The organism is Klebsiella ornithinolytica NBRC 105727 = ATCC 31898 (assembly GCF_001598295.1).
Classification (GTDB): Bacteria; Pseudomonadota; Gammaproteobacteria; order Enterobacterales; family Enterobacteriaceae; genus Klebsiella; species Klebsiella ornithinolytica.
Genome location: NZ_BCYR01000001.1, coordinates 630,188 through 687,424, shown reverse-complemented (window position 1 = coordinate 687,424; position 57,237 = coordinate 630,188). Strand labels below are relative to the sequence as shown.

The following is a 57,237-nucleotide window of genomic DNA, read 5'->3' as shown; positions in this document are numbered from 1 at the left end:
ACTGCCGCCGGGCTTCCAGCGCAGTGAGTTCCTGATTGAAAAAGGGGCGATCGATATGATCGTTCGTCGCCCGGAAATGCGTCTGAAGCTGGCCAGCATTCTGGCGAAGCTGATGAATCTTCCGGCACCCAGCCAGGACGTCTCTCACGAAGGTGAGGTGGTGCCACCGGCACCGGATCAGGAACCAGAGGCCTGATAATTCGGAGGGCAGGCCTGACGGCGCTGCCCTTTTTTAATTCTATGCGCCATCATTCAAACTGCGGCGCGGCGGAAAGGCTAAAGCCCCGTCAGGGCCCGGTCCAATGGACAGCGCGGGTGACGAGCGCTGCCGGCAAGAGGCAGTTTGAAGGATGAAGCGTATTTACCGTTAACACTCGCGGACATCATGGAAAAAGAACCTATTCCTCAGGCCACGTCGCCCCTGGCTACGTGGCTTTCCTATCTGGAACATCTGCACAGTAAAACCATCGATCTGGGGCTGACCCGCGTGAGCGAAGTCGCCGAACGGATGGCGGTGTTAAAGCCTGCGCCGTTCGTCTTCACGGTGGCGGGAACCAACGGTAAAGGAACCACCTGCCGCACGCTGGAGTCTGTGCTGATCGCGGCGGGCTACAAGGTTGGGGTTTACAGTTCGCCGCATCTGGTGCGCTATACCGAGCGCGTACGCGTACAGGGCGCGGAGCTGCCGGAAGCGGCGCATACCGCCTCTTTTGCTGAAATTGAAGCGGCGCGCGGTGAGATTTCCCTGAGCTATTTCGAGTTTGGCACGCTCTCTGCCCTGTGGTTGTTTAAGCAGGCGCAGCTCGACGTGGTGATCCTTGAGGTTGGTCTCGGCGGGCGTCTTGATGCCACCAACATCGTCGATGCGGATGTGGCGGTGGTAACCAGCATCGCCCTGGATCATACTGACTGGCTGGGACCGGATCGGGAAAGCATTGGTCGTGAGAAGGCCGGTATTTTCCGTGCCGGCAAACCGGCCGTCGTTGGTGAACCGGAGATGCCCCATACCATCGCCGAGGTGGCCGCCGGGAAAGGGGCAACGCTTCTGCGTCGCGACGTCGACTGGCGCTATGTCGCCGGCGAGCAGACGTGGTCATTCAGTGACGGGGAGGGGACACTGGCGGATTTACCGTTGCCTCAGATTCCGCTGCCGAATGCCGCCACGGCGCTGGCGGCGCTGCGAGCCAGCCGACTTCAGGTGAGCGATCGGGCAATTCGCGACGGTATTAAACAGGCGATGCTGCCGGGGCGTTTTCAGATAATCAGCGAAACGCCGCGCGTGATTCTCGATGTGGCGCATAACCCCCATGCGGCAGCCTGGCTCGCCGGACGTCTCAAAAGCCTGTCGAAAACGGGGCGCGTGCTGGCGGTTGTTGGTATGCTGCATGATAAGGATATTGCCGGCACGCTGGCAAACCTGACGGCGGAAGTGGATAGCTGGTACTGTGCGCCTCTGGAAGGGCCGCGCGGTGCAACGGCGCAACAGCTGCAGGAGCATTTGCAGGCAGGAAAAGCTTACGCCAACGTGGCTCAGGCCTGGCATGCGGCGATGGCCGATGCCAGACCGGAAGATACGGTGCTGGTGTGTGGTTCATTCCATACGGTGGCGCATGTAATGGAAGAAATAGAGGCGGGGAGAATCGGTGGCGAGTAAGTTTCAGAACCGTTTAGTCGGGACGATTGTGCTGGTCGCGCTGGGGGTGATTATCCTCCCGGGGCTGCTTGATGGTCAGAAAAAGCATTATCAGGACGAGTTCGCGGCAATTCCACTGGTGCCAAAACCGGGCGATCGCGATGAGCCGGATATGCTGCCGGCGGCGACTCAGGCTCTTCCGGCTCAACCGCCGGAAGGGGCGGCGGAAGAGGTCAGAGCGGGAGACGCCGCGGCGCCGTCATTGGATCCGTCGCGTATCCCGGTTAACAGCAACAGTTTCGATGATGTGCAGGAGCCGGTGGTCGCACCGAAGCCGCAGCCCAAACCGCAGCCTCAACCGAAACCGCAGCCTCAGCCGTCGAAGCCGGTGGAGAAGCCGCAGCCGCAGCAACAAACCGTTGCCCAGACGCCGCCGGCGAAACCGGCCGAGATACCTGCTCCGACCGGCAAAGCCTATGTGGTGCAGCTCGGTGCGTTGAAGAATGCGGATAAGGTCAATGAAATCGTCGGTAAGCTGCGCTCCTCCGGGTTTAAGGTCTACACGTCGCCTTCGACGCCGGTTCAAGGTAAAATTACCCGTATTCTGGTCGGTCCCGATACCTCAAAAGATAAACTGAAAGGGCAGCTTGGCGACCTGAAACAGATCTCCGGCCTGAGCGGTGTGGTCATGGGATATAGCCCCAACTAATCTTGTCCCTCGCCGCGCTGGTGAGGGGCGAAGCTCCTGTCTGACGTGCTTTCAGGAGGCGCAAGACAGCATGGCGTTGAATGTTTTTTCAGCGCCATTTTTATTTCTGTAGGGCACGGAAATCCCTACGCAAACGTTTTCTTTTTCTGTTAGAATGCGCCCCGAACCGGATGACAGGGCGTAAATCGTGGGATGTTTATGGTCTGGATTGATTACGTCATTATAGCGGTGATTGGTTTTTCCTGTCTGGTAAGCCTGATCCGCGGCTTTGTTCGTGAAGCGTTATCGCTGGTAACCTGGGGATGTGCTTTCTTTGTCGCCAGTCATTACTACACTTACCTGGCTGTCTGGTTCACGGGCTTTGAAGACGAAATGGTCCGCAATGGGATTGCTATCGCGATACTGTTTATCGCAACGCTTATCGTTGGCGCCATCGTTAACTATGTGATTGGCGCACTGGTTGAGAAAACGGGCCTGTCGGGTACCGACAGGGTGTTAGGGATCTGTTTTGGCGCCCTGCGTGGCGTGCTGATTGTCTCTGCGATTCTGTTCTTTCTCGATAGTTTTACCGGTATGGCGAAAAGCGAAGACTGGCAAAAGTCAGAGCTTATCCCGCAGTTCAGTTTCGTTATCAGATGGTTTTTTGACTATCTGCAAAGCTCGTCAAGTTTCTTGCCCAAAGCATAAGCGTTGGGATGTGGCTGAACGAGGAAAAGACGTATGTGCGGTATTGTCGGTATCGCCGGTGTTATGCCGGTAAACCAGTCGATTTATGACGCGTTAACGGTGCTTCAGCATCGTGGCCAGGATGCCGCAGGCATCATCACTATTGATGCAAATAACTGTTTCCGTTTGCGTAAGGCGAACGGACTGGTGAGCGACGTTTTTGAAGCTCGCCACATGCAGCGTATGCAGGGCAATATGGGGATTGGCCATGTTCGCTATCCTACGGCGGGCAGTTCAAGTGCCTCCGAGGCGCAGCCTTTCTACGTCAACTCACCGTATGGTATTACGTTGGCGCATAACGGCAATCTGACCAACGCGCACGAGCTGCGTAAGAAGCTGTTTGAAGAAAAACGCCGTCATATCAACACCACTTCCGATTCTGAAATCCTGCTCAACATCTTCGCCAGCGAGCTGGATAACTTCCGTCATTATCCTCTGGAAGCAGATAACATTTTTGCCGCGATCGCTGCGACGAACCGTCAAATCCGCGGTGCCTACGCCTGCGTGGCGATGATCATTGGTCACGGTATGGTTGCCTTCCGCGATCCAAACGGCATCCGCCCTCTGGTGTTGGGGAAACGTGATGTTGGCGATGGTCGTACCGAGTATATGGTGGCCTCCGAGAGCGTGGCGCTGGATACCCTGGGCTTCGAATTCCTGCGCGATGTGGCGCCGGGTGAAGCGGTCTATATTACCGAGAAGGGCCAGCTGTTTACCCGTCAGTGCGCGGAGAATCCGGTCAGCAACCCGTGCCTCTTTGAGTACGTCTATTTTGCTCGCCCGGACTCGTTTATCGACAAGATTTCCGTCTACAGCGCGCGCGTCAATATGGGCACCAAACTGGGTGAGAAGATCGCTCGTGAATGGGAAGATCTGGACATTGACGTGGTCATTCCGATCCCGGAAACCTCCTGCGATATCGCGCTGGAAATTGCCCGTATCCTCGATAAGCCTTATCGCCAGGGCTTCGTGAAAAACCGTTACGTCGGCCGGACCTTCATCATGCCGGGCCAGCAGCTGCGCCGGAAGTCGGTGCGTCGTAAGCTTAATGCCAACCGCGCGGAGTTCCGGGATAAAAACGTGCTGCTGGTGGATGACTCCATCGTGCGTGGGACCACCTCGGAACAGATTATTGAGATGGCGCGCGAAGCCGGCGCGAAAAAGGTCTATCTGGCTTCCGCAGCGCCAGAGATTCGTTTCCCGAACGTTTACGGCATTGATATGCCGACGGCAACCGAGCTTATTGCCCACGGTCGCGAAGTGGACGAAATCCGCCAGATCATTGGCGCGGATGGCCTTATCTTCCAGGATCTGAACGATCTGATTGAGGCTGTACGTGTGGAAAATCCGGATATTCAGCAGTTTGAATGTTCGGTATTTAACGGCGTGTACGTCACTAAGGATGTGGACCAGCAGTACCTCGATTATCTTGACTCCTTACGTAATGACGATGCGAAAGCGGTGCAGCGTCTGAACGAAGTGGAAAACCTGGAGATGCACAACGAAGGCTAATTAACCCGAGCGTTGTGAAAAGCCCGCCGTCATCCGACCGCGGGCTTTTGTGTTTTTGCCGCGTGGCCGTAAGGCTTGCGTCCGGTGCTATAATCCGGCAAAGTCTGCCCCATTATGTGGAAGAGGCAATCATCGTGAAACGACTTATTATTGGTATCTCCGGCGCCAGCGGCGCCATTTACGGTGTGCGACTGCTTCAGATTTTACGCGATGTGCCTGATGTCGAAACGCATCTGATCATGAGCCAGGCAGCGCGGCAGACGCTGGCGCTGGAGACCGACTATTCTCTACGGGAAGTGCAGGCGCTGGCGGATGTGGTCCATGATGCGCGCGATATCGCCGCCAGTATCTCGTCGGGGTCGTTTAAGACCGCCGGCATGGCGATACTGCCTTGCTCGGTGAAAACGCTTTCCGGAATTGTTCACAGCTATACCGATGGTCTGCTGACCCGTGCGGCGGACGTGGTCCTCAAAGAGCGTCGTCCGCTGGTCCTGTGCGTGCGGGAAACGCCGTTCCATCTTGGTCATCTGCGCCTGCTGGTGCAGGCCGCAGAGATGGGCGCGGTGATTATGCCGCCGGTTCCGGCTTTCTACCATCGCCCGCAAACCCTCGACGATGTGATTAACCAGACGGTCAACCGGGTTATCGATCAGTTCGATATTACCCTTCCGCAGGATCTTTTTACCCGTTGGCAGGGACCTTCAGTCGCACTAAAGTAGTGCGTGCCGTGAACTTTTGCGCCTCCGCAGTGCAATTTTGTCGCCCCGATCAAATCCTCAACATTTAATTTGTTTTTTTGCGTTCGGCCACTGCGGTTTGTCCGTCAATGCTGTTATCTTCCCTCTTAAGACAATCCTGCAACTTTATATTAACAAATTTAACGCTGTTTCCAGCACGCACTGAGAAGATGGCATAAAACCTGCAGGATGAGTCGGCTACACATAACGAAGCAACGCACCATATAACAACATCACGACACTTAAGGGTATTGTATGAAGAAGACGATCCTGGCCCTCTCTTTAATCATGGGAATCAGCAGCGCTTCCAGCGTTTTTGCCGCGCTTCCGCAAAGCATTCGTATCGGTACCGATGCCACCTACGCGCCTTTCTCTTCGAAGGATGCGAAAGGGGATTTCGTTGGTTTTGATATCGATTTGGGCAACGAGCTGTGCTCGCGTATCAAAGTAAAATGTACCTGGGTGGGGAGCGACTTTGATTCATTGATTCCTTCGCTGAAGGCGAAGAAAATTGACGCCATTATCTCTTCCTTGTCGATTACTGAAAAACGTCAGCAGGAGATTGCCTTCTCTGACAAGCTGTATGCCGCTGACTCCCGTCTGATTGCGCCAAAAGGTTCATCAATCCAGCCGACGCTGGAATCCCTGAAGGGCAAACACGTCGGGGTACTGCAGGGTTCAACTCAGGAAGCGTACGGCAATGAACGCTGGCGTAGCCAGGGCGTGGATGTCGTTGCCTACCAGAACCAGGATCTGATCTACTCCGACCTTGCTGCCGGCCGTCTTGATGCTGCGCTGCAGGATGAAGTCGCCGCCAGCGAAGGCTTCCTCAAACAACCTGCCGGTAAAGATTTCGCCTTTGCCGGTCCCTCTGTCAAAGATAAAAAATTCTTCGGTGATGGTACCGGCATTGGCCTGCGTAAAACCGATGGCGAGCTGAAAGCCGCTTTCGACAGTGCGTTGGCTGAAATGCGTAAAGACGGGACCTACGACAAAATGGCGAAGAAATACTTCAACTTCAACGTCTACGGTGACTAAGCACGCCGCTGGCCCGGGAAACCGGGCCTGAGGGACTTCGCATGTCCACGATTGCACTAAATTGGTGCAAGTTTGCCTGCGGTGTTCCGATTTGGTGCATAAAAGGCGGTTTTGTCGGGCGCTTAATGCATAGTTAAGCGTTTATGGTGCGAAATAATTGGCTTCCGGGCGCAGAATGCTTTGCCTTACCGGGGCGAATAATGGCACGATAACTGCCGTAAGTACTTCTAATAAACTCGTTAGAATGACAGTCTGTTGAGGATAGTTATGAAAAAACTGGCGTTGTCTCTTTCTTTAGCGCTGGCCCTTTCCAGCGTTAGCACGGTATTCGCAGCCATTCCGCAAAAACTACGTATCGGTACCGATCCAACTTATGCCCCGTTCGAATCGAAAAATGCGCAGGGTCAGTTGATTGGTTTTGACATCGATTTGGCAAAAGAGCTGTGTAAGCGTATCAATACGCAATGTACCTTCGTTGAAAACCCGCTGGATGCGCTGATCCCCTCTTTAAAAGCGAAGAAAATCGATGCGATTATGTCTTCGTTGTCCATTACCGAAAAACGTCAGCAGGAAATTGCTTTCACCGACAAACTTTACGCTGCAGATTCCCGTCTGGTTGTGAAAAAAGGCAGTGATATCACGCCGGATCTCGCGAAACTGAAAGGCAAGCGTATCGGTGTGCTTCAGGGGACCACCCAGGAGACCTATGGTAATGAGCACTGGGCACCGAAAGGGATTGAAATTGTCTCTTATCAGGGCCAGGACAATATCTATTCCGACCTGACCGCCGGGCGCATCGACGCGGCGTTCCAGGATGAAGTCGCCGCGAGCGAAGGCTTCCTCAAACAGCCTGTTGGTAAAGATTACCAGTTTGGCGGTCCGTCGATTAAGGATGAAAAACTGTTTGGCGTCGGTACCGGCATGGGCCTGCGTAAAGAGGACAACGAGCTGCGCGAGGCGTTAAATAAGGCCTTCGCGGATATGCGCAAAGATGGCACCTACGACAAGCTGGCAAAAGAATATTTCGATTTTAACGTGTACGGTGACTAAGCATCATACGTACCCCATCGCGCGCATATTGGCGCGTGATGGTCGATGACAGACAGGGCAGACAGCATGCTGTACGGGTTTTCACAGGTTATTTTACAGGGCGCTCTTGTCACACTGGAGCTGGCTCTTAGTTCGGTTGTGCTGGCGGTCCTCATTGGTCTGGCGGGTGCCGGAGCTAAGCTATCGAGCAATCGACCGCTGGCGCTGGTATTTGAAGGCTACACCACGCTAATTCGTGGCGTGCCCGATCTGGTGCTGATGCTGCTGATTTTCTACGGTCTGCAGATTGCGCTGAATACGCTCACCGACGCACTGGGACTATCACAGTTTGATATTGACCCAATGGTCGCGGGGATTATTACGCTGGGCTTTATCTACGGTGCCTATTTTACTGAAACCTTCCGCGGCGCTTTCATGGCGGTTCCGAAAGGACACATCGAAGCGGCGACGGCCTTTGGCTTCAGCAACGGGCAGACCTTCCGGCGGATCCTCTTTCCGGCAATGATGCGCTATGCGTTACCGGGAATTGGCAACAACTGGCAGGTTATCCTCAAGGCAACGGCGCTGGTCTCTCTGCTGGGGCTGGAAGATGTGGTCAAAGCCACCCAGCTGGCGGGGAAAAGTACCTGGCAGCCGTTCTACTTTGCGATCGTCTGCGGTCTGGTTTATCTCGTGTTTACCACAGTTTCCAATGGTGTACTGCTGCTGCTTGAACGCCGTTACTCCGTGGGCGTGAAGAGGGCTGACCTGTGATTGAGATTATTCAGGAGTACTGGAAATCGCTGCTGTGGACCGACGGCTATCGCTTTACCGGGGTGGCTATCACGCTGTGGCTGCTGATCTCCTCGGTGGTGATGGGCGGCATACTGGCAGTATTTCTCGCTATCGGTCGTGTCTCTAGCAATAAATACATTCAGTTTCCGATCTGGCTGTTTACCTATGTGTTCCGCGGTACGCCGCTGTACGTACAGCTGCTGGTGTTTTACTCCGGGATGTATACGCTGGAAATCGTCAAAGGCACCGAGCTGCTGAACGCCTTTTTCCGCAGCGGCCTCAACTGTACGGTGCTGGCCTTAACGCTCAATACCTGCGCCTATACCACGGAGATTTTTGCCGGGGCGATCCGTTCCGTCCCTCCCGGGGAAATTGAAGCGGCGCGGGCCTATGGTTTCTCATCGGTCAAAATGTATCGCTGCATTATTTTGCCGTCTGCGCTGCGTATCGCGCTGCCAGCGTACAGCAACGAAGTGATTCTGATGCTGCACTCCACCGCGCTGGCTTTTACTGCCACCGTGCCGGATCTGCTGAAAATCGCCAGGGATATTAACTCGGCGACCTATCAGCCGTTCACCGCCTTCGGGATTGCCGCGGTGCTCTATTTAATTATTTCGTATGTGCTGATTAGCTTGTTCCGCAAGGCGGAAAAGCGCTGGTTGCAGCATATAAAACCTTCTTCGACGCATTGAGACCGCCATGTCCGACAATAAATTAAATGTTATCGATCTCCATAAACGTTACGGCGAGCATGAGGTGCTGAAAGGCGTCTCGTTACGGGCGCAAGCCGGAGACGTTATCAGCATTATCGGTTCATCGGGTTCCGGTAAAAGTACCTTTTTGCGCTGCATTAACTTCCTGGAAAAGCCCAGCGAAGGCACCATCGTGGTTAACGGGCAGAATATTGGTCTGGTTCGCGACAAAGACGGTCAGCTGAAGGTCGCGGATAAAAACCAGCTGCGTCTGCTGCGTACGCGCCTGACGATGGTGTTCCAGCATTTCAATCTGTGGAGCCATATGACGGTGCTGGAAAACGTCATGGAAGCGCCGATTCAGGTTCTCGGGCTGAGTAAGCAGGAAGCGCGCGAGCGGGCGGTGAAATATCTGGCGAAAGTGGGTATCGATGAGCGCCAGCAGATCAAATACCCGGTGCATCTCTCCGGCGGTCAGCAGCAGCGCGTCTCCATTGCGCGTGCGCTGGCGATGGAGCCCGATGTGCTGCTGTTTGACGAACCGACTTCCGCGCTTGATCCTGAACTGGTCGGGGAGGTGCTGCGTATCATGCAGAAGCTGGCGGAAGAGGGCAAAACCATGGTGGTAGTGACCCATGAAATGGGCTTTGCGCGCCATGTCTCTTCGCACGTCATTTTCCTGCATCAGGGCAAGATTGAAGAAGAAGGTCATCCGGATGAGCTGTTCGGCAATCCGAAAAGCCCACGCCTGCAGCAGTTCCTGAAAGGCTCCTTGAAGTAAGCCTTGCTGTCTCCCGGCGAAACCGCTCGCCGGGAGCAGATTACCGCTCCAGCCGATATACCCAGTCATCGTAATCGACGCCGTTCAGGTGGTAGGCTTTTTCCAGCACCTGAATCCGCACAAAACCGTGTTTTTCCAGCAGACGCGCCGACCCGATATTGTCACCCAGTACCCAGGCGTTGATGGCATTGACACCGAGCTGGCTAAAGCCGTAATCACATATCGCCCGCAGCGCTTCACTGGCATATCCCTGACCCTGCGCCTCCGGGATGAGGGCATATCCGACATCGGCTTCATGCGGATTTTTACTGCTGATGCGCAGGCCGATATCACCGATGGCCACACCTTTTTTATCGCGCAGCACAAACACGCCGGGATCCGCGCAGCGCGCGGCAAACAGGGTACGCAGCGCGGGCTCATCGAGCATTTCACCCATAAAGCGCATGACCTGACGATCGCGACGCAGACGGAGGAAAAAAGGCCAGTCGGATAAGCTAAACGGCGAGAGGCGCAGGCGCGGGGTAGTGAGTATTGTCATAAAGCAGTCCATAAAGGTGAATGACTCCGCCACCTTAACACCATAAAGCGCCGGAATGTTTACGCGTCTAACCGACCGTCGGCGAAGCCTGGCGCTGATTTTCGAGCCCGCGAAGGTAGCGCAGCACGGTTTTGCTCTCTGGCGTAGCCCTCAATTGTAACGCCAGGTTGAGGTTATCCAGTACTGCCGCGTGGGCGACCAGCGGTGAGTCTTCGGCAAGACGTCCCTCCATAACCAGCCATCTGACGACGGTTTTCCAGCGCCACAGCGGCGAATTGCCCTTAACGCGCTGTACCGGTCCCGGAAACTGGCCCGAACCTCTCGCGCCATCTTTCAGCAGGGCAATGGCCTGTCGCGTCAGGCCGGCGAGTTCGGCAATATCGCTTAATCCTACCAGCGCGGAATCGACGGATTCGACCCGCGCGTTCAGAGCCGGTGCGGATTCGATATCGGCAATGGCTGACAGAATGGCCCGCTCGAGAGAGTCGCTTTCGCGAGCGAACTCCAGATAGACCGCGGTTCCGTAAAAACAGACCAGCGCATCAGCGCAGCCTGCCGTATGCAGCGCATCCTCAAGCCCCTCGGTATGAACAGTGACGCCGGAGAGGGTGAGCGTAAAATTATACAGCGCCATGGCTAAATCCTTCTGGTGGTGAATTTTATTCGCTGTAGGCGGCTGGCAGCGGTCGACCATTCTGATGAGTTGCCGGGCGTGGTTAATGGGTACCGCAGGTGTACTCCAGATGCTCATCATATGCTCCGGATGATGGGCCGTACCGCATATTAATCGGCCAAAACAGTGGGCGCTTTTGCCGCCAGGGAGAAAAATCCAGACCTGCACCAGCGCGTAGTCAATGGCTGCTCTGATATGTTTATCCGGATGTTCCTTCATCGCTGGGTCCTGGTCATCCTGAATGAGGTGTTGACGATTGTCAACGGTTGGGGGTGTTGAGTTGTAGAGCGGGGGTTATGACAGAGTGAGAGGAGATTCACCGGAAGCGAATTCACAATTAAGGCGGGGCTAAACGGGCTCGTTTTACGCGCTGCGAGGTGGGTTCCACAAGATAATCGTCCAGGGAGACCGATGCGATCTCCCTGAGCGAAATGAACTAGCGCAGCATGTCGGCCAGCGCTTCTTCCAGATCGTACCAGCGGAAGCCAAAACCGGCATCCTCCAGGCGCCGGGGCAACGCCCGCTGCCCGCCGAGCACCAGTACCGACGACTCTCCCATCAGCAGGCGAATCGCCGTTGCCGGTACGCGGAAAATTGCCGGACGATTCAGCGCATGCCCGAGAGAATGGGCAAACTGTTCATTGCGGACCGGATAAGGGGAAACCATATTGAAAGGCCCGCTGAGATCGTTATCCAGCAGCCACAGAATGCCGTTGACCATATCATCGATATGAATCCAGGCCAGATACTGCCTGCCGTTACCAATAGGGCCGCCGAGTCCAAGCCTGAAGAGCGGCATCAGTTTGGCCAGGATCCCGCCCGTCGGCGCCAGCACCGCGCCGGTGCGCAGCAGGCAGACGCGGGTGCGATCGCTTTGCGCCTCGCAGGCCAGCTGCTCCCAGCGGGCGCAGAGTTTGTGGGTAAATTCATTGTGCGGCGGCTCATCTTCGGTCACCACAACTTCCCCGAGATCGCCGTAAAAGCCTACGGCAGAGCCGCTGATCAGCACGGCGGGTGGCGTATCGCTGGCGTTGAACAGATTCACCAGCTTTTGAGTGATATCCCAGCGGCTGTGACACAGACGCTGCTTTTGCTCCGCCGTCCAGCGTTTGTCGGCGATAGGTTCGCCTGCCAGATTGATGACGGCATCAATCTCATTGAGGTGATGATGGCCTTCGAAGCCGCGCCACAAGGTGACGCGGGCATCCAGCCGGGTTTGCGCTTTTTCCGGGCTGCGCGTTGATACCGTTACGTGATGCCCAAGCTCCAGCAGCCGGGGGATCAGATGCCGGCCAATCAGGCCGGTACCGCCAGTAAGCAGAATCCTCATAGCGCCTCCCTAAGAAGCTTAGCGCCGCCAGCTCATGGTCATTGAGACGGAGTCGGCGTAGCGCAGTGCATAAAGTTTATCGATCTCAACTTCAGCATAAGTGACCCAGTGATGTTCGCATGCGATATCGAGCACATCCTGAGTTAATTTTTCCAGCAGCGAGAAGCGGTTATTCTCAATGTGGCTGATGATACGCTTGGTAATCGTGCGGTAATTCAGCGCATCGTTGATATCTTCACTGTTGCGTGACCGCTCCGCCGGGTAGTGAATCGCAACATTGACCACCACATCCTGGCGGTTAGCGATTTCTTCTTCTTTGATTCCGATAAAAGTACGTAAGCGTAGGTTCTTTATACGAATAATGGCGTCTGGCTGAGACATTGCAGGCTTCCTCCGTGTTGTCATTTCCGCAATCATACATGAAAGCAAGCCATGCGAGCAGGGGGGTTATTGGTGTTGTATTTTTATCAGCGCCTGCCCGGTGGCCGGACGCTGACGAATGCGTTCAAACCAGTTATGAATCGCCGGAAAATGCGCGAGATCAATACGCTGGCGAGGGTGGGCGCGAATCCACGGCCAGCAGGCAATATCGGCAATACTGTAATGTTCGCCGCCGAGCCATGGGCTGACCTCCAGACGACGGTTCAGTACGTTGTACAACCGCTGGGTCTCGACCTGATAACGCTCGATGGCATAGGGCACCGCCTGCGGCGCGCTGTGATTGAAATGGTGATTCTGCCCCAGCATAGGGCCTAATCCGCTGACCTGCCAGAACAGCCACTGTAGCGTGGTATGGCGCTCGCGTAGCTCACCGCTAAGCAGTTTTCCTGATTTTTCCGCCAGATAGAGCAGGATTTCCCCGGACTCAAACAGGCCGAGCGGCGCTCCGCCGTCGACGGGGAGGTGGTCGACGATAGCGGGAATTTTATTATTCGGCGAGAGAGCGAGAAACTGCGGGCGAAACTGTTCCCCTTTATTGATATCGACCCGAATCAGGCGATAGGCCAGCTGCGCCTCTTCGAGGAAGAGAATGATTTTCTGGCCGTTAGGGGTGGGTGCGTAGTAAAGGTCGATCATGGTGACTCCCGCCGTCGTAGGTCGCACGTGTTCGAGTATAGGCGACCTGCCGCTATCCGGGAGGAGGGGCGCTAAATTTTGCCGGCAGGATCGGGACGGTCGCGTAACTCGTGCACCAGGCTGATAAAAGCCTTCAGCCCGGGCGGAACGTGGCGGCGGCCGGGATAATAGAGGCGTAGGCCGGCAAACGACGGACACCACTCATCCATCACGCTGACGAGCCTGCCGCAGGCCAGATCTTCTTTGATAAACCAGTCCGAGATAAAGGCCAGGCCGAGGCCGGCAAGTACCGCACGGTGGATGGCGCCCATTTCACTGAGGGTAATACGCGGCGGGACGTTAACCGTCAGCTTTTGTTGCTGGCGCTCCAGCTCCCAGTGATAGAGACCGCCGTGCGACATACGCATCCCGATGCTCTGATGATGCAGCAGATCTTCCGGGCTGTGCGGAATGCCGCAGCGGGCAAAATATTCCGCCGTACCGACGATACGCATCCGCACATCGGGCGTCAGCGTAACGGCAATCATATCCTGCGGCAGCGACTCTGCCAGGCGGATGCCGGCGTCGTAACCCTCGGCGACAATATCGACCAGCCGGGACTCGGTGGTGATGTCGAGACGCATGTCCGGGTAGCGCTTGAGGAAGGCATCGAACAGCCCGAACAGCAGGGCAACGCTCTCGCGTGGCGCATTGATGCGCAGTGTACCGGTCGGCATTTCCGGTTGAGTGGCAATCTCTTCCGATGCGCGCTGAATTTCTGCCAGCGCAGGCGCCACGCGCTCGACGTAGCGTCGCCCGGCCTCCGTCAGCGCAACGCTGCGGGTGGTACGGTTAAACAGACGTACGTTGAGCCGCGCCTCCAGTCCGGCTACGGCGTTGCTGATAGCGGTGGCCGACATGCCCAGCTCCCGGGCGGCCGCTCGGAAGCTCTGGCGGTGGGCTACGGCAAGGAGGACTTCCAGTTCAGTCAGACCGCTACGGTGCATAATTATCCCGATTTTCGTGACAGGCTGTGTTGATTATACCCTCTTATCGGGGCAATACGTCGACTCTATACTTCCCTTCATCAAATCAATGAGGAAGACGAATATGCTGCACATCGATAAAATTTATATCAACGGTGAATTTGTCACCCCGCACGGCAGCGAAACCTTTGCGCTGTTCAACCCGGCGACGGAAGAGGTGATTGGCCAGGCACGGCTGGCGGATGAAGAGGATGCCCGGCGCGCGATTGCCGCAGCAAAAGCAGCGTTTCCTTGCTGGTCACGGACGACGAAACAGCAGCGTCTGGATGTCCTTGAGCGGATGTACCAGGCCGTCCGGGCGAGAGAGGCGGATTTACGTGAGGCGATTGTGACCGAATATGGCGCCCCGGCTTCGCGCTCGCAATGGATGGCGGCATGGCCGGCGCAAACCATTAAACAGGCGATGGAGACGCTGGCGAGCTTCGAATTTGTTGAACCGGCGGGGCGTGCGCAGGTTGTGATGACGCCGGTCGGCGTGGCGGGGTTGATTACGCCGTGGAACAGCGATGCTGGTTTTATCTGTAGCAAGCTGGCGACGGCGATGGCGGCAGGCTGTACGGCGGTGATTAAACCCAGCGAGATGAGCGCCTGGCAGACGCAGATCGTCACCGAAGCGCTGCACGCGGCGCAGATCCCCGCCGGAGTCGTTAACATCGTGACCGGACGGGGCGAAGTGGTGGGGGATATTATTAACCATCATCCCGATATTGCTAAAATTTCTTTCACCGGTTCTACCGCCGTAGGGAAACATATTATCGCCAGCGGTGCGCAAACCTTGAAACGCGTCACGCTGGAACTTGGTGGTAAATCACCGACCCTCATTCTGGATGATGCCGATATGCAGCAGGCGGTTTCGCTGGCGCTGGCGGCCGGATTTATGAATAGCGGGCAGGCCTGCATCGCCGGGACGCGAATTCTGGTGCCCGCCGGGCGTCTGGCGGAGTTTGAACAGGCTATTGTGCAGGCGATGGCGGACTATATCTCCGGCGATCCGCGCGACGCGCAGACGACAATTGGCCCGATGGTCAGCCGGAAACAGTGGCAACGGGTGCAGGATTATATTCGCCTGGGGCAGCAGGAGGGGGCAAGATTGCTTATCGGCGGTGAAGGGCGACCGCAGGGAATGGAAAAAGGCTGGTGCGTGAAACCGACCGTATTCAGCGATGTCCACAACCAGATGCGCATTGCGCGAGAAGAGATCTTTGGCCCGGTGCTGGTACTGATTCCCTATCAGGATCAGGCGCAAGCCATCGCGATAGCCAACGATACGACCTATGGCCTGAGCGCCCTGGTATTAAGCGGCGATCGGCAGCGTGGTCAGGAGGTTGCGCTGGCGATAGAGTCCGGGCGCGTGCTGGTCAATACCCTTGAACATGAACCGCAGGCGCCGTTCGGTGGCTTCAAGCAATCCGGGCTGGGACGTGAAATGGGCAAATGGGGAATGCAGGCTTATCTGGAGCCGAAAACGATGATCATCGGCTAGCCGTCAGGGGATGCAAAATCCTCATGGTGCGGTAAGTGACATCCCTTAAAAGACAGGATATGTTGACTTATCGCCCCATAATTTATTGAGGATGCCATGAGCCAGCCCGTCATTACCCTGTGGTCCGATTCGCGTTTTTTCTCGCCGTACGTGATGTCCGTCTACGTTGCCCTGCAGGAAAAAAGCCTGCCATTTGCTCTCAAAACCATCGATCTCGATAGCGGCGAAAACCAGCAGCCTGGCTGGAAAGGTTATACCGTGACCCGCCGCGTGCCGTTGTTAGAAGTGGAGGAGTTCGCGCTTAGCGAATCGTCCGCGATTAGCGAGTATCTGGATGAACGTTTCGCACCGCCGGAGTGGGAGCGGCTCTATCCCCACGATCTGCAAAAGCGGGCCCGGGCGCGGCAGGTGCAAGCCTGGCTGCGCAGCGATCTGATGCCCATTCGCGAGGAGCGATCTACCGACGTGGTATTCGCGGGGCAAAAGAAACCGGAGCTTAGCGCCGCGGGCCGTAAAAGCGCGGACAAATTATTCGAAACCGCGTCTGAACTGCTGGCCCACGGCGGCAATAATCTGTTCGGGGAGTGGTCGATTGCCGATACCGATCTTGCCCTGATGATCAACCGGCTGGTGCTTAACGGTGATGCGGTCCCGGAGCCGCTGGCGGACTATGCGACATTCCAGTGGCAGCGGGCGTCGGTTCAGCGTTTTGTCGCACTGTCAGCTAAACGCGCGGGCTGATTCGAGGCAGCGGTTCCGCTATCATAGGCGCATCGAAATGCGTGGAGACGGAAGAAATGAAGCTGATGTTTGCATCGGATATTCATGGTTCCCTGCCCGCTACTGAACGCGTTCTGGAACGGTTCGCGCAAAGTGGGGCGCAGTGGCTGATTATTCTTGGCGATGTGCTGAACCATGGGCCGCGGAATGCGTTACCCGAAGGCTATGCGCCGGCGGACGTTGCTGTGAAGCTCAACGGCGTCGCGCAACGGGTGATCGCCGTTCGCGGTAACTGCGACAGCGAAGTCGATCAGATGCTGCTGGACTTCCCCATCACTGCGCCCTGGCAGCAGGTGCTGAGCGAACGCACCCGCCTGTTTCTGACCCACGGGCATCTGTACAGCCCCGAAAAAATGCCTCCTCTCGCCGCTGGCGATGTCCTGGTTTATGGTCATACTCATATTCCGGTAGCCGAGAAGCGCGGCGATATTTTTCTCTTCAATCCCGGCTCGGTCAGCATTCCCAAAGGGGGATTTTCCGCCAGCTACGGCCTCCTGGAAGGGGACCGACTACAGGTTTTAGCACTTGATGATCATCAGGTTATTGCAGAGGTTGCAATTAACCCGTAATTTACCCCCCAACCGTAAAGACGCGCCGCGAGAGCGCTTTCAAAAGTAAGGTTTCCTGATGGCGGAACAGAACGATTTGGCAAGCACAGAATGGGTAGACATTGTTAATGAAAACAATGAGGTGATAGCGCAGTCCAGCCGCGAGCAAATGCGCGCGCAGTGCCTGCGTCATCGGGCAACCTATATTGTTGTTCATGATGGGATGGGCAAAATCCTGGTGCAACGTCGTACCGAGACCAAAGATTTCCAGCCGGGCATGCTGGATGCTACCGCCGGCGGCGTGGTGCAGGCCGATGAGCAGCTGCTGGATTCGGCTCGCCGGGAAGCGGAAGAAGAGCTGGGGATTGCCGGCGTGCCGTTCGCCGATCATGGCCAGTTCTATTACGAAGATAAGCATTGTCGCGTCTGGGGAAGCCTGTTTAGCTGTGTGTCGCACGGCCCCTTTGCCTTGCAGGAAGAGGAGGTGAGCGAAGTGTGCTGGCTGACGCCGGAAGAGATTACCGCTCGCTGCGATGAATTCACCCCGGATTCATTAAAAGCGCTGGCGCTGTGGATGACGCGCAATGCCGGGAATGACTACGCGGACTCTGACGATGAGGGTAAAGAGTAGCTTTTGCCAGGCATCGGGAAGTCGTCAGCGCTCAGATGTCGATTCGGCACGGAAGTCGAGCAAAAGAAAAGGCAGCCATCGGGCTGCCTTTTTTGATCTCAGCGCTAAATTACTGCTGCTGCTGAGAAGACTGAATCGCGGTCAGGGCGATGGTGTAGACGATATCGTCTACCAGCGCGCCACGAGACAGGTCGTTTACCGGCTTACGCATACCCTGCAGCATTGGCCCGATGGAGATCAGGTCAGCAGAACGCTGTACGGCTTTGTAAGTGGTGTTACCGGTGTTCAGATCCGGGAAGATGAACACGGTCGCACGTCCGGCAACCGGCGAGTTTGGCGCTTTGGATTTCGCCACGTCAGCCATCACCGCCGCGTCATACTGCAGCGGGCCGTCGATCATCAGGTCAGGACGTTTTTCCTGTGCCAGACGGGTCGCTTCACGAACTTTTTCGACGTCGCTACCGGCACCAGAATTACCGGTGGAGTAGGAGAGCATCGCTACGCGCGGCTCAATGCCGAAAGCGATGGCGGAATCGGCGGACTGAATAGCGATTTCAGCCAGCTGTTCTGCGGTCGGATCCGGGTTGATGGCGCAGTCACCGTAAACGTAAACCTGTTCCGGCAGCAGCATGAAGAACACGGAAGAGACCAGAGAGCTGCCCGGTGCCGTTTTGATCAGCTGCAGCGGCGGACGGATGGTGTTGGCGGTAGTGTGAACTGCGCCGGAAACCAGGCCGTCGACTTCGTCTTGTTCCAGCATCAGCGTGCCGAGAACGACGTTGTCTTCCAGCTGCTCGCGGGCAACCGCTTCGGTCATCCCCTTGCTCTTACGCAGTTCGACCAGACGAGCGACGTAGCTTTCGCGAACCACATCCGGATCGACGATTTCGATACCAGCGCCCAGCTCGACGCCCTGAGCGGCAGCAACGCGGTTGATCTCATCCGGGTTACCCAGCAGGACACAGGTCGCAATACCGCGTTCTGCGCAGATTGCTGCGGCTTTAACGGTACGCGGCTCGTTACCTTCCGGCAGAACGACGCGTTTACCCGCTTTGCGCGCCAGCTCGGTCAGCTGGTAGCGGAAGGCCGGCGGAGACAGGCGGCGGCTACGTTCGGAGGTCGCGGTCAGAGACTCGATCCAGTCAGCGTTAATGTAGTTGGCAACGTATTCCTGAACTTTCTCAATGCGCTCGTGATCGTCAACCGGAACTTCGAGGTTGAAGCTCTGCAGGCTCAGGGAGGTCTGCCAGGTGTTGGTGTTCACCATAAAGACCGGCAGGCCGGTCGCGAATGCACGTTCGCACAGCTTGCTGACGCGCGCGTCCATTTCGTAAGCACCGGTCAGCAGCAGCGCGCCGATTTCAACGCCGTTCATGGCGGCGAGGCAGGCGGCGACCAGAACATCAGGACGGTCTGCGGAAGTCACCAGCAGAGAACCGGCACGGAAGTGTTCGAGCATGTGCGGGATGCTGCGCGCGCAGAAGGTGACAGACTTCACGCGGCGGGTGTTGATGTCACCTTCGTTGACGATGGTGGCATTCAGGTGGCGAGCCATATCGATCGCACGCGTTGCGATCAGATCGAAGCTCCACGGTACCGCGCCCAGAACCGGCAGCGCGCTGCCAGACTGCAGCTGAGCCGGATCGATCTTCACGACTTTCGCTTTGGAAGAGTCATCGAAGATTTCCGACAGATCGGGACGGGTACGACCCTGTTCGTCAACCGGTGCGTTCAGCTTGTTGACGATAACACCGGTAATGTTGGTGTTTTTCGCGCCGCCGAAGCTGTTGCGGGTCAGCTCGATACGTTCGTTCAGCTGTTCCTGGGTGTCGGTACCCTGAGACATCACGAAGACGATTTCCGCGTTCAGCGTTTTGGCGATTTCGAAGTTCAGAGACTGAGCAAACTGATGTTTACGGGTCGGGACCAGACCTTCAACCAGCACCACTTCTGCATCCTGAGTCGCGGCGTGATAGTTGGCGATGATCTCTTCCATCAGCACATCTTTCTGGTTGCCGGACAGCAGCGACTCGACGTGGCTCATCTTCAGCGGCTCGGCGGCCGGAAGGCTTGAATTAGCACGAACGATGGTGGTCGTCTGGTCTGGCGCATCGCCGCCAGCGCGCGGTTGGGCGATAGGTTTAAAGACGCTCAGACGAACGCCTTTGCGTTCCATTGCACGGATAACACCGAGGCTGACGCTGGTCAGGCCAACGCTGGTTCCGGTCGGGATCAGCATGATTATACGGGACACGATATATCCTCTTTCGTTACCGCCAGTATCAGGCGGGATACAAAACTGCACCACCAGCTTCCCGTTATATTTCAAGTTGCATGTGCGTTGGCTTTCCTGGTTCACTCCGGTCACGTACTACCTGTACGTGACCGGGGATTCTCTGGGTCGCCGCCTTCCAGCAACTCGAATTATTTAGGGTTTCGCTGGCGGTGTGGAATCAGGCAGTCAGACGATTGGCGTCTTGCGCGATAACCAGCTCTTCGTTGGTCGGGATGACCAGAGCCGGGCGGGTGCCTTCTTTGTTGATGAAGCCAGACTTGCCGAAACGGGCAGCCAGGTTACGCTCGTGATCAACTTCGAAGCCCAGAACGCCCAGTTTGCCCAGAGACAGTTCACGAACCATTGCCGCGTTTTCACCGATACCACCGGTGAAGATAACGGCATCCAGACGACCGTCCATCAGCGCGGTGTAGGAACCGATGTACTTGGCCAGACGATGGCAGTAAACGTCCATTGCACGTTTAGCATCGGCTTTATCGGTGTAGTTGTCTTCAACATAACGGCAGTCGCTGGTGACTTCGGTCAGACCCAGCAGGCCAGACTCTTTGGTCAGCATTTTGTTGATAGCATCAACGCTCATGCCCAGGGAGTCGTGCAGGTGGAAGATGATAGCCGGGTCGATGTCGCCAGAGCGGGTACCCATGACCAGACCTTCCAGCGGGGTCAGACCCATAGAGGTGTCAACGCATTTACCGTTGCGGATAGCGGATACAGAACCACCGTTGCCCAGATGGCAGGTGATGATGTTCAGCTCTTCAACCGGCTTGTTCAGGACTTTAGCCGCTTCCTGAGTCACGTAGAAGTGGCTGGTGCCGTGCGCGCCGTAGCGACGTACGCCGTGCTCTTTGTACAGGCTGTACGGCAGAGCATACAGATAGGATTCTTCCGGCATAGTCTGATGGAACGCGGTGTCGAACACGGCAACGTTCTTCTCTTTCAGATGCGGGAATGATTTCAGCGCTTCAGCAATACCGATCAGGTGAGCCGGGTTGTGCAGCGGAGCGAAAGAGGCGGAATCTTTGATGCCCTGGATAACGGAATCATCAATGACCACGGAACTGGTGTATTTTTCACCACCGTGAACAATACGGTGGCCGATTGCGGTCAGCTGAGCAGACAGTTCTGGTTTTTGTGCCAGAATAGTGTTAACGATAAAGTTAAGCGCTTCACTGTGAGCGGCGCCAGCGCCTAAATCTGCTTCGTGTTTGCTGCCGTCCATTTTCCACTTAATACGTGCTTCAGGAAGATGGAAACATTCGGCTAAACCAGACAGATATTCGTCACCGTTTACGGCATCAAGGATAGCAAATTTCAGTGAGGAGCTACCGCAGTTCAGAACCAGTACTAACTTACTCGACATGGAAGTACCTTTTATGATACGTGGCTAAAAAAACGTCAGTGTGTCACAAAGCGTAGCGCAGGATGACAACGACATTTATGATTAACATCATGCCTTGTTCTGTTTTCGGGCACGATGGGAGAAGTACATTTGATTTTATGCCATTTTGGATAATTTTCAGCCAATGGCAGAATGTGCGATAATTTGACTAACCTGGTCAAAGGGTCTATCGCCCTTTCAGGCGGGCACAGGATACCTGATTGCCGCAGCCATTGCCAAAATGTTTTGAACGTTGTCATGCACAGTTGGTGTTTTGCACGAATTTTTTAAGTTTTATATGTAAAGTTGAGGTAAAGCCATGTCGACCCCCGATAATCGTCCCGTCAGCTTCTTTAGCTTGTTCCGCCGCGGGCAGCACTACGCAAAGACCTGGCCTTTGGACAAACGCCTCGCCCCGGTATTTATTGAAAACCGCATTATTCGCGCAACCCGTTACGCTATCCGCATCATGCCGCCGATCGCGGTCTTTACGCTGTGCTGGCAAATCGCGCTGGGTGGGCAGCTGGGTCCGGCGGTGGCGACGGCGCTGTTTGCCCTGAGTTTACCGATGCAGGGATTATGGTGGCTGGGTAAGCGTTCGGTGACGCCGCTGCCGCCGTCGGTACTGAACTGGTTTTATGAAGTGCGTGGCAAATTGCAGGACGCAGGACAGGCGCTGGCGCCGGTCGAGGGTAAGCCGGATTATCAGGCATTAGCTGACACGCTTAAGCGCGCCTTCAAACAACTGGATAAAACTTTCCTTGATGATTTGTAATTCACTAAGGAAAACGCATATAAAAGAAGGCGCATGATTAATGCGCCTTCTTTTTTCACGCCGTAAAGTGCTACAGGAGTCAAAAAATGGAAATGACCAATGCGCAGCGTCTGATTTTATCTAATCAGTACAAGATGATGACGATGCTCGACCCGGACAACGCTGAACGTTACCGCCGTCTACAGACCATCATCGAGCGTGGATACGGATTGCAAATGCGCGAACTGGATCGCGAGTTTGGCCAACTGACGGAAGAAACCTGCCGTACCATCATCGATATTATGGAAATGTATCATGCGCTGCATGTCTCCTGGACGAACCTGAAGGACGCAAGTGAAATCGACGAACGCCGGGTCACCTTCCTCGGATTTGATGTTGCAACCGAAGCGCGCTTCCTCGGCTATGTTCGCTTTATCGTCAACGTTGAGGGGCGCTACAGCCACTTTGACGCCGGCACCCATGGCTTTAACTCACAGACGCCGATGTGGGATAAATACCAGCGCATGCTCAACGCCTGGCACGCTTGCCCGCGTCAGTACCATTTAAGCAGCAACGAAATTAATCAAATTATTAATGCCTGATGGAGGTTTCCGTGCAGTGTAAAGGTTTCCTGTTTGATCTTGACGGGACGTTAGTCGATTCATTACCCGTAGTGGAGCGCTCGTGGTGCAAATGGGCGGATCGTTTCGACATCCCGCACGATGAGGTGCTGAACTTCATTCATGGCAAGCAGGCGATAACCTCTTTACGCCATTTTCTACCGGGGCGCAGCGAAGAGGAAGTGCAGGCGGAGTTCCGCTGGCTTGAAGCGGTTGAAGCGGCGGATACCGATGGAATCACTGCCCTGCCGGGTGCGGTGGCGCTGCTGACCACTCTCGATGAAGCCGCGATCCCATGGGCTATCGTCACTTCCGGTTCGGTACCTGTTGCCCATGCGCGCCATCGCGCGGCGGGCCTGCCAAATGCCCGCGTTTTTGTGACGGCTGAGCAGGTGAAACAGGGTAAACCGGCCCCGGATGCCTATCTGCTCGGGGCGGAACGCTTAGCGCTGGCGCCGCAAGAGTGCGTCGTGGTCGAGGACGCGCCCGCCGGTTTGCTTTCCGGCCTGACGGCAGGCTGCCGGACAATCGCGGTGAACGTACCGGCAGATGCGCCGCGTCTGAACGAGGCGGATCTGGTCTTAACCTCCCTCGAAAACCTGGCTGTCGTCCGCACGTCGGACGGGAAGGTGAATGTGACGGTTAAAGACTAATCTCATGACGTAGCCCCGCATGGCCGGGGCTTTTTTATGCAAAAATTCCAGCTCCATCTTCAGACAAGGATAGGTTGTGAACGGTGAACTGATTTGGGTGTTGTCTCTTCTTGCCGTCGCGGTTGTGCTCTTTGCCAGTGGGAAAGTGCGCATGGATGCGATTGCGCTGCTGGTGATTGTCGCCTTTGTCCTCAGCGATACGCTGACGCTCAGCGAAGCGTTCTCGGGTTTTAGCGATCCGAACGTGATCCTTATTGCGGCGCTGTTTATTATCGGCGATGGTTTGGTCCGTACCGGGGTGGCGACCAAAGTCGGCAGCTGGCTGGTGAGCGTGGCCGGCAACAGCGAAACGAAAATGCTGGTCTTTCTGATGCTGACCGTCGCCGGGCTTGGCGCGTTTATGAGCTCGACCGGCGTGGTCGCTATTTTTATTCCGGTGGTTCTCAGCGTCTCCATGCGGATGAATACCTCGCCATCGCGCCTGATGATGCCGCTAAGCTTTGCTGGCCTAATCAGCGGGATGATGACGCTGGTGGCTACGCCGCCTAACCTGGTTGTGAACAGCGAGCTGTTACGTGAAGGGCTGCATGGATTCAGCTTTTTTAGCGTCACGCCGATTGGCCTGGTGGTGCTGCTGCTGGGCGTCGTCTATATGCTGGCGGTGCGCTTTATGCTCAGAGGCGGGGAGAGCGACCACGCGCGGGACGGGCGGAAAAGGAGCACCTTTCGCGATTTAATCAAAGAGTACCACCTGACCGGCCGGGCCCGCCGTCTGGCCATTCGTCCGGGGTCTCCCATGATTGGCCAGCGGCTTGATGACCTCAAGCTGCGTGAACGCTACTGCGCCAACGTGATCGGCGTAGAGCGCTGGCGCCGTTTTCGTCGGGTTATCGTCAATGTGAACGGTGTATCCGAGTTTCGTGCCCGCGACGTGCTGCTGATCGACATGTCCGCGTCAGACGTTGATTTACGCCAGTTCTGCGGCGAGCAAATGCTTGAACCGATGGTACTGCGCGGCGAATACTTTTCAGATCAGGCGCTGGATGTGGGGATGGCCGAAGTCGCGCTGATTCCGGATTCGGAACTGATCGGTAAAACGGTCCGCGAGATCGGTTTTCGCACCCGCTTTGGGCTCAATATTGTCGGCCTGAAGCGCGACGGTAAAGCCATGGATGGGTCGGTCGTCGACGAGTCTTTGCAGCTTGGCGATATTGTGCTGGTGGTCGGAAACTGGCGCCAGATAGCCCTGCTGGCGAAACGCGGTCGCGATTTCGTCGTATTGAATATGCCCGTGGAGGTGAACGATGCCTCGCCCGCGCACAGCCAGGCGCCGCACGCTATCTTTTGCCTGGTCCTGATGGTCGCCCTGATGCTCACCGACGAGATCCCCAACCCGATAGCGGCGATTATTTCCTGCCTGCTGATGGGTAAATTCCGCTGTATTAATGCTGAGAGCGCTTATAAAGCGATTCACTGGCCAAGCATTATATTAATCGTCGGGATGATGCCCTTTGCGCTGGCGTTGCAAAAAACCGGCGGCGTCGATTTGGTGGTGGAAGGGTTGATGGATGTTGCCGGCAGCAAAGGCCCTTACGTGATGCTGGGCTGTCTGTTCGTGATGTGCGCCACTATTGGTCTGTTTATTTCCAACACTGCCACGGCGGTGCTGATGGCGCCGATAGCCCTGGCGGCGGCGAAATCCATGGACGTCTCGCCTTATCCTTTTGCCATGGTGGTGGCGATGGCGGCTTCGGCTGCCTTTATGACGCCGGTCTCTTCACCGGTAAATACGCTGGTGCTGGGGCCGGGAAAATATACCTTCAGCGATTTTGTGAAGATTGGCGTGCCGTTCACCGTCCTGGTGATGGTGGTTTGCGTGCTGCTCGTTCCGATGCTGTTTCCGTTTTAACCGCTTCGGCACAGCCCCGGTCTGATGCGCATAGCGCAGACCGGGGCACGGTATAGTTACAGCGGGGAATCCTGGCTGATTTCATCCAGCGACAGCTGGAAGCTCGGGACGAAGACCTGCATAAAGTAGTCCATCTCCTCGCTGCGCCGGGATTCCAGCGTTTTCTCAAGCCGGCCCTTGGCCAGTAGAAACTCGTTGTTGCCGGCGGACAGCTCCTCCAGACATTTCAGGTAGGCGCAGAGCGCGTCGGCCTGCTTGACGATCGATTGCTCATCTTCGCTATAGCGATGCTCGTCGATCAGCGGTTCAAAGATATCGCGCAGTTCGTCAGGAACCATGTCGATAAGCTTCTGCTGGGCAATCTTCTCGATGGCTTTATATTCTTGCGCAATCTGCGAGTTGAAATATTTGACTGGAGTCGGCAGATCGCCGGTTAAAACTTCCGATGCATCGTGGTACATCGCCAGCAGGGCGATTCGCTCGGCGTTAACCTTGCCACCAAACATCCGGTTTTTGATCGCGGCCAGCGCGTGGGCAACCATCGCCACCTGCAGACTGTGCTCGGAGACGTTTTCTGTCCGTACATTACGCATCAGCGGCCAGCGGTTAATTAACTTCAGGCGAGAGAGGTGGGCAAAGAAATGACTCTGACTCATAGCAACCCTTAATCAGTGACAACATCGGGTCCTATTGTGCGCAGGGATTGCCGCCGGATGCAAATACCGGCGGCCGGGCAAGGGTTATCCGAGCTGGTGATAGCCGGAGAGGAAGCGGCCAAAGCGAGAAATCGCCATTTCCAGATCGTCCTCACGCGGGAGGGTGACAATACGCACATGATCCGGCCACGGCCAGTTAAAGGCGCTTCCCTGAACCAGCAGGACTTTCTCCTGCAGCAGGAAGTCGAGCACCATCTTCTGATCGTCGTGAATGTTAAAACGCTTTGCGTCGATTTTCGGGAACATATAGAGCGCGCCTTTCGGCTTCACGCAGGAGACGCCGGGGATCTCGTTGATCAACTCCCAGGCGCGGTTGCGCTGTTCGTACAGTCTGCCGCCGGGAACGATAAACTCGCTGATGCTTTGATAGCCGCCTAATGCGGTTTGAATCGCGTGCTGTGCCGGTACGTTAGCGCACAGACGCATAGAGGCCAGCATCTCCAGGCCTTCGATATAGCCTTTCGCGTGTTTCTTCGGTCCGTTCAGTACCATCCAGCCCTGGCGAAAACCGGCAACGCGGTAGGTTTTGGACAGGCCGTTAAAAGTCACCGTCAGCAGGTCGGGAGCCAGCGCGGCGATCGAATGGTGCTGGGCTTCGTCGTAGAGGATCTTGTCGTAGATCTCATCGGCGAAGATGATCAGGTTGTGCTGGCGGGCAATCTCCACGATCTCCATCAGCAGCTCTTTCGAGTACACCGCACCGGTCGGGTTATTCGGGTTAATAATCACGATGCCGCGCGTACGCGGGGTGATTTTGGCGCGAATATCGTCGAGGTCAGGGAACCAGTCGGCAGATTCATCGCACAGATAGTGCACCGCCTTGCCGCTGGAGAGCGAGACGGCGGCAGTCCACAGCGGATAATCTGGTGCCGGAACCAGCATTTCATCGCCGCTGTTCAGCAGCGCCTGCATGGCCTGAACAATCAGTTCTGAGACGCCGTTACCGATATAAATATCTTCGACCGTCACATCGCGCATACCGCGCGCCTGATAGTGCTGCATGATAGCCTTACGCGCCGAGTACAGGCCTTTCGAGTCACAATAACCCTGGGCGGTAGGCAGATTGCGAATAACATCAACAAGGATCTCGTCGGGGGCGTCAAAGCCGAACGGCGCCGGGTTGCCGATGTTCAGTTTCAGGACTTTATTGCCTTCTTCTTCAAGGCGTTTTGCCTCTTTCAGAACCGGGCCACGGATGTCGTAACAGACGTTATCTAACTTGCTGGATTTTTCGATAGGGGACATGAATCTTTGACCTTTTAGCTGTTATCGCCACTCCCTGCCGTGGAAGTCAGCACGGAACAATGTACTCTTCATCCCCGAGGTTTTGAAGGGTTAGCAGGAGAAGATTTTGCTTATGTGATTTTTTTGGTTTAATTGATTTGTCTGGTGATTGCCGTTGTCTTTTATAGAATATGCCTTTAAGTGGTGTTTTAGTGGTTAATAATTGTGTTGAATTCGCTTTTTTGTGAACATTTATATGGTTTGTCGTCCAGGGTGTAGCGCCGGAGGTTATTTTTTGTGCATGGTACGCAGGCGCGTATGAAAAGGCGTATAACGGGTAAAAGGTGGTGGCTGTAACGGTAATGTTAAATATGCTTAATAAGAATATTTAATTAATTAAAAAGCTTTTATTTTTTCGCAATCTGGAATTTTCTTTTTGTTAATTAAATTAAAGTCATGAAAAAAAGTTTAAAATTGGCTTTAATAATAATGATTAGACCTTATAAATAATTCAGTTTTCGGTTAGGATACCGGCGTTAATATCGATTAAGAACCTGTTTTTTTGCAGGTTAAGTTATTAATATATTGTTATTGCAGGCTTTTTTTGTTTGGTTTTTTCGCTTTTTACAATGGATGTGCTGGGATGCTGATGACATCATCCTTTGCCGTAGGCGCCTTTTTTTGAAGGTCGTCACAGAAATCAAAACGGTGTAATAGAAAGCGTAGAACTACGAACAATATATGACTCAGACGTTTCGCGCACTTGTCGCGGGCGAGTACTTTCACATGCAATAACGTTCATCCAGCTGCACATTCCGTTTGTGAATTGCACAAGGCTCAAGGATTAGCCGGAAACCTGGAGCACAGCATCAACAAGGCAGGTCCGCATTCGCCACCTGTAAGTGAAGAAATATGATAAATGCAAATCGTCCGATACTGAATCTCGACCTCGATCTGCTGAGAACATTCGTTGCCGTCGCCGATCTGAGTACTTTTGCCGCTGCCGCAGCAGCGGTATGCCGGACTCAGTCAGCCGTAAGTCAACAGATGCAACGTCTGGAACAGCTGGTCGGAAAAGAGCTCTTTGCCCGCCATGGGCGGAATAAATTGCTGACCGAGCAGGGTATTCAACTGCTGGGCTACGCACGCAAAATCCTGCGTTTTAATGACGAAGCCTGTATGTCGCTGATGTTCAGTAGCCTGCAAGGGATCTTAACGATTGGCGCATCTGATGAAACAGCCGAGACTATTTTACCGTTTTTGTTGAACCGGATCGGCAGTTTTTACCCGAAACTGACGCTGGAAATTAAGGTTCTTAATCATACTGAAGCGGTGGATATGCTGGCGAGCGGGGAGATTGATCTCGCGCTGACGACTCACCAGGCAACGGAGTTTGATACGCTGATCCTGCGCACCTCGCCAACGCTATGGTACTGCGCTGCCGATTATGTATTGCCGCGGGAAGAGTCGATCCCGCTGATCCTGCTTGAAGCGCCAGGCCCGTTCCGTGAGGACATCATTGCCGCGTTGAATGCCGCCAGCGCGCCGTGGCATCTGGCCCATTCCGCCTCGACGCTTGCGGGTGTCAAAGCGGCGGTAAAAGCAGGGCTTGGTGTTACCGCTCGTCCGGTAGAAATGATGAGTCCCGAGCTACGGGTTGTCGGCAAGAATGAGGGGCTTCCTGCGCTGCCGGATACGCAATATGTGCTGAGCTGTAACGCGCACAGGATAAGCGAGTCGGCGCAGGCTATTTTCCAGTCGCTGACCCAGGATTATAACCCCTGGTCGTCTGAGCCTGCGCTTACCCCGGAAGGGGGAGATAATTCCCTCATTTCCTGAGTGGAATTAGTTACACAGATCACAAAAAGCTGGTAACAAATTGTAAGTGTAAAAATGAGCCGCTAAGGTCTGAATTATACCTTGCGGTTCTTTTTTTTCTTATTTTACAGGGATTTTTAATATTTTGTCGTTTTATTGATATATTTATCAATGGCTTACATTCAATGTGGCGTTCGTTCTCCGACTTTTCCCTGCACTTTCAATACTTCATGCTAATGTTAAAAAACCGGCCGGATTGTTGCTGTTTTATAGGTTTAATTAACAAAACCGTGTCACAGATCAAAAAAATACCCCTCCTTAGGGGGAGGAATCGAGGCTAAATCCTGTCAAAATAGACGGGTAATTTTGATTTACACCAGAAACGGACACGATTCAACAACACTAAATCCGGTTTGTATGCAAGGTTATTCCGCATAAAAGGGCATTTAATGTTAATGAAAAAAATCTAATGTAAATTAATGTTGTTAAAACTTTTGTTGAAGTTGACAAAAGGTTAAAGAAAGGGGTAAAAAGCCACCGCATACAGCCTTCTACGATAAGTAGGGACGCTTTTTTGCAAGGTTATTTTTTTATTCCTCCCCGTGAAACGCTGTGGCGTTCATCTGCCAGCAAGAGCAGAGGGTTTAGCGCTACACTTTTTTGGTTAAGCAATGCGTATGTCAACATCCACTGAAGTCATCGCTCATCATTGGGCATTCGCTATATTTCTCATCATTGCCATCGGCCTGTGCTGCCTGATGCTTGTCGGGGGCTGGTACCTCGGCGGTCGCGCGCGCGCGCGTAGCAAGAACACGCCGTTTGAATCGGGGATCGACTCCGTTGGTTCGGCTCGCTTACGTCTTTCTGCGAAGTTTTATCTGGTTGCCATGTTCTTCGTTATCTTCGACGTGGAAGCTCTGTATCTCTACGCATGGTCGACTTCTATCCGCGAAAGCGGCTGGGTCGGCTTTGTGGAAGCCGCAATTTTCATTTTAGTGCTACTGGCAGGTCTGGTTTACCTCGTTCGTATCGGCGCACTGGACTGGACGCCTGCGCGTTCCCGTCGCACGCTGGTTAATTCAGAAACAGACAGTCCCACTAACCGTCATATGCAGTAAAAGCGAGGCAATAAGATGGATTATACGCTCACCCGCATAGATCCTAACGGTGAGAACGACCGTTACCCCCTGCAGAAACAGGAGATCGTAACCGACCCCCTGGAGCAAGAAGTCAATAAAAGCGTGTATATGGGGAAACTCGAACATGCGCTGCATGACATGGTGAACTGGGGCCGCAAGAACTCAATCTGGCCCTACAACTTCGGCCTGTCATGCTGCTACGTTGAAATGGTAACGTCATTCACTGCGGTGCATGACGTTGCGCGTTTTGGCGCCGAGGTACTGCGTGCTTCTCCTCGTCAGGCGGACCTGATGGTTGTCGCCGGCACCTGCTTCACCAAAATGGCGCCGGTCATTCAGCGTCTGTATGACCAGATGCTGGAGCCTAAGTGGGTTATCTCCATGGGCGCCTGTGCCAACTCCGGCGGGATGTACGATATTTATTCTGTCGTCCAGGGCGTGGACAAGTTTATTCCGGTTGATGTTTACATCCCGGGCTGTCCGCCGCGTCCGGAAGCTTATATGCAGGCGCTGATGCTGCTGCAGGAGTCCATTGGTAAAGAACGTCGCCCGCTCTCGTGGGTGGTTGGCGATCAGGGCGTGTACCGCGCCAACATGCAGTCGGAACGCGAGCGTAAACGTGGTGAACGCATTGCAGTGACCAATCTGCGGACACCGGACGAGATTTAACTTGCGCCTGCGGGCGGCGGAATAACACTTCGCAAATCAATCTACAACAGCGCGAAGCCTCGCCCGGCAGTCACCACGGACCTTTTGCAATGGTGAACAATATGACCGATTTACATGCGCATGACGCCGCACCAGCCTGGCAAACCCGCGATCACCTTGATGACCCGGTGATCGGCGAACTGCGCAATCGTTTTGGGCCGGATGCCTTTACCGTTCAACCTACCCGCACCGGCGTTCCGGTGGTCTGGGTCAAGCGCGAACAGCTACTGGAGGTGGGTGATTTCCTGAGGAAATTGCCGAAACCTTACGTTATGCTGTTCGATCTGCACGGGATGGACGAACGTCTGCGCACCCACCGTGACGGACTTCCCGCCGCGGATTTTTCCGTTTTCTATCACCTGATTTCCATTGAACGCAATCGTGACATTATGCTCAAGGTAGCATTGTCCGAAAACGATCTGCGCGTGCCGACTTTTACCAAACTGTTCCCGAACGCCAACTGGTATGAGCGCGAAACGTGGGAAATGTTCGGGATTGATATCGAAGGCCACCCGCACCTGACGCGCATCATGATGCCGCCGACCTGGGAAGGCCATCCGCTGCGCAAAGACTATCCGGCGCGCGCCACCGAATTCGATCCGTTTGAGCTGACTAAAGCCAAGCAGGATCTGGAAATGGAAGCGCTGACCTTCAAACCGGAAGAGTGGGGCATGAAGCGCGGAACCGAAAACGAGGACTTTATGTTCCTCAACCTCGGCCCGAACCACCCGTCTGCCCACGGTGCTTTCCGTATCGTTCTGCAGCTTGATGGCGAAGAGATCGTCGACTGCGTACCGGATATCGGCTACCACCACCGTGGCGCTGAGAAGATGGGCGAACGTCAGTCCTGGCACAGCTACATTCCGTATACCGACCGTATCGAATACCTCGGCGGCTGCGTCAATGAGATGCCGTACGTGCTGGCGGTCGAAAAGCTGGCGGGGATCACCGTACCGGATCGCGTGAATGTGATTCGCGTGATGCTCTCCGAGCTGTTCCGCATTAACAGCCACCTGCTGTACATTTCGACCTTTATTCAGGACGTCGGTGCGATGACGCCGGTGTTCTTTGCCTTTACCGACCGTCAGAAGATCTACGATCTGGTGGAAGCCATTACCGGTTTCCGTATGCACCCGGCGTGGTTCCGCATCGGCGGCGTCGCGCACGACCTGCCGCGCGGCTGGGATCGCCTGCTGCGCGAGTTCCTTGAGTGGATGCCAAAGCGTCTGGATTCTTACGAGAAAGCCGCGCTGCGCAACAGCATTCTGATTGGCCGTTCAAAAGGCGTTGCCGCCTATAACGCCAAAGAAGCGCTGGAGTGGGGCACGACCGGTGCGGGCCTGCGCGCAACGGGGATTGGCTTCGACGTGCGGAAATGGCGTCCATATTCTGGCTATGAAAACTTTGACTTTGAAGTGCCAACCGGTGGCGGTATCTCTGACTGCTATACCCGCGTGATGCTGAAAGTCGAAGAACTGCGCCAGAGCCTGCGCATTCTTCAGCAGTGTCTCGATAACATGCCGGAAGGCCCGTTCAAAGCGGATCACCCGCTGACGACGCCGCCGCCGAAAGAGCGCACGCTGCAGCATATCGAAACCCTGATTACGCACTTCCTGCAGGTTTCCTGGGGCCCGGTCATGCCGGCCAACGAATCCTTCCAGATGATTGAAGCGACGAAGGGTATTAACAGTTACTACCTGACCAGCGACGGCAGCACCATGAGCTATCGTACCCGTATCCGCACGCCGAGCTATGCGCACCTGCAGCAGATCCCGTCGGCGATTCGCGGCAGCCTGGTATCCGACCTGATCGTTTATCTGGGTAGTATCGATTTTGTTATGTCAGACGTGGACCGCTAATTATGCACGAGAATCAACAACCACAAACCGAGGCTTTTGAGCTGAGTGCGGCAGAGCGTGAGGCCATTGAGCACGAGAAGCACCACTACGAAGACCCGCGTGCGGCGTCCATCGAAGCGCTGAAGATCGTTCAGAAACAGCGCGGCTGGGTGCCGGATGGCGCGATCTACGCGATCGCTGACGTACTGGGTATCCCGGCAAGCGATGTGGAAGGGGTCGCCACTTTCTACAGCCAGATCTTCCGCCAGCCGGTTGGCCGTCACGTGATCCGCTATTGCGATAGCGTGGTTTGCCATATCACTGGCTTCCAGGGCATTCAGTCAGCTATCGAGAAAAAGCTCGACATCAAACCGGGTCAAACCACCTTTGATGGCCGCTTTACTCTGCTGCCGACCTGCTGCCTGGGCAACTGCGACAAGGGACCGACGATGATGATTGATGAGGATACTCATAGTTATCTGACGCCGGAGGCGATTCCTGACCTGTTGGAGCGGTATAAATGAAGACAGTGATCCGCACTCCCGAAACGCATCCTTTAACCTGGCGTCTGCGTGATGACAAACAGCCGGTATGGCTGGATGAGTATCAGAGCAAAAACGGCTATGCCGGCGCGCGTAAAGCGCTGCTGGGCCTGGCGCCGGATGAGATCGTCAATCAGGTGAAAGACGCCGGTCTGAAAGGACGCGGCGGCGCGGGCTTTTCCACCGGTCTGAAGTGGAGCCTGATGCCGAAAGACGAATCCATGAACATCCGTTACCTGCTGTGTAACGCCGATGAGATGGAGCCGGGCACCTATAAAGACCGTCTGCTGATGGAGCAGCTGCCGCACCTGCTGGTGGAAGGCATGCTGATCTCCGCGTTTGCGCTGAAAGCGTACCGCGGCTACATCTTCCTGCGCGGCGAGTATATTGAAGCGGCGGTCCATTTACGCCGCGCGATTGCCGAAGCGACCGAAGCCGGTCTGCTGGGCAAAAACATTCTCGGCACCGGTTTCGATTTCGAACTGTTCGTGCACACCGGAGCAGGGCGTTATATCTGCGGCGAAGAAACCGCGTTGATTAACTCCCTCGAAGGTCGTCGCGCCAACCCGCGTTCCAAGCCGCCGTTCCCGGCGAGCTCCGGCGTGTGGGGTAAACCGACCTGCGTGAACAACGTTGAAACCCTGTGTAACGTCCCGGCGATTCTGGCCAACGGCGTTGAGTGGTATCAGAACATTTCAACCAGCAAAGATGCCGGTACCAAGCTGATGGGCTTCTCTGGCCGGGTGAAAAATCCGGGCGTCTGGGAACTGCCGTTCGGCACCACCGCGCGCGAAATTCTGGAAGATTATGCCGGCGGCATGCGTGATGGCCTGAAGTTTAAGGCCTGGCAGCCGGGCGGCGCGGGCACCGACTTCCTGACCGAAGCGCATCTTGACCTGCCGATGGAGTTCGAAAGTATTGGTAAAGCGGGGAGCCGTCTGGGTACCGCGCTGGCGATGGCCGTTGACCATGAGATTGGTATGGTGTCGCTGGTGCGCAATCTGGAAGAGTTCTTTGCCCGCGAATCCTGCGGCTGGTGTACGCCGTGCCGCGACGGTCTGCCGTGGAGCGTGAAAATTCTGCGCGCTCTGGAGCGCGGTGAAGGCCAGCCGGGAGATATCGAGACACTTGAGCAACTGTGTCGGTTCCTTGGTCCGGGCAAAACCTTCTGTGCGCATGCGCCAGGTGCGGTAGAACCGCTGCAGAGCGCCATTAAATATTTCCGCGACGAATTCGAAGCAGGCATTAAGCAGCAGTTTAGTAATACCCATGCTATCAACGGGATTCAGCCGAACCTGCTTAAGACGCGCTGGTAATGTCTCCACAAGCTCGTTCAGCCTGCGCCAACGCGGCGGCCTGAACGACAAAGTGGTAACGATTTTTTAATTTGGAAGCATGCTAATGGCTACGATTCATGTAGACGGCAAAGAATACGAGGTCAACGGAGCGGACAACCTGTTAGAGGCTTGTCTCTCTCTTGGTCTTGATATTCCATACTTTTGCTGGCATCCGGCGCTTGGGAGCGTCGGTGCTTGCCGCCAGTGTGCGGTGAAGCAATATCAAAACGCGGAAGACACGCGTGGTCGCCTGGTGATGTCCTGTATGACACCGGCATCCGACGGCACCTTTATCTCTATCGACGACGGCGAAGCGAAGCAGTTCCGCGAGAGCGTAGTGGAGTGGCTGATGACCAACCACCCGCACGACTGCCCGGTCTGTGAAGAAGGGGGCAACTGCCACCTGCAGGATATGACCGTCATGACCGGTCACAGCTTCCGTCGCTACCGTTTCACCAAGCGTACCCACCGTAACCAGGACCTGGGGCCGTTCATCTCTCATGAAATGAACCGCTGCATCGCCTGCTATCGCTGCGTGCGTTACTACAAAGATTACGCTGACGGTACCGACCTGGGCGTTTACGGTGCGCATGACAACGTCTACTTCGGTCGTCCGGAAGATGGCGTGCTGGAAAGCGAATTTTCCGGCAACCTGGTTGAGGTCTGCCCGACCGGCGTATTCACCGATAAAACGCACTCCGAGCGCTATAACCGTAAATGGGATATGCAGTTTGCACCCAGCATCTGCCAGCAGTGTTCCATCGGCTGTAACATCAGCCCGGGCGAGCGCTATGGCGAACTGCGCCGTATCGAAAACCGTTACAACGGTACCGTTAACCGCTACTTCCTCTGCGACCGCGGCCGTTTTGGCTATGGCTATGTGAACCTGAAAGACCGCCCGCGTCAGCCGGTTCAGCGCCGTGGCGACGATCTGATTACCCTTAACGCCGAGCAGGCCATGCAGGGCGCGGCGGATATTCTGCGTCAGTCGAAAAAAGTGATTGGTATCGGCTCACCGCGCGCCAGCATTGAAAGCAACTTTGCGTTGCGTGAGCTGGTGGGCGCGGAGAACTTCTATACCGGCATTGCGAAGGCTGAGCAGGAACGTCTGCAGATGATGCTGACCGTGCTGCGTGACGGCGGTATTCATACCCCGACGCTGCGCGACATTGAATCCTACGATGCGGTTCTGGTACTCGGGGAAGATATTACCCAGACCGGCGCCCGCGTTGCCCTGGCCGTGCGCCAGGCGGTGAAAGGAAAAGCGCGTGAAATGGCCGCGGCGCAGAAAGTCGCCGACTGGCAGATCGCCGCGATCCTCAACATCGGTCAGCGCGCGAAGCATCCGCTGTTTGTCACCAATATCGATGACACCCGTCTTGACGATATCGCCGCGTGGACCTATCGCGCGCCGGTCGAAGATCAGGCGCGTCTGGGCTTTGCGATTGCTCATGCGCTGGATGAAACCGCCCCGGCGGTGGACGGACTGAGCAGCGATCTGAAAGGCAAAATTGACGTGATCGTCCAGGCGCTGGCCGGGGCGAAGAAACCGCTGATTGTCTCCGGGACTAACGCCGGCAGCATTGAAATCATCCAGGCAGCGGCTAACGTCGCGAAAGCGCTGAAAGGCCGCGGTATTGACGTCGGCGTCACCATGGTCGCCCGGGCAGTGAACAGCGTTGGCCTTGGCATGATTGGCGGCGGCTCTCTGGAAGAGGCGCTGAGCGAGCTGGAAACCGGCGCTGCCGATGCGGTTGTGGTGCTGGAAAACGATCTGCATCGCCATGCTTCTGCCGCGCGCGTTGACGCCGCGCTGGCCAAAGCGCCGCTGGTGATGGTCGTTGACCATCAGCGCACCGCCATTATGGACAAAGCGCACCTCGTGCTTTCTGCGGCGAGCTTCGCCGAAAGCGACGGAACCGTGGTCAATAACGAAGGGCGCGCGCAGCGTTTCTTCCAGGTCTACGACCCGTCCTACTACGATGCGAATACCGTGATGCTGGAAAGCTGGCGCTGGCTGCACTCGCTACACAGCACCGTCGACAACCGTCAGGTTGACTGGACGCAGCTGGATCATGTGATTGATGCCGCCATTGCTAAGCTGCCGCAGCTGGCGGGTATTAAAGATGCCGCGCCGGATGCGACCTTCCGCATTCGCGGGCAGAAACTGGCTCGTGAACCGCATCGTTATAGCGGTCGTACGGCGATGCGCGCCAATATCAGCGTGCATGAACCCCGCCAGCCGCAGGATAAAGACACCATGTTTGCCTTCTCGATGGAAGGGAACAACCAGCCGTCTGCACCGCGTTCGCAAATCCCGTTCGCCTGGGCTCCAGGCTGGAACTCCCCGCAAGCGTGGAACAAGTTCCAGGATGAAGTGGGTGGCAAACTGCGCCATGGCGATCCGGGCGTACGTCTGATCGAAGCTTCCGCCAGCGGTCTTGAGTACTTTACCGCGGTGCCGGCAGGCTTCCAGGCTGAAGAAGGTCAGTGGCGTATCGCGCCGTACTACCATCTGTTCGGCAGCGATGAACTGTCGCAGCGTTCTCCGGTCTTCCAGAGCCGCATGCCGCAGCCGTACATCAAGCTGAACCCGGCCGATGCTGCGAAGCTGGGCGTCAATGAGGGGGCGATGATTTCGTTCCGCGTTGATGGTCAGACGCTCAGCCTCCCGCTGGTGATTTCTGCGGGTCTGACGGCAGGGCAGGTGGGTTTACCGATGGGCATGCCGGGTATTGCGCCGGTACTGACCGGAGCACGTATTGACACTCTGCAGGAGGCGAAAGCATGAGTTGGTTAACACCGGATCTCATCGACATTCTGTTAAGCATCCTTAAGGCAGTGGTGATTCTGCTGGTGGTGGTGACCTGCGGCGCGTTCATGAGCTTTGGCGAACGTCGTCTGCTGGGGCTGTTCCAGAACCGCTACGGACCTAACCGTGTGGGCTGGGGCGGCTCGCTGCAGCTCGTCGCCGACATGATCAAGATGTTCTTTAAAGAGGACTGGGTTCCGCGCTTTACGGACCGCGTGATCTTTACTCTGGCGCCGGTTATCGCCTTTACCTCTCTGCTGCTGGCTTTTGCTATCGTGCCGGTCAGCCCGACGTGGGTGGTCGCCGACCTGAACATCGGCATCCTGTTCTTCCTGATGATGGCCGGTCTGGCGGTTTACGCCGTGCTGTTCGCCGGCTGGTCGAGTAACAACAAATACTCGCTGCTGGGCGCAATGCGCGCCTCCGCGCAGACCCTGAGCTACGAAGTGTTCCTCGGTCTGTCGCTGATGGGCGTGGTGGCACAGGCGGGGTCGTTCAACATGAGCGATATCGTCAATAACCAGGCGCATCTGTGGAACGTGATTCCGCAGTTCTTCGGCTTCGTGACTTTCGCGATCGCCGGCGTTGCGGTTTGTCACCGTCACCCGTTTGACCAGCCGGAAGCCGAGCAGGAACTGGCCGATGGTTACCACATCGAATATTCCGGCATGAAGTTCGGTCTGTTCTTTGTCGGTGAATACATCGGGATTGTCACCGTTTCAGCGCTGATCGTCACGCTGTTCTTCGGCGGCTGGAATGGCCCATGGTTACCTCCGTTCATCTGGTTCGCGCTGAAAACCGCGTTCTTCATGATGATGTTCATTTTGATCCGCGCATCATTACCGCGTCCGCGCTATGACCAGGTAATGTCCTTTGGCTGGAAGGTATGCCTGCCGTTAACGCTGATCAACTTGTTGGTAACGGCGGCTGTCATTCTCTGGCAGGCGCAATAAGGGGTGAATTGACCATGACCTTAAAAGAATTATTGGTGGGGTTTGGCACCCAGGTCCGCAGTATCTGGATGATCGGGATGCATGCCTTCGCCAAACGTGAGACCCAGATGTATCCGGAAGAACCGGTATATCTGCCGCCGCGCTACCGTGGCCGTATCGTGCTGACGCGCGACCCGGACGGTGAGGAGCGCTGCGTTGCCTGTAACCTGTGTGCGGTAGCGTGTCCGGTAGGCTGTATCTCTTTGCAAAAAGCAGAGACCAAAGATGGCCGCTGGTACCCGGAGTTTTTCCGTATCAACTTCTCACGCTGCATTTTCTGCGGTTTGTGTGAAGAAGCGTGCCCGACCACGGCGATTCAGTTGACCCCGGACTTCGAACTGGGCGAATACAAGCGTCAGGATCTGGTGTACGAAAAAGAGGATCTGCTGATTTCCGGTCCGGGCAAATACCCGGAATATAACTTCTACCGGATGGCGGGTATGGCAATCGACGGCAAAGATAAGGGCGAAGCAGAGAACGAAGCTAAGCCTATCGACGTCAAGAGCCTGTTACCGTAAGGAGAGGGCAATGGAATTCGCTTTTTATATCTGTGGCCTCATCGCCATCCTCGCAACCCTGCGGGTGATCACCCACACCAATCCGGTGCATGCGCTGCTGTACCTGATTATTTCGCTGTTGGCGATTGCTGGGGTGTTCTTCTCGCTGGGCGCCTACTTCGCCGGGGCGCTGGAAATCATCGTCTACGCCGGGGCCATCATGGTGCTGTTCGTCTTCGTGGTGATGATGCTCAACCTGGGCGGCAGCGAAATCGAGCAGGAGCGCAAGTGGCTGCAGCCGGGGATCTGGATTGGCCCGGCTATCCTGTCCGCGGTACTGTTGGTGGTTATCGTGTATGCCATCCTCGGTCTTAACGATCAGGGCATTGAAGGCAACGCGATAAGCGCGAAAGAGGTCGGTATTACGCTGTTTGGGCCGTATGTACTGGCGGTGGAGCTGGCCTCCATGCTGCTGCTGGCCGGTCTGGTTGTTGCCTTCCACATTGGCCGCGAAGAGCGCGCCGGTGAAGTGCTGAGCAACCGTCAGGGCGATAGCGACAAAAGAAAAACGGAGGAACACGCATGATTCCCTTAACACATGGGCTGATCCTCGCCGCGATCCTGTTTGTGCTCGGCCTGACGGGTCTGGTTATCCGCCGCAATCTGCTGTTTATGCTGATTAGCCTGGAAATCATGATCAACGCCGCGGCGCTGGCTTTCGTGGTGGCAGGCAGCTACTGGGGTCAGACCGACGGTCAGATAATGTATATCCTCGCCATCAGCCTTGCGGCTGCGGAAGCGAGTATCGGCCTGGCGCTGTTGCTGCAGCTCCATCGTCGCCGCCAGAACCTGAACATCGATTCAGTAAGTGAGTTGCGTGGATGAACATGCTTGCCTTAACCATTCTTCTGCCATTGATTGGCTTTGTTCTGCTGTCATTCTCCCGTGGCCGCTGGTCGGAAAACCTCTCCGCCACCGTGGGAATGGGGTCAGTCGGCCTGGCGGCGCTGGTGACCGCGTTTGTCGGCGTCGACTTCTTCGCTAACGGCAAACAGGCGGTCAGCGCACCGCTGTGGACCTGGATGTCGGTGGGTGATTTCAACATCGGTTTTAACCTGGTGCTGGACGGTCTCTCGCTGACCATGCTTTCCGTGGTGACCGGCGTTGGCTTCCTGATCCACATGTTCGCCTCCTGGTATATGCGCGGGGAAGAGGGATACTCCCGCTTTTTCGCCTACACCAACCTGTTTATCGCGAGCATGGTGGTGCTGGTACTGGCCGATAACCTGCTGCTGATGTACCTCGGCTGGGAAGGCGTGGGCCTGTGCTCCTATCTGCTGATCGGTTTCTACTATACCGATCCGAAGAACGGTGCCGCCGCAATGAAAGCCTTCGTGGTGACCCGTGTCGGTGACGTCTTCCTCGCGTTCGCACTGTTCATTCTCTACAACGAGCTGGGCACCCTGAACTTCCGCGAAATGGTCGAACTGGCGCCTGCGCACTTTGAAGCCGGCAACAATATGTTGTGGTGGGCAACCCTGATGCTGCTGGGCGGTGCGGTCGGTAAATCGGCACAGCTGCCGTTGCAGACCTGGCTTGCGGACGCCATGGCCGGCCCGACGCCGGTTTCTGCCCTGATCCACGCCGCCACCATGGTTACCGCGGGCGTTTACCTGATTGCCCGAACCCATGGCCTGTTCCTGATGACCCCGGAAATTCTCCATCTGGTCGGTATCGTCGGAGCGGTGACGCTGGTGCTGGCAGGCTTTGCCGCGCTGGTTCAGACGGACATCAAACGCGTACTCGCTTACTCCACTATGAGCCAGATTGGCTACATGTTCCTGGCGCTGGGCGTCCAGGCATGGGATGCGGCGATTTTCCACCTGATGACCCACGCGTTCTTTAAAGCGCTGCTGTTCCTCTCGTCCGGCTCGGTCATTCTGGCCTGCCACCACGAGCAGAACATCTTCAAAATGGGCGGCCTGCGTAAGTCGATTCCGCTGGTGTATGTCTGCTTCCTGGTGGGGGGCGCGGCGCTGTCCGCACTGCCGCTCATCACCGCAGGCTTCTTCAGTAAGGACGAAATCCTCGCCGGCGCGATGGCGAATGGTCATATCAACCTGATGGTTGCGGGTCTGGTCGGCGCATTTATGACCTCGCTCTACACCTTCCGGATGATCTTCATCGTCTTCCACGGCAAAGAGCAAATCCATGCGCACGCAGGGAAGGGGATTACCCACCACCTGCCGCTGATTGTGCTGCTGATTCTGTCGACCTTCGTTGGCGCGCTGATTGTTCCGCCGCTGCAGGGCGTACTGCCGCAGACAACCGAACTTGAGCACGGCCGTGTGATGACGCTGGAGATTGCCTCCGGGATTATCGCCATTGCCGGTATTCTGATCGCCGCCTGGCTGTGGCTGGGTAAACGCACGCTGGTGACCTCTGTCGCCAACAGCGCGCCGGGCCGTCTGCTGGGTACCTGGTGGTACAACGCATGGGGCTTCGACTGGTTGTACGACAAAGTGTTCGTGAAACCATTCCTCGGCATCGCCTGGCTGCTGAAGAGCGATCCGCTGAACGCCATGATGAACATTCCGGCCATCCTCTCCCGCTTTGCAGGTAAAGGCCTGCTGCTAAGCGAGAACGGTTATCTACGCTGGTATGTGGCGTCAATGAGCATCGGCGCGGTTGTCGTGCTGGCGTTGCTGATGGTATTGCGTTGAGTTTGTTGGCTGGGTGAGCGATTGCCTGCTTATCCGGCCGACAAACCCTAAAAGAATTTTAGAATTCGTTGAAAATCTGTTCCTGAGGTACAGGCGTCATCGGCGAAGTCAGACCGGAGACCGCCAGCGCAGAGCAACCGCAGCGTACTAAAGTACGTGAGGAGTGCGAGCACTGGCGGAATTCGGGCTGACGAGCGAGATAGCCTGAGCAGGAGTAAATATAAGGGACATACTCAGCTATGTTATTACCCTGGTTAATACTCATCCCCTTTATCGGCGGGTTTCTGTGCTGGCAGACTGAACGCTTTGGCGTGAAGATGCCGCGCTGGATTGCGCTGATTACCATGGGACTGACGCTGGTGCTCTCCCTGCAGCTGTGGCTACAGGGCGGTTATTCGCTGACGCAATCCGCGGGTATTCCGCAGTGGCAGTCAGAATTCGTGATGCCGTGGATCCCACGCTTCGGTATTAGCATTCATCTGGCTATCGACGGTCTGTCGCTGCTGATGGTGGTGCTGACCGGTCTGCTCGGCGTGCTGGCCGTGCTCTGTTCGTGGCGCGAAATCGAAAAATACCAGGGCTTCTTCCACCTCAACCTGATGTGGATCCTGGGCGGCGTTATCGGCGTGTTCCTTGCCATCGACATGTTCCTGTTCTTCTTCTTCTGGGAAATGATGCTGGTGCCGATGTACTTCCTGATCGCGCTGTGGGGCCATAAGGCTTCCGACGGTAAAACGCGTATCACGGCGGCAACCAAGTTCTTCATCTATACCCAGGCGAGCGGCCTGGTGATGCTGATTGCCATCCTGGCGCTGGCCTTCGTTCACTTTAACGCGACCGGCGTGTGGACCTTCAACTATGAAGACCTGCTGAAAACCCCGATGTCCCATGGCGTCGAATACATGCTGATGCTCGGCTTCTTCATCGCCTTTGCGGTGAAAATGCCGGTGGTTCCGCTGCACGGCTGGCTGCCGGATGCCCACTCTCAGGCACCGACCGCTGGTTCCGTTGACCTCGCCGGTATTTTGCTGAAAACGGCGGCCTACGGTCTGCTGCGTTTTGCGCTGCCGCTGTTCCCGAATGCCTCCGCCGAGTTTGCTCCCATCGCCATGTGGCTGGGCGTTATCGGTATCTTCTACGGCGCGTGGATGGCTTTCTGCCAGTACGATATCAAACGCCTGATTGCTTACACCTCCGTTTCCCACATGGGCTTCGTGCTGATTGCTATCTACACCGGCAGCCAGCTGGCGTACCAGGGGGCGGTGATTCAGATGATTGCCCACGGTCTGTCCGCGGCGGGCCTGTTCATTCTGTGCGGCCAGCTGTATGAACGCCTGCACACCCGCGATATGCGTCTGATGGGCGGTCTGTGGAGCAAAATTAAGTGGCTGCCGGCGCTGTCGATGTTCTTCGCCGTGGCAACGCTGGGGATGCCGGGTACCGGTAACTTCGTCGGCGAATTCATGATTTTGTTCGGCAGCTACAAAGTGGTGCCGGTGATTACCGTGATCTCCACCTTTGGACTGGTCTTCGCTTCCGTCTACTCGCTCTCAATGCTGCATCGCGCGTACTTCGGTAAAGCGAAGAGCGAGATCGCGGCGCAGGAGATGCGGGGAATGTCTCTGCGTGAACTGTCGATTGTTCTGCTGTTGGTGGTTCTGCTGGTGCTGCTGGGCTTCTTCCCTCAGCCGATTCTGGACACCTCACACGCTGCGATGAGCAACATTCAGCAGTGGTTTGTTAATTCCGTTTCTACTACAAGGCCGTAATTCGCCATGACAATAACTCCACAACAACTGATCGCACTGCTACCGCTGCTGATCGTCGGCTTGACGGTGGTGGTTGTGATGCTCTCCATTGCGTGGCGACGCAATCATTTCCTTAATGCCACGCTGTCGGTTCTTGGTCTGAACGCTGCGCTGATCTCACTCTGGTTCGTGGGTCAGAACGGCGCGATGGACGTGACGCCGCTGATTCGCGTTGACGGCTACGCCATGCTCTATACCGGGCTGGTGCTGCTGGCAAGCCTGGCCACCTGTACCTTCGCGTACCCGTGGCTTGAGGGATACAAGGACAACAAAGAAGAGTTCTACCTGCTGGTGCTTATCGCCGCGCTGGGTGGCATTCTGCTGGCGGGCGCCAACCATCTGGCGGCGCTGTTCCTCGGTATCGAATTGATTTCGCTGCCGCTGTTCGGCCTTATCGGTTATGCCTTCCGCCAGAAGCGTTCGCTGGAAGCGAGTATTAAATACACCATTTTGTCTGCCGCAGCCTCTTCATTCCTGCTGTTCGGTATGGCGCTGGTCTATGCGAACTCGGGCAACCTGTCCTTCCTGGCGCTGGGTAAAAGCCTGGCTGATAACACCCTGCACGAACCGCTGCTGCTGGCGGGTCTGGGCCTGATGATCGTCGGCCTCGGCTTTAAGCTGTCTCTGGTTCCGTTCCACCTGTGGACGCCGGACGTTTACCAGGGCGCGCCGGCGCCGGTATCAACCTTCCTGGCAACCGCCAGCAAGATTGCTATCTTCGGCGTGGTGATGCGTCTGTTCCTGTACATGCCGGTGGGCAACAGCGAAGCGGTACGCGTGGTGCTGGGCCTGATTGCCTTTGCCTCTATCATCTTCGGTAACCTGATGGCGCTGAGCCAGACCAATATTAAACGTCTGCTCGGCTACTCCTCCATCTCGCATCTTGGCTATCTGCTGGTGGCGCTGATTGCCCTGCAGAGCGGTGAAATGTCGATGGAAGCCGTGGGTGTCTATCTGGCCGGCTATCTGTTCAGCAGCCTCGGCGCGTTCGGCGTAGTGAGCCTGATGTCCAGCCCATACCGTGGTCCGGATGCCGACTCGCTGTACTCCTATCGCGGCCTGTTCTGGCATCGTCCGATTCTGTCGGCGGTCATGACGGTGATGATGCTGTCGCTGGCGGGTATCCCGATGACGCTGGGCTTTATCGGTAAATTCTACGTGCTGGCCGTCGGTGTACATGCGCACTTGTGGTGGCTGGTTGCCGCCGTGGTGATCGGTTCGGCGATTGGTCTGTACTACTACCTGCGCGTGGCGGTGAGTCTGTACCTGAGCGCGCCGGATAAACTGAATCGCGATGCGCCGTCGAACTGGCAGTACAGCGCCGGCGGTATCGTGGTGCTGATCTCCGCGCTGCTGGTCCTCGTGCTTGGCGTGTGGCCGCAGCCGCTGATTAGCATTGTGCAGCTGGCAACACCGCTGATGTAATCGCCAGGGCCGGGGTTAACACTACCGGTCCTGTAACTCTGCCTGCCCGTTGTGATACGGGCAGGCATTTTTTTTGCCGCCTTTCGCTGTTTTCTCCCCTCCAGATCGACTAGCTCAGGCTGTACACCATAAAGTCTTCGGCCAGCAGCGTCCGGGGAAAAACGTCCCGACACTCCGCCAGCAGGCGCAGACAGCCTTCAGCGTCATAGCGCGAACTAAAATGGGTCGCGATAAACATGCTGACGCCGGCATCGCGGGCCAGCGCCGCTGCCTGCTGACTCGACGAATGACCGCGGCTATTGGCTTTTTCCGCCATCGCCTGCTCCAGCGTCGTTTCATGAACCATCAGGTCAACGCCGCGCGCCAGCTCAAGCGCCGTCTCGCAGGGGGCGGTATCGCCAAAAATCGCCAGCGTTTTGCCGGGCGTCGCCGGGCCGAGATAGTGCCGACCATCGATCTTCCGCCCGTCTTCCAGCTCCACCGTCTCCCCCTGTTTCAGACGTTGAAACAGCGGACCCGGGCGGACGCCGTCGGCAACCAGTCGCGCAGCATCGAGAGTGCCGGGGCGGGCATGCTCTTCGATACGATAGCCGTAGCATTCAACCGGATGATTCAGCGGATAAGCGCTGACCCGATAGCCCCCTTCATCAAAGACCAGGCCGGGCCCCACTTCCACTATGGTGAGCGGATAATCGGTCCATGAGCCGCTTAAGCGCAGCGCGGTTTCAACAAACTCCCTGAGTCCCGTCGGGCCGTACAGCGTCAGCGGCAGCGAGTTGCCCTGCATGGAGCGGCTGCACAGCAGGCCGGGAAGGCCGAACAGATGATCGCCGTGGAGGTGAGTAATAAAAATCTTATTCAGTTTTCCTGGGTGGTACGGGGTATGTAAAAACTGATGCTGGGTACCTTCTCCGCAGTCGAACAACCACATCTCCGCTGCCGTCGGCTGTTGCAAATTCAGCACGATAGACGTCATATTACGTGTACGGGTCGGCACGCCTGCGGATGTCCCCAAAAATGTCAATTCCATCGTCCAGTGTCCTCAGGGCGTGGGTGAAAAAACTCAAGTATACAGGAGCAGTCAATGATTACATGGCAGGATCTTCACCACGCAGAGCTGACCGTCCCGCAGCTGTACGCTTTGCTACAGCTGCGTTGCGCGGTATTTGTCGTCGAACAAACCTGCCCCTATCAGGATGTTGACGGTGATGACCTGATCGGTGAAAACCGCCATCTGCTCGGCTGGCGAGGGGATGAACTGGTGGCCTACGCGCGTATTTTGAAAAGCGACGATGATATTGAGCCGGTGGTGATTGGACGGGTCATTGTCAGCCCGGCGGTGCGCGGCGAAAAGCTGGGTTATCAGCTGATGGAGCGAGCGCTGGCCAGCTGTCGTCGTCACTGGCCGCACAAGGCCATTTATCTCGGCGCCCAGGCGCATCTGCAGCGTTTTTACGCCAGCTTCGGTTTTCAGCCGGTGACCGACATTTACGATGAGGACGGGATTGCGCATATCGGTATGGCCCGCGAGGCGGTCACCGGTTAAGCGCCGTTAGCGTAACCGCGTCAAGGATCAATACTTTTTTCCCTCAGCCTGCTCTGGCTGGCGGCGGCCACCTGCGGAAAGTCCGCTCCCTCATTATGGGTACTGCAATTTCACGCCAGTACCCCGTATAATCTGTGGTTTTTATTCTCTGGAGGTTTGCGTGCTGTCTGTTTCCACTGCGCTGGAACGCTTACGTGACTGCCTGTCTGACGATATCCCGCCGTCGTCCGGTACGCGAATTTTCGATATTCCTTTCCCTCTTCATGACGCTTTTGACCCTCTTCTGTGGTGCGGTCATCAAGCGCAGTGGCCACAGTTTTACTGGCTGCAGCGCAATGGCGATGAAGAGCTTGCCGCGCTCGGCGCGGTTAAAACCTTCCCGTCTTTGGCCGGGGCTCACGACTTCTTGCAGCGTCAGGGGTTGGCTGATTTACGTATTTGTGGCCTGAATGCGTTTAATCCGCAGGAAGGGAGGCTCTTTCTGCCGCGGCTGGAGTGGCGTCGGGTCGGGGGAAAAGCCACTCTGCGTCTGCTGCTGAATAGCGAGACGTCACTGCGCGAAGATGCCATTGCGGCCCGGGCGTTTCTCCAGGCGCTAACGCCTGATCAGGCGCAGCCCGCCGCTCTGCCGCCGGTGCTCAGCGAACAACACTCCCCGGACTATCCGCAATGGCATGCGCTGATTGAACAGGCAACTCAGGCGATTGCCGCAGGGGAGATGGATAAAGTGGTGCTGGCGCGGGCCACGGATGTTCAGTTTGCGGCGCCGCCGGATCCGCTGGCCATCGTGGCCGCCAGCCGGCGCAGTAATCACCGCTGTTTTCATTTCATGATGGCCTTTAACGCGCAGCGGACATTCTTTGGTTCAACGCCGGAGCGGCTTTGGCGCCGGCGCGGGACGCTGCTGCGCACCGAAGCGCTGGCCGGGACCGCTGCCAGCCATCCTGACGATCGCCAGGCGCAATTGTTGGCCGACTGGCTGATGAAAGATGATAAAAATCAGCGCGAGAATATGCTGGTGGTGGAGGATATCTGCCAGCGTATGCAGGATGAGGTCCGTTCGCTGGATGTCCTGCCGCCGCAGGTGGTGCGGCTGCGTAAAGTGCAGCATCTGCGCCGCTGCATCTGGGCTGAACTCTCTCAGCCTGACGATACCCGCTGCCTGCATCAGCTGCAGCCGACCGCCGCGGTCGCCGGATTACCGCGCCGGGCGGCGCTGGCATTTATTACCCGCCATGAACCTTTTACCCGGGAATGGTACGCCGGCTCCGCTGGCTACCTGTCGCTGGCGCAAAGCGAATTCTGCGTGGCCCTGCGTTCGGCGCAAGTCGAAAACGCCACGCTCAGGCTGTATGCCGGAGCCGGGATTGTCAGCGGCTCCGATCCTGAGCAGGAGTGGCAGGAGATAGAAAATAAGGCGGCGGGGCTGCGTTCCTTGTTATTGACAAAAACGTAGATAAACGATGCATATCAATACTCCATTGCTTTGTATTACCTATACTTAGCCTCAATATTTGATACCGGACAATTTCATGTCAGTAAGCGCATTTAACCGACGCTGGGCGGCGGTGATCCTCGAAGCATTAACTCGCCACGGCGTGCAGCATATTTGCATTGCGCCGGGTTCGCGCTCGACACCTCTTACGCTGGCAGCGGCGGAAAACCGCGCGTTTATTCCCCATACCCATTTCGATGAACGCGGTCTTGGCCATCTGGCGCTGGGGCTGGCAAAAGCCAGCCGGCAGCCGGTGGCGGTGATTGTCACGTCCGGAACGGCGACGGCTAACCTCTATCCGGCCTTAATTGAGGCGGGGCTGACCGGTGAAAAGCTGATACTGCTTACCGCCGATCGTCCCCCGGAGCTGATTGACTGCGGTGCGAACCAGGCGATCCGCCAGCCGGGCATGTTTGCTTCTCATCCCTCGCAGACGCTGTCGTTGCCGCGTCCGTCGCAGGATGTGCCCGCGCGCTGGCTGGTGTCGACGATTGACCAGGCGCTGGGCGCCCTGCATTCCGGCGGTATCCATATTAACTGTCCGTTCGCCGAGCCGCTGTACGGCGAGATGGATGACACCGGCGTGGAGTGGCAGCAGCAGCTCGGCGCGTGGTGGCAAAGCGATAAACCCTGGCTGCGTCAGTCCCTGCACCTGGAAAGCGAAAAGCAGCGCGACTGGTTTTTCTGGCGGCAAAAGCGGGGCGTGGTCGTCGCGGGCCGCATGAGCGCCGCCGAAGGTAAAAAAGTCGCCGAGTGGGCAAAAACGCTCGGCTGGCCGCTGATTGGTGACGTCCTTTCCCAGACCGGGCAGCCGCTGCCGTGCGCCGACCTGTGGCTGGCGAACGGCAAAGCGGTGAGCGAACTGCAGCAGGCGCAAATCGTTGTGCAGCTGGGCAGCAGCCTCACCGGTAAACGCGTACTGCAGTGGCAGGCCACCTGTGAACCGGAAGAGTACTGGGTCGTGGATAATCTCCCCGGCCGCCTCGACCCGGCTCATCACCGCGGTCGTCGGCTGGTCTGCCCGGTGGGACAGTGGCTGGATCTGCATCCGGCGGAAAGCCGCCAGCCGTGGGCGACGACGATCCCTGTGCTGTCGCGGCAGGCCTGGCAGGCGGCGGCCGACCGCAGCGAGGCATTTGGCGAAGCCCAGCTGGCTCACCGAATCCACCGCTATCTTCCGGATCAGGGGCAGCTGTTTGTCGGTAACAGCCTGGTGGTTCGGTTGATTGATGCCCTGGCGCAGCTTCCGGCGGGATACCCGGTTTATAGCAACCGCGGCGCCAGCGGTATTGATGGTCTGCTGGCGACGGCGGCAGGGGTTCAGCGCGCCAGCGCCCGCCCGACGCTGGCGATCGTCGGCGATCTCTCCGCGCTCTACGATCTGAACTCGCTGGCGTTGCTGCGTCAGGCCTCTGCGCCGCTGGTGCTGATCGTGGTCAACAACAACGGCGGGCAGATCTTCTCTTTGCTGCCGACGCCGCAGGATCAACGGCGCCAGTTTTATCTGATGCCGCAGGATGTCAATTTCGGCCATGCGGCGGCGATGTTTGGTCTTCATTATCACCGCCCGGGCACCTGGGAGGCTCTGGAAGCGGCGCTGGTCGGGGCCTGGCGTCTTCCTGGCGCCACGCTGATTGAGCTGGTGGTGAATGAGACGGAAGGCACCCATACTCTGCAACAGCTGCTGGCGCAGGTCAGCCGGTTATGAGTCTGCACGCCCGGTGCGAAAAGGGGCAGTCGGGCTATCCCTGGCTGGTCTTTTTACACGGTTTTTCCGGCGACAGCCGGGAGTGGCAAACGGTAGGCGCCGCGTTCAGCGCTTATCCGCAGCTGTATATCGATCTGCCGGGTCACGGTGGTTCGCGCGAGGTCAGGGTTGGTGGTTTCGCCGAGGTTAGCCTGCGGCTGGAGAAAACGCTGGCGCACTATCATGTTCGGGACTACTGGCTGATTGGCTATTCGCTGGGCGGGCGTATTGCGATGTTTTTTGCCAGCCAGCCGCGGCGCGGGCTGTGCGGGCTGGTCGTAGAGGGCGGCCATCCCGGTCTCCAGGATGCGCACCAACGCTGCCAGCGTGCTTGTAGCGATGCCGCCTGGGCGGAGCGTTTTCGTCGCGAGCCGCTGGCGCAGGTTTTTGCCGACTGGTACCAGCAGCCGGTTTTCGCCGGCTTAAGTACGGCGCAGCGGGAAGCGCTTGTGGCGCTGCGCAGCCACAACTGCGGCACCAGTCTTGCTGCGATGCTGGAGGCAACTTCCCTCGCCGTACAGCCCGACCTGCGTGCGCAGCTCCGCGCCCGGCGCTACCCTTTTCATTATCTTTGCGGCGAGCGCGATGCGAAGTTTCGCGCCATTGCGCGCGACGTCGCCGCCACGACACATATTATTCATCATGCCGGGCATAACGCGCATCGGGAAAATCCCGCGGCGGTGGTGTCATGTCTGGCCCAGTTTTTAGCGAGTTAACCAAAGGACATTCTATGATCTCTCTTGATGAAGCAATGCTCTACGCCCCTGTGGAATGGCACGATTGCTCCGAAGGCTATACCGACATTCGTTACCAGAAGTCGACGGACGGGATTGCTAAAATCACCATTAACCGTCCGCAGGTGCGCAATGCGTTCCGCCCGCTGACCGTGAAAGAGATGATTCAGGCGCTGTCCGATGCCCGATATGACGATAATATCGGCGTCATTATCCTCACCGGCGAAGGCGACAAAGCATTCTGCGCCGGCGGCGACCAGAAGGTCCGCGGCGATTACGGCGGCTACCAGGATGATTCCGGCGTTCACCACCTGAACGTGCTCGATTTTCAGCGCCAGATCCGCACCTGTCCGAAGCCGATTGTGGCGATGGTGGCGGGATATTCCATCGGCGGCGGTCACGTTCTGCATATGATGTGCGATCTGACGATTGCCGCAGAAAATGCCATCTTCGGTCAGACCGGTCCGAAAGTCGGCTCATTTGACGGCGGCTGGGGCGCATCCTACATGGCGCGGATCGTCGGCCAGAAAAAAGCGCGCGAAATCTGGTTCCTGTGCCGTCAGTACGATGCGCAGCAGGCGCTGGACATGGGGCTGGTCAACACCGTCGTCCCGCTGGCGGATCTGGAAAAAGAGACCGTACGCTGGTGTCGCGAAATGCTGCAAAACAGTCCGATGGCGCTGCGCTGCCTGAAGGCGGCGCTGAATGCCGATTGCGATGGTCAGGCGGGGCTGCAGGAGCTGGCGGGGAACGCCACCATGCTGTTCTACATGACCGAAGAGGGGCAGGAAGGGCGTAACGCGTTCAACCAGAAACGTCAGCCGGACTTCAGCAAATTTAAACGGAATCCATAATGCGTCAGGCGCAGGTTTACCGCTGGCAGGTACCGATGGACGCGGGCGTGGTACTGCGTGAACGGCGGTTAAAAACTCGCGATGGGCTGTTCATCCACCTACAGGACGGTGAACGTCAGGGATGGGGTGAAATTGCGCCTCTGCCGGGCTTTAGCGTGGAAACGCTGGAGGAGGCGCAGTCCGCGCTGGTGGCGTGGTCGCTTGCCTGGCGGCAAGGCGAGAACCCGCCCGAGCCGTCTCTGCCTTCCGTGGCCTTCGGCGTCAGCTGTGCGCTGGCGGAGCTGAACGATGAACTGCCGCTGGAGGCGGAGTATCGCGCGGTGCCGCTGTGCACCGGCGACCCGGACGAACTGTTTGCCAGGCTGGCGGCACTGCCCGGTGAAAAGGTCGCGAAGGTCAAGATCGGGCTGTATGAAGCGGTGCGTGACGGCATGGTGGTTAACCTGCTGCTGGAAGCGATTCCCGATCTGCAGCTACGTCTGGACGCCAACCGCGCCTGGACGCCGCTCAAAGCGCAGCAGTTTGCGAAATATGTCCACCCGCAGTACCGCGACCGTATTGCCTTCCTTGAAGAACCGTGTAAAACCCGCGACGACTCACGGGCTTTTGCCCGGGAAACCGGCATCGCGATTGCCTGGGATGAAAGCCTGCGTGAGGCGGATTTTCGTTTTCAGGCAGAGCCGGGTTTGCGTGCGCTGGTGATCAAGCCGACGCTCACCGGTAGCCTGCGTAAAGTGCGGGAGCAGGTTGCCACGGCTCATGCGCTGGGGCTGACGGCGGTGATCAGCTCATCGATCGAATCAAGCCTTGGACTGACGCAGCTGGCGCGGATTGCCGCCTGGCTGACGCCGCAGACCCTTCCCGGCCTGGATACGCTGGCATTGATGCGCGCGCAGCTGATTCGCCCCTGGCCTGACAGCCCGTTACCCTGCCTGAGTCGTGATGAGCTGGAGCCGCTGCTGTGACCTTTAGCGACTGGCCATGGCGCCACTGGTGCCGGCTGCGTGGCGATGCGCCGGCGGTACGTCTGAACGACGTTGTCCTGAGCTGGCGGCAGCTGTGCGCTGAGGTTAACGCGCTGGCCGCGGGATTCCGCGCTCAAGGGGTCAACGAAGGGGAGGGCGTGCTGCTGCGGGCCTATAACCAGCCGTCGGCATTGCTGGCATGGCTGGCGCTGCTTCAGTGCGGCGCCCGGGTGCTTCCTCTGAATCCTCAGCTACCGCCTTCGCTGCTGGCGGCATTGTTACCCTCCCTCGATCTGCGTTATGCGCTGGTGCTGAACGGCGATCCGCTCGCCCTCGACTTTACGCCGCTGACGCTGCAACGGGCGGCGGGGGATTCGACGTTGCCCTGGCGCGAAGAACGTCTGGCGTCGATGACGCTCACCTCCGGTTCTACGGGGCTGCCGAAGGCCGCCGTGCACAGCTGTCGGGCGCATCTTGCCAGCGCTGAAGGCGTGCTGGCGATGATTCCGCTGGCGTCGGATGACGACTGGCTGCTGTCGCTGCCGCTGTTTCATGTTTCCGGCCAGGGCATTCTCTGGCGTTGGCTGCTGGCGGGGGCTCGCCTGACGGTAGGAGAAAAACAACCGCTGGAACAGGCGCTGCGAGGCTGTACGCATGCCTCGCTGGTGCCCACTCAGCTCTGGCGATTGCTCAATAGCGAGGCTGATGTGTCGTTGAAGGCGGTGCTGCTGGGCGGCGCGGCGATTCCCGTCGCGCTGACCGAACAGGCGCGCGCCCGGGGCATTCGCTGCTGGTGTGGCTATGGCCTGACGGAGTTCGCCTCGACGGTTTGTGGTAAAGAGGCGGATGGCGCGCCGGACGTCGGCCAGCCGCTGCCGGGGCGCGCGCTGAAAATTGTTGCCGGCGAAGTCTGGCTGCGGGCCGATAGCATGGCCGCTGGCTACTGGCGCGAAGGCGGGGTGCAGCCGCTGGTCAACGAACAGGGCTGGTTTGCCACGCGCGATCGCGGCGAGATCAGGGAGGGCAAACTGACTCTGCTTGGGCGGATGGATAACCTCTTTTTCAGCGGAGGGGAAGGGATTCAGCCTGAAGAGGTGGAAAGAGTACTCCTGGCTCATCCGCAGATTCAGCAGGCGTTTATCGTGCCGTTAGACGATGCGGAGTTTGGCCAGCGTCCGGTGGCGGTGGTGGAGTGCGATGCGCAGTGCGATGTCGCCGCGCTGGCGGCCTGGGCACAGGATAAGCTGGCACGTTTTCAGCAGCCGGTACGCTGGTTGACGTTACCTGAGTCGCTGAAAACCGGCGGGATTAAAATCTCCCGCCGGGCATTACGTGACTGGGTTAATGCGTTGCCAGGCAGCCAGACCAGTTAACCTGGGTTGGCCTCGGCACGGTGCCGGGGCGCTCAGAGCAGGCCTTTCAGGGTTAATGTTTTGCGGGTCGCCACATTCAGATCGTAGCGGGGCAAATCTTCCGGTTTCACCCAGGCATACGCCTGAAACTCGTCGTTGAGGGTGATTTCGCGGTTGGCGCTAAGGCAATCAAAAATCAGGTAAATCATATAAATCTCTTCCTGACGGCCGTCAGCATAGGTTTTGACCCGAATATCATCGCTGAAGGTCCACGGCGTAATCTGCGTCAGCTGCAGCGCCTCGCCAAGCTCCTCAGCAACTTCCCGGCGTAGCGCCTCTTCAATGCGTTCGCCCGGTTCAACGCCGCCACCGGAAAGCGCCCACTGTCCGGGAAAAACGCCGCGATCGTCAGCCATTTTGCAGAGCAAATAGTGTCCCTCATTCTGAATCAGCGGGCAGACGATGGTCCTTTGGCGCATGGTGATCTCCTTGACTAAACGGTAGGGAAAAGATGTTGGAGCACCAGTTTGCGAGCCGTCTCGCTAAACCGCAAGCTGCATTGTCCGTATTTAGCCGACATTATCCGTAGCAACTGGTTACAATCACGAGAGTAAAGGTCGTTTTAGTGCATTGATTCCTCAGCGTTCGGCAGTACAATTCTGCGGTTTTTGGGACTTTTTTGATTCTTGTTTTCTGGATAGAGTAAAAATGAAAAAGAGCATTTTATTAGGTCTTGCCGGCATGATGTTCGTCTCTACGGCGGCCCATGCAATCAGCGTAACCGGGCAGGCTGGCGAGCACTACACCAACCTTGGCGTCGGTTTCGGGACTGAGTCATCTGGTCTGGCAGTGACCGGCAACTGGATGCACAGCGACAATGACGGCGACGCGGCGGGGTTAGGCCTTGGTCTGAATATTCCGCTGGGGCCGTTCCTCGCGACGGTTGGCGGCAAGGGTGTTTATACCAACCCGAAGAGCGGCGATGAAGGGTATGCGGCGGCCGTCGGCGGCGGCCTGCAGTGGAAAATTGGCGACAGCTTCCGTCTGTTCGGCGAATACTATTATTCCCCGGATTCTCTCTCCAGCGGCATTCAGAGCTATCAGGAAGCTAACGCCGGTGCGAGCTGGACGATTATGCGTCCTCTGAGCATCGAGGCCGGTTATCGCTATCTGAACCTCGAAGGGAAGGACGGCAACAAAGACAGCACGATTGCAGACGGTCCGTATCTCGGCGTCAGCGCCAGCTTCTAATCCCCCCAACGGCGCGAACGTTTCCCGCGCCGTATTCCTGTCTACTCCGCCTGCGCCTTGCGCTATAGTATTGCCACCTGGCAGGCAAGGAGTGAAGTGAATAATGATAAATGTGGAAATGCTGTCCACCGGCGATGAAGTGTTGCACGGGCAAATCGTCGATACCAATGCCGCGTGGCTGGCCGATTTCTTTTTCAATCAGGGATTACCGCTAACGCGCCGCAACACCGTGGGCGATGACCTTGACTCTCTGGTCACGGTGCTACGTGAGCGCAGTGAACAGGCGGATGTGCTGATCGTCAACGGTGGCCTGGGGCCAACCAGTGACGATCTGAGCGCGCTGGCCGCGGCGACCGCCAAGGGCGAAGGGCTGATTCTGCACGAAGAGTGGCTGGAAACGATGACCCGTTTCTTTGCCGAGCGCGGTCGCCCGATGGCCGCAAGTAACCGTAAGCAGGCGGAGATCCCCGCCAGCGCGGAGATGATCAACAATCCGGTGGGGACGGCCTGCGGTTTTGCCGTTCAGCTCAACCGCTGTCTGATGTTTTTCACCCCCGGCGTTCCGTCGGAATTCAAAATCATGGTCGAGCAGGAAATTTTACCCCGCCTGCGTGAGCGTTTCCCGCTCTCTGCCCCGCCGCTGTGTCTGCGTCTGACGACGTTTGGCCGTTCGGAAAGCGATCTGGCGCAAAGCCTCGATCCGCTGGCGCTGCCGCCGGGCGTCGTCATGGGCTACCGCTCTTCAATGCCGATTATTGAGCTGAAGCTCACCGGGCCGGCGGAGCAGCGCGAAGCGATGCTGGCGATATGGCCGGAAGTGAAAAAAGTGGCGGGAGAGAGCATGATTTTCGAGGGCACCGAAGGGCTGCCCGCGCAGATCGCGCGTTGTTTACAGGAGCGCCAGCTGAGTCTGACGCTGAGTGAACAGTTTACCGGCGGTTTGCTGGCGCTTCAGCTTTCGCGGGCAAATGCGCCGCTGCTGGCAAGTGAAATTGTCCCTTGCCAGGAGGAGTCGCTGGCGCAGTCCGCCCGCTGGGCCGCAGAACGGCGGGTCAATCATTTCGCCGGTCTGGCGCTGGCGGTGAGCGGCCAGGAAGCCGATCACCTGAATTTCGTCCTCTCGACGCCGGAAGGCACCCATGCGCTGCGGGTTAAATTCAGCGCCACGCGCTACAGCCTGGCAGTGCGTCAGGAAGTCTGTGCCATGATGGCGCTGAATATGCTGCGCCGTTGGTTGCACGGTCAGCCGGTCGCCGGTGAACACGGCTGGATTAACGTCGTCGAATCGCTCTCGGTTTAAACCAACCTCTGCGTCGGGAACCTCTCCCGACGCGCAATGAGTCCAACCTGTTGTACTTGCTTTTAAATATTCTGTGCGCCATCTCGCATTTTCCTCCCTCCGAATGTCCACCCGGCTGGAATAGCGTCGTCATTTGAAGTCGCTCACAATTTACCGCCCGGACAACCGCAACACTGATTCCAGTATTCAGGATTGGAGTCCAGCATGTTGGAATCAAGCAAAGTCCCGGCGCTGACCCGCGCCATCGACATTCTCAATTTAATCGCCCGTATCGGCCCCTGCAGCGCGGCGACCATTATTGACGAACTGGGTATTCCGAAAAGTACCGCCTATCTGCTGCTGGGAGAGCTGAGAAAACAGCGCTTCCTCAGCATGGATAATCAGGATAACTACTGCCTGTGGACCAAGCTGGTTGAGCTGGCCGGGCAGGCGCTGAGCAAAATGGACCTGCGCGAACTGGCGCGGCCGCGCCTGACGCAACTGATGGATCAGTGCGGTCTACTCTGCCACCTGGGCATTATCGACAGCGGCAACGCCTACTACATTCTGAAGATTGAATCCCCGGCGACCATCAGCGTGCGTTCGCACGAGGGTAAGGGCCTGTCGCTGTATCGTTCCGGTATTGGTAAATGCCTGCTGGCCTGGCAGCCCGAGCGGGTTCAGGAGTCGATTATCAGCGAGCTGCAGTGGGAGCGGGCGACGCCAACCACCATCACCAGCGCCCAGCAGCTTCGCGATGAGCTGGGGCGTATCCGCGCCCGCGGCTGGAGCTTCGATAACGGTGAGGATTATCCCGACGTTCGCTGCGTGGCCGCGCCGGTTTTTAACGCCAACAACGAGCTGACCGCCGCCATTTCCGTGGTGGGTACCCGTCTGCAAATCAATGAAGACAATCGCGATTACCTCGCCGGTAGGGCGATTGCCTGCGCTAAAGATATTTCCCGTCTGCTGGGGTGGAAGAGCCCCTTCGAACAACAGGCCTCATAATAAGGAGAAGATCATGACCCTACCGAAAATTAAACACGTCCGCGCCTGGTTTATCGGCGGAGCTACCGCAGAGAAAGGCG

56 protein-coding genes (2 of these 56 only partly in view) are annotated in these 57,237 nt (G+C 56.9%); 44 read left to right on the top strand and 12 right to left on the bottom strand.

What is annotated here, in order from left to right:
- The 11 genes from accD to hisP form a co-directional block, all read left to right on the top strand.
- A protein-coding gene (accD, locus tag ROR01S_RS02995) for an acetyl-CoA carboxylase, carboxyltransferase subunit beta (RefSeq protein ID WP_015583770.1) crosses the window boundary here: on the top strand, positions 1-196 show its 3' end. Its footprint begins 719 nt before the window's first position; the window shows 196 of its 915 coding nt (coding positions 720-915); its start codon lies off the left edge, out of view; its stop codon occupies positions 194-196.
- A 189-nt stretch (positions 197-385) separates the two neighbouring features.
- The gene (gene folC / locus ROR01S_RS02990) at positions 386-1,654 is read left to right on the top strand and encodes a bifunctional tetrahydrofolate synthase/dihydrofolate synthase (RefSeq protein ID WP_015583771.1); all 1,269 of its coding nucleotides are present in this window, start codon (positions 386-388) and stop codon (positions 1,652-1,654) included.
- Entirely contained in the window at positions 1,644-2,342 is a 699-nt protein-coding gene (gene dedD, locus ROR01S_RS02985) for a cell division protein DedD (RefSeq protein ID WP_044350107.1), read from the top strand. Before folC ends, dedD begins: the two co-directional genes overlap by 11 nt.
- 198 nt (positions 2,343-2,540) lie before the next feature.
- A complete protein-coding gene (cvpA, locus tag ROR01S_RS02980) occupies positions 2,541-3,029 on the top strand; it encodes a colicin V production protein (RefSeq protein WP_004865201.1) in 489 nt (162 codons plus the stop codon).
- Between the two features lie 33 nt (positions 3,030-3,062).
- Positions 3,063-4,580 (top strand): amidophosphoribosyltransferase, encoded by a 1,518-nt coding sequence (gene purF / locus ROR01S_RS02975; protein WP_015583773.1) that lies wholly within the window; start codon positions 3,063-3,065, stop codon positions 4,578-4,580.
- A 134-nt stretch (positions 4,581-4,714) separates the two neighbouring features.
- Entirely contained in the window at positions 4,715-5,299 is a 585-nt protein-coding gene (locus ROR01S_RS02970) for a UbiX family flavin prenyltransferase (protein WP_064359130.1), read from the top strand.
- A 273-nt stretch (positions 5,300-5,572) separates the two neighbouring features.
- Complete coding sequence (gene argT, locus ROR01S_RS02965) at positions 5,573-6,355, top strand: lysine/arginine/ornithine ABC transporter substrate-binding protein ArgT (RefSeq protein ID WP_004865192.1); 783 nt, start codon at positions 5,573-5,575, stop codon at positions 6,353-6,355.
- 267 nt (positions 6,356-6,622) lie between these two features.
- On the top strand, positions 6,623-7,405 hold the full coding sequence (hisJ, locus tag ROR01S_RS02960; RefSeq protein WP_044350109.1) for a histidine ABC transporter substrate-binding protein HisJ: 783 nt from the start codon (positions 6,623-6,625) through the stop codon (positions 7,403-7,405).
- A gap of 66 nt (positions 7,406-7,471) precedes the next feature.
- Positions 7,472-8,158, top strand: a complete 687-nt coding sequence (locus ROR01S_RS02955; RefSeq protein ID WP_015583776.1) for a histidine ABC transporter permease HisQ — start codon at positions 7,472-7,474, stop codon at positions 8,156-8,158.
- Complete coding sequence (gene hisM, locus ROR01S_RS02950; RefSeq protein ID WP_004865184.1) at positions 8,155-8,871, top strand: histidine ABC transporter permease HisM; 717 nt, start codon at positions 8,155-8,157, stop codon at positions 8,869-8,871. The genes ROR01S_RS02955 and hisM overlap by 4 nt, the downstream gene beginning before the upstream one ends.
- Positions 8,872-8,878: 7 nt before the next feature.
- Complete coding sequence (gene hisP / locus ROR01S_RS02945; RefSeq protein ID WP_015583777.1) at positions 8,879-9,652, top strand: histidine ABC transporter ATP-binding protein HisP; 774 nt, start codon at positions 8,879-8,881, stop codon at positions 9,650-9,652.
- A gap of 40 nt (positions 9,653-9,692) precedes the next feature.
- On the opposite strand, the gene ROR01S_RS02940 is transcribed toward hisP, so the two are convergent.
- The 6 genes from ROR01S_RS02940 to ROR01S_RS02915 all read right to left on the bottom strand — a co-directional run bounded on the left by ROR01S_RS02940 (position 9,693) and on the right by ROR01S_RS02915 (position 14,256).
- Entirely contained in the window at positions 9,693-10,190 is a 498-nt protein-coding gene (locus ROR01S_RS02940) for a GNAT family N-acetyltransferase (RefSeq protein WP_032718027.1), read from the bottom strand.
- A 67-nt stretch (positions 10,191-10,257) separates the two neighbouring features.
- Positions 10,258-10,824 (bottom strand): hypothetical protein, encoded by a 567-nt coding sequence (locus tag ROR01S_RS02935; protein ID WP_032718026.1) that lies wholly within the window; start codon positions 10,822-10,824, stop codon positions 10,258-10,260.
- Positions 10,825-11,299: 475 nt separating this feature from the next.
- A complete protein-coding gene (locus ROR01S_RS02930) occupies positions 11,300-12,193 on the bottom strand; it encodes a TIGR01777 family oxidoreductase (protein WP_015583780.1) in 894 nt (297 codons plus the stop codon).
- An 18-nt stretch (positions 12,194-12,211) separates the two neighbouring features.
- Positions 12,212-12,574, bottom strand: coding sequence for a dihydroneopterin triphosphate 2'-epimerase (folX, locus tag ROR01S_RS02925; protein WP_015583781.1), 363 nt, complete (start codon positions 12,572-12,574; stop codon positions 12,212-12,214).
- 66 nt (positions 12,575-12,640) lie between these two features.
- Complete coding sequence (yfcG, locus tag ROR01S_RS02920; protein WP_015583782.1) at positions 12,641-13,270, bottom strand: GSH-dependent disulfide bond oxidoreductase; 630 nt, start codon at positions 13,268-13,270, stop codon at positions 12,641-12,643.
- Positions 13,271-13,341: 71 nt separating this feature from the next.
- Positions 13,342-14,256, bottom strand: a complete 915-nt coding sequence (locus tag ROR01S_RS02915) for a LysR family transcriptional regulator (protein WP_015583783.1) — start codon at positions 14,254-14,256, stop codon at positions 13,342-13,344.
- Positions 14,257-14,359: 103 nt separating this feature from the next.
- On the opposite strand from ROR01S_RS02915, the gene ROR01S_RS02910 reads away from it, so the two are divergent.
- From ROR01S_RS02910 to yfcD, 4 genes are all read left to right on the top strand, one after another.
- Positions 14,360-15,778 (top strand): aldehyde dehydrogenase family protein, encoded by a 1,419-nt coding sequence (locus tag ROR01S_RS02910; RefSeq protein WP_015583784.1) that lies wholly within the window; start codon positions 14,360-14,362, stop codon positions 15,776-15,778.
- Between the two features lie 96 nt (positions 15,779-15,874).
- Positions 15,875-16,519, top strand: coding sequence for a glutathione transferase (yfcF, locus tag ROR01S_RS02905; RefSeq protein WP_015583785.1), 645 nt, complete (start codon positions 15,875-15,877; stop codon positions 16,517-16,519).
- A 56-nt stretch (positions 16,520-16,575) separates the two neighbouring features.
- Positions 16,576-17,127 (top strand): phosphodiesterase, encoded by a 552-nt coding sequence (gene yfcE, locus ROR01S_RS02900; protein ID WP_015583786.1) that lies wholly within the window; start codon positions 16,576-16,578, stop codon positions 17,125-17,127.
- A gap of 58 nt (positions 17,128-17,185) precedes the next feature.
- The gene (yfcD, locus tag ROR01S_RS02895) at positions 17,186-17,737 is read left to right on the top strand and encodes an NUDIX hydrolase YfcD (protein ID WP_015583787.1); all 552 of its coding nucleotides are present in this window, start codon (positions 17,186-17,188) and stop codon (positions 17,735-17,737) included.
- 109 nt (positions 17,738-17,846) lie between these two features.
- Here the strand turns inward: yfcD and pta are convergent, their stop codons facing one another.
- Both pta and ackA read right to left on the bottom strand, forming a co-directional pair.
- Positions 17,847-19,991 (bottom strand): phosphate acetyltransferase, encoded by a 2,145-nt coding sequence (gene pta, locus ROR01S_RS02890; protein WP_015583788.1) that lies wholly within the window; start codon positions 19,989-19,991, stop codon positions 17,847-17,849.
- A gap of 199 nt (positions 19,992-20,190) precedes the next feature.
- Positions 20,191-21,393, bottom strand: a complete 1,203-nt coding sequence (ackA, locus tag ROR01S_RS02885; protein ID WP_004865128.1) for an acetate kinase — start codon at positions 21,391-21,393, stop codon at positions 20,191-20,193.
- A gap of 337 nt (positions 21,394-21,730) precedes the next feature.
- Between ackA and yfbV the strand changes: the two genes are divergently transcribed.
- From yfbV to ROR01S_RS02865, 4 genes are all read left to right on the top strand, one after another.
- The gene (gene yfbV, locus ROR01S_RS02880) at positions 21,731-22,186 is read left to right on the top strand and encodes a terminus macrodomain insulation protein YfbV (protein ID WP_015583789.1); all 456 of its coding nucleotides are present in this window, start codon (positions 21,731-21,733) and stop codon (positions 22,184-22,186) included.
- A gap of 86 nt (positions 22,187-22,272) precedes the next feature.
- Positions 22,273-22,767: a YfbU family protein gene (locus tag ROR01S_RS02875; RefSeq protein ID WP_004865120.1), complete on the top strand. Its 495-nt coding sequence runs from the start codon at positions 22,273-22,275 to the stop codon at positions 22,765-22,767.
- An 11-nt stretch (positions 22,768-22,778) separates the two neighbouring features.
- Positions 22,779-23,438 (top strand): sugar phosphatase, encoded by a 660-nt coding sequence (locus ROR01S_RS02870; protein ID WP_015583790.1) that lies wholly within the window; start codon positions 22,779-22,781, stop codon positions 23,436-23,438.
- Between the two features lie 76 nt (positions 23,439-23,514).
- Positions 23,515-25,347, top strand: a complete 1,833-nt coding sequence (locus ROR01S_RS02865) for an SLC13 family permease (protein WP_015583791.1) — start codon at positions 23,515-23,517, stop codon at positions 25,345-25,347.
- Positions 25,348-25,403: 56 nt separating this feature from the next.
- Here the strand turns inward: ROR01S_RS02865 and yfbR are convergent, their stop codons facing one another.
- Entirely contained in the window at positions 25,404-26,003 is a 600-nt protein-coding gene (yfbR, locus tag ROR01S_RS02860) for a 5'-deoxynucleotidase (RefSeq protein WP_004865109.1), read from the bottom strand.
- Positions 26,004-26,087: 84 nt separating this feature from the next.
- On the bottom strand, positions 26,088-27,308 hold the full coding sequence (alaA, locus tag ROR01S_RS02855) for an alanine transaminase AlaA (RefSeq protein WP_004865108.1): 1,221 nt from the start codon (positions 27,306-27,308) through the stop codon (positions 26,088-26,090).
- 891 nt (positions 27,309-28,199) lie between these two features.
- On the opposite strand from alaA, the gene ROR01S_RS02850 reads away from it, so the two are divergent.
- The 14 genes from ROR01S_RS02850 (at position 28,200) to nuoN (ending at position 44,926) form a co-directional block, all read left to right on the top strand.
- Entirely contained in the window at positions 28,200-29,126 is a 927-nt protein-coding gene (locus ROR01S_RS02850; RefSeq protein WP_044348174.1) for a LysR family transcriptional regulator, read from the top strand.
- Positions 29,127-29,776: 650 nt separating this feature from the next.
- Positions 29,777-30,223 carry an NADH-quinone oxidoreductase subunit NuoA gene (nuoA, locus tag ROR01S_RS02845; RefSeq protein ID WP_004865103.1) on the top strand — a complete coding sequence of 149 codons (447 nt, stop codon included), beginning with the start codon at positions 29,777-29,779 and terminating at the stop codon, positions 30,221-30,223.
- A 15-nt stretch (positions 30,224-30,238) separates the two neighbouring features.
- The gene (gene nuoB / locus ROR01S_RS02840; RefSeq protein ID WP_002913178.1) at positions 30,239-30,913 is read left to right on the top strand and encodes an NADH-quinone oxidoreductase subunit NuoB; all 675 of its coding nucleotides are present in this window, start codon (positions 30,239-30,241) and stop codon (positions 30,911-30,913) included.
- Between the two features lie 89 nt (positions 30,914-31,002).
- On the top strand, positions 31,003-32,811 hold the full coding sequence (nuoC, locus tag ROR01S_RS02835) for an NADH-quinone oxidoreductase subunit C/D (protein WP_064359093.1): 1,809 nt from the start codon (positions 31,003-31,005) through the stop codon (positions 32,809-32,811).
- Between the two features lie 2 nt (positions 32,812-32,813).
- On the top strand, positions 32,814-33,314 hold the full coding sequence (gene nuoE, locus ROR01S_RS02830) for an NADH-quinone oxidoreductase subunit NuoE (RefSeq protein WP_004104075.1): 501 nt from the start codon (positions 32,814-32,816) through the stop codon (positions 33,312-33,314).
- Complete coding sequence (gene nuoF, locus ROR01S_RS02825; protein ID WP_032717992.1) at positions 33,311-34,648, top strand: NADH-quinone oxidoreductase subunit NuoF; 1,338 nt, start codon at positions 33,311-33,313, stop codon at positions 34,646-34,648. The genes nuoE and nuoF overlap by 4 nt, the downstream gene beginning before the upstream one ends.
- An 85-nt stretch (positions 34,649-34,733) precedes the next feature.
- Positions 34,734-37,460 carry an NADH-quinone oxidoreductase subunit NuoG gene (gene nuoG, locus ROR01S_RS02820; RefSeq protein ID WP_015583795.1) on the top strand — a complete coding sequence of 909 codons (2,727 nt, stop codon included), beginning with the start codon at positions 34,734-34,736 and terminating at the stop codon, positions 37,458-37,460.
- On the top strand, positions 37,457-38,434 hold the full coding sequence (nuoH, locus tag ROR01S_RS02815) for an NADH-quinone oxidoreductase subunit NuoH (protein ID WP_004865093.1): 978 nt from the start codon (positions 37,457-37,459) through the stop codon (positions 38,432-38,434). The genes nuoG and nuoH overlap by 4 nt, the downstream gene beginning before the upstream one ends.
- A 14-nt stretch (positions 38,435-38,448) precedes the next feature.
- On the top strand, positions 38,449-38,991 hold the full coding sequence (nuoI, locus tag ROR01S_RS02810; protein WP_004865092.1) for an NADH-quinone oxidoreductase subunit NuoI: 543 nt from the start codon (positions 38,449-38,451) through the stop codon (positions 38,989-38,991).
- A gap of 10 nt (positions 38,992-39,001) precedes the next feature.
- Positions 39,002-39,556, top strand: a complete 555-nt coding sequence (gene nuoJ / locus ROR01S_RS02805) for an NADH-quinone oxidoreductase subunit J (RefSeq protein ID WP_015583796.1) — start codon at positions 39,002-39,004, stop codon at positions 39,554-39,556.
- Positions 39,553-39,855 carry an NADH-quinone oxidoreductase subunit NuoK gene (nuoK, locus tag ROR01S_RS02800; protein ID WP_004865088.1) on the top strand — a complete coding sequence of 101 codons (303 nt, stop codon included), beginning with the start codon at positions 39,553-39,555 and terminating at the stop codon, positions 39,853-39,855. The genes nuoJ and nuoK overlap by 4 nt, the downstream gene beginning before the upstream one ends.
- The gene (gene nuoL / locus ROR01S_RS02795; protein ID WP_064359092.1) at positions 39,852-41,693 is read left to right on the top strand and encodes an NADH-quinone oxidoreductase subunit L; all 1,842 of its coding nucleotides are present in this window, start codon (positions 39,852-39,854) and stop codon (positions 41,691-41,693) included. Before nuoK ends, nuoL begins: the two co-directional genes overlap by 4 nt.
- Positions 41,694-41,932: 239 nt before the next feature.
- Positions 41,933-43,462 (top strand): NADH-quinone oxidoreductase subunit M, encoded by a 1,530-nt coding sequence (gene nuoM / locus ROR01S_RS02790; RefSeq protein WP_015583798.1) that lies wholly within the window; start codon positions 41,933-41,935, stop codon positions 43,460-43,462.
- A gap of 6 nt (positions 43,463-43,468) precedes the next feature.
- On the top strand, positions 43,469-44,926 hold the full coding sequence (gene nuoN, locus ROR01S_RS02785) for an NADH-quinone oxidoreductase subunit NuoN (RefSeq protein WP_015583799.1): 1,458 nt from the start codon (positions 43,469-43,471) through the stop codon (positions 44,924-44,926).
- Between the two features lie 109 nt (positions 44,927-45,035).
- On the opposite strand, the gene rnz is transcribed toward nuoN, so the two are convergent.
- Positions 45,036-45,956, bottom strand: coding sequence for a ribonuclease Z (gene rnz / locus ROR01S_RS02780; RefSeq protein WP_015583800.1), 921 nt, complete (start codon positions 45,954-45,956; stop codon positions 45,036-45,038).
- A 54-nt stretch (positions 45,957-46,010) separates the two neighbouring features.
- Here rnz and ROR01S_RS02775 point away from each other — a divergent pair, with 54 nt between their 5' ends.
- The 7 genes from ROR01S_RS02775 (at position 46,011) to menE (ending at position 53,640) form a co-directional block, all read left to right on the top strand.
- Complete coding sequence (locus ROR01S_RS02775; RefSeq protein ID WP_015583801.1) at positions 46,011-46,472, top strand: GNAT family N-acetyltransferase; 462 nt, start codon at positions 46,011-46,013, stop codon at positions 46,470-46,472.
- 160 nt (positions 46,473-46,632) lie between these two features.
- Entirely contained in the window at positions 46,633-47,928 is a 1,296-nt protein-coding gene (menF, locus tag ROR01S_RS02770; RefSeq protein ID WP_064359091.1) for an isochorismate synthase MenF, read from the top strand.
- Positions 47,929-48,004: 76 nt separating this feature from the next.
- Positions 48,005-49,675: a 2-succinyl-5-enolpyruvyl-6-hydroxy-3-cyclohexene-1-carboxylic-acid synthase gene (gene menD / locus ROR01S_RS02765; protein ID WP_064359090.1), complete on the top strand. Its 1,671-nt coding sequence runs from the start codon at positions 48,005-48,007 to the stop codon at positions 49,673-49,675.
- Positions 49,672-50,430, top strand: a complete 759-nt coding sequence (menH, locus tag ROR01S_RS02760; RefSeq protein ID WP_064359089.1) for a 2-succinyl-6-hydroxy-2,4-cyclohexadiene-1-carboxylate synthase — start codon at positions 49,672-49,674, stop codon at positions 50,428-50,430. The genes menD and menH overlap by 4 nt, the downstream gene beginning before the upstream one ends.
- Before the next feature lie 14 nt (positions 50,431-50,444).
- Entirely contained in the window at positions 50,445-51,302 is an 858-nt protein-coding gene (gene menB / locus ROR01S_RS02755) for a 1,4-dihydroxy-2-naphthoyl-CoA synthase (RefSeq protein ID WP_032686654.1), read from the top strand.
- A complete protein-coding gene (gene menC / locus ROR01S_RS02750; protein WP_048756673.1) occupies positions 51,302-52,267 on the top strand; it encodes an o-succinylbenzoate synthase in 966 nt (321 codons plus the stop codon). The genes menB and menC overlap by 1 nt, the downstream gene beginning before the upstream one ends.
- Complete coding sequence (menE, locus tag ROR01S_RS02745) at positions 52,264-53,640, top strand: o-succinylbenzoate--CoA ligase (RefSeq protein WP_064359088.1); 1,377 nt, start codon at positions 52,264-52,266, stop codon at positions 53,638-53,640. The genes menC and menE overlap by 4 nt, the downstream gene beginning before the upstream one ends.
- 32 nt (positions 53,641-53,672) lie before the next feature.
- Here menE and nudI read toward each other — a convergent pair whose 3' ends face one another.
- Positions 53,673-54,098 (bottom strand): nucleoside triphosphatase NudI, encoded by a 426-nt coding sequence (gene nudI, locus ROR01S_RS02740; RefSeq protein ID WP_015583808.1) that lies wholly within the window; start codon positions 54,096-54,098, stop codon positions 53,673-53,675.
- 229 nt (positions 54,099-54,327) lie between these two features.
- Between nudI and ROR01S_RS02735 the strand changes: the two genes are divergently transcribed.
- From ROR01S_RS02735 to rhmD, 4 genes are all read left to right on the top strand, one after another.
- On the top strand, positions 54,328-54,870 hold the full coding sequence (locus tag ROR01S_RS02735; RefSeq protein ID WP_015583809.1) for a YfaZ family outer membrane protein: 543 nt from the start codon (positions 54,328-54,330) through the stop codon (positions 54,868-54,870).
- Positions 54,871-54,973: 103 nt separating this feature from the next.
- On the top strand, positions 54,974-56,170 hold the full coding sequence (locus tag ROR01S_RS02730) for a nicotinamide mononucleotide deamidase-related protein YfaY (RefSeq protein WP_015583810.1): 1,197 nt from the start codon (positions 54,974-54,976) through the stop codon (positions 56,168-56,170).
- 204 nt (positions 56,171-56,374) lie between these two features.
- Positions 56,375-57,157, top strand: a complete 783-nt coding sequence (locus ROR01S_RS02725) for an IclR family transcriptional regulator (RefSeq protein WP_064359087.1) — start codon at positions 56,375-56,377, stop codon at positions 57,155-57,157.
- A gap of 13 nt (positions 57,158-57,170) precedes the next feature.
- Positions 57,171-57,237: the start of an L-rhamnonate dehydratase gene (gene rhmD / locus ROR01S_RS02720; protein WP_015583812.1), read on the top strand. It continues 1,139 nt past the right edge of the window; the window shows 67 of its 1,206 coding nt (coding positions 1-67); the start codon lies at positions 57,171-57,173; its stop codon lies off the right edge, out of view.

Coding starts and splice junctions, on each gene's coding strand:
- folC (WP_015583771.1), top strand. CDS start 386: ATGGAAAAAGAACCTATTCCTCAGGCCACGTCGCCCCTGGCTACGTGG.
- cvpA (WP_004865201.1), top strand. CDS start 2,541: ATGGTCTGGATTGATTACGTCATTATAGCGGTGATTGGTTTTTCCTGT.
- purF (WP_015583773.1), top strand. CDS start 3,063: ATGTGCGGTATTGTCGGTATCGCCGGTGTTATGCCGGTAAACCAGTCG.
- argT (WP_004865192.1), top strand. CDS start 5,573: ATGAAGAAGACGATCCTGGCCCTCTCTTTAATCATGGGAATCAGCAGC.
- hisJ (WP_044350109.1), top strand. CDS start 6,623: ATGAAAAAACTGGCGTTGTCTCTTTCTTTAGCGCTGGCCCTTTCCAGC.
- ROR01S_RS02955 (WP_015583776.1), top strand. CDS start 7,472: ATGCTGTACGGGTTTTCACAGGTTATTTTACAGGGCGCTCTTGTCACA.
- hisP (WP_015583777.1), top strand. CDS start 8,879: ATGTCCGACAATAAATTAAATGTTATCGATCTCCATAAACGTTACGGC.
- ROR01S_RS02940 (WP_032718027.1), bottom strand. CDS start 10,190: ATGACAATACTCACTACCCCGCGCCTGCGCCTCTCGCCGTTTAGCTTA.
- ROR01S_RS02935 (WP_032718026.1), bottom strand. CDS start 10,824: ATGGCGCTGTATAATTTTACGCTCACCCTCTCCGGCGTCACTGTTCAT.
- ROR01S_RS02930 (WP_015583780.1), bottom strand. CDS start 12,193: ATGAGGATTCTGCTTACTGGCGGTACCGGCCTGATTGGCCGGCATCTG.
- folX (WP_015583781.1), bottom strand. CDS start 12,574: ATGTCTCAGCCAGACGCCATTATTCGTATAAAGAACCTACGCTTACGT.
- yfcG (WP_015583782.1), bottom strand. CDS start 13,270: ATGATCGACCTTTACTACGCACCCACCCCTAACGGCCAGAAAATCATT.
- ROR01S_RS02915 (WP_015583783.1), bottom strand. CDS start 14,256: ATGCACCGTAGCGGTCTGACTGAACTGGAAGTCCTCCTTGCCGTAGCC.
- ROR01S_RS02910 (WP_015583784.1), top strand. CDS start 14,360: ATGCTGCACATCGATAAAATTTATATCAACGGTGAATTTGTCACCCCG.
- yfcF (WP_015583785.1), top strand. CDS start 15,875: ATGAGCCAGCCCGTCATTACCCTGTGGTCCGATTCGCGTTTTTTCTCG.
- yfcE (WP_015583786.1), top strand. CDS start 16,576: ATGAAGCTGATGTTTGCATCGGATATTCATGGTTCCCTGCCCGCTACT.
- yfcD (WP_015583787.1), top strand. CDS start 17,186: ATGGCGGAACAGAACGATTTGGCAAGCACAGAATGGGTAGACATTGTT.
- ackA (WP_004865128.1), bottom strand. CDS start 21,393: ATGTCGAGTAAGTTAGTACTGGTTCTGAACTGCGGTAGCTCCTCACTG.
- yfbV (WP_015583789.1), top strand. CDS start 21,731: ATGTCGACCCCCGATAATCGTCCCGTCAGCTTCTTTAGCTTGTTCCGC.
- ROR01S_RS02875 (WP_004865120.1), top strand. CDS start 22,273: ATGGAAATGACCAATGCGCAGCGTCTGATTTTATCTAATCAGTACAAG.
- yfbR (WP_004865109.1), bottom strand. CDS start 26,003: ATGAGTCAGAGTCATTTCTTTGCCCACCTCTCTCGCCTGAAGTTAATT.
- alaA (WP_004865108.1), bottom strand. CDS start 27,308: ATGTCCCCTATCGAAAAATCCAGCAAGTTAGATAACGTCTGTTACGAC.
- ROR01S_RS02850 (WP_044348174.1), top strand. CDS start 28,200: ATGATAAATGCAAATCGTCCGATACTGAATCTCGACCTCGATCTGCTG.
- nuoA (WP_004865103.1), top strand. CDS start 29,777: ATGCGTATGTCAACATCCACTGAAGTCATCGCTCATCATTGGGCATTC.
- nuoB (WP_002913178.1), top strand. CDS start 30,239: ATGGATTATACGCTCACCCGCATAGATCCTAACGGTGAGAACGACCGT.
- nuoC (WP_064359093.1), top strand. CDS start 31,003: ATGGTGAACAATATGACCGATTTACATGCGCATGACGCCGCACCAGCC.
- nuoE (WP_004104075.1), top strand. CDS start 32,814: ATGCACGAGAATCAACAACCACAAACCGAGGCTTTTGAGCTGAGTGCG.
- nuoF (WP_032717992.1), top strand. CDS start 33,311: ATGAAGACAGTGATCCGCACTCCCGAAACGCATCCTTTAACCTGGCGT.
- nuoG (WP_015583795.1), top strand. CDS start 34,734: ATGGCTACGATTCATGTAGACGGCAAAGAATACGAGGTCAACGGAGCG.
- nuoH (WP_004865093.1), top strand. CDS start 37,457: ATGAGTTGGTTAACACCGGATCTCATCGACATTCTGTTAAGCATCCTT.
- nuoI (WP_004865092.1), top strand. CDS start 38,449: ATGACCTTAAAAGAATTATTGGTGGGGTTTGGCACCCAGGTCCGCAGT.
- nuoJ (WP_015583796.1), top strand. CDS start 39,002: ATGGAATTCGCTTTTTATATCTGTGGCCTCATCGCCATCCTCGCAACC.
- nuoK (WP_004865088.1), top strand. CDS start 39,553: ATGATTCCCTTAACACATGGGCTGATCCTCGCCGCGATCCTGTTTGTG.
- nuoL (WP_064359092.1), top strand. CDS start 39,852: ATGAACATGCTTGCCTTAACCATTCTTCTGCCATTGATTGGCTTTGTT.
- nuoM (WP_015583798.1), top strand. CDS start 41,933: ATGTTATTACCCTGGTTAATACTCATCCCCTTTATCGGCGGGTTTCTG.
- nuoN (WP_015583799.1), top strand. CDS start 43,469: ATGACAATAACTCCACAACAACTGATCGCACTGCTACCGCTGCTGATC.
- rnz (WP_015583800.1), bottom strand. CDS start 45,956: ATGGAATTGACATTTTTGGGGACATCCGCAGGCGTGCCGACCCGTACA.
- ROR01S_RS02775 (WP_015583801.1), top strand. CDS start 46,011: ATGATTACATGGCAGGATCTTCACCACGCAGAGCTGACCGTCCCGCAG.
- menD (WP_064359090.1), top strand. CDS start 48,005: ATGTCAGTAAGCGCATTTAACCGACGCTGGGCGGCGGTGATCCTCGAA.
- menH (WP_064359089.1), top strand. CDS start 49,672: ATGAGTCTGCACGCCCGGTGCGAAAAGGGGCAGTCGGGCTATCCCTGG.
- menB (WP_032686654.1), top strand. CDS start 50,445: ATGATCTCTCTTGATGAAGCAATGCTCTACGCCCCTGTGGAATGGCAC.
- menC (WP_048756673.1), top strand. CDS start 51,302: ATGCGTCAGGCGCAGGTTTACCGCTGGCAGGTACCGATGGACGCGGGC.
- nudI (WP_015583808.1), bottom strand. CDS start 54,098: ATGCGCCAAAGGACCATCGTCTGCCCGCTGATTCAGAATGAGGGACAC.
- ROR01S_RS02735 (WP_015583809.1), top strand. CDS start 54,328: ATGAAAAAGAGCATTTTATTAGGTCTTGCCGGCATGATGTTCGTCTCT.
- ROR01S_RS02730 (WP_015583810.1), top strand. CDS start 54,974: ATGATAAATGTGGAAATGCTGTCCACCGGCGATGAAGTGTTGCACGGG.
- ROR01S_RS02725 (WP_064359087.1), top strand. CDS start 56,375: ATGTTGGAATCAAGCAAAGTCCCGGCGCTGACCCGCGCCATCGACATT.